At 63.9% G+C, this 57,671-nt stretch carries 45 protein-coding genes and 3 pseudogenes (2 of these 48 cut by a window edge); 26 read left to right on the top strand and 22 right to left on the bottom strand.

The features are described from left to right. Positions 1-345 carry the 5' portion of a hypothetical protein gene (locus tag ACIQWO_RS04490; protein ID WP_402819688.1) on the bottom strand. It extends 54 nt beyond the left edge of the window, so 345 of the gene's 399 nt are visible here — the first part of the coding sequence; it begins with the start codon at positions 343-345; its stop codon lies beyond the left edge, outside the window. 215 nt (positions 346-560) lie between these two features. Between ACIQWO_RS04490 and ACIQWO_RS04485 the strand changes: the two genes are divergently transcribed. The 3 genes from ACIQWO_RS04485 to ACIQWO_RS04475 all read left to right on the top strand — a co-directional run bounded on the left by ACIQWO_RS04485 (position 561) and on the right by ACIQWO_RS04475 (position 6,604). Continuing rightward, positions 561-3,335, top strand: coding sequence for a cation-transporting P-type ATPase (locus ACIQWO_RS04485; protein ID WP_402819685.1), 2,775 nt, complete (start codon positions 561-563; stop codon positions 3,333-3,335). 75 nt (positions 3,336-3,410) lie between these two features. Next, positions 3,411-4,484, top strand: a complete 1,074-nt coding sequence (locus ACIQWO_RS04480) for a DUF4105 domain-containing protein (protein WP_402819682.1) — start codon at positions 3,411-3,413, stop codon at positions 4,482-4,484. Further along, a complete protein-coding gene (locus tag ACIQWO_RS04475; protein WP_402819679.1) occupies positions 4,481-6,604 on the top strand; it encodes an esterase/lipase family protein in 2,124 nt (707 codons plus the stop codon). The genes ACIQWO_RS04480 and ACIQWO_RS04475 overlap by 4 nt, the downstream gene beginning before the upstream one ends. Before the next feature lie 16 nt (positions 6,605-6,620). Here ACIQWO_RS04475 and ACIQWO_RS04470 read toward each other — a convergent pair whose 3' ends face one another. Together ACIQWO_RS04470 and ACIQWO_RS04465 are read right to left on the bottom strand one after the other, a co-directional pair. After that, the gene (locus ACIQWO_RS04470) at positions 6,621-7,265 is read right to left on the bottom strand and encodes a molybdopterin-dependent oxidoreductase (protein ID WP_402819676.1); all 645 of its coding nucleotides are present in this window, start codon (positions 7,263-7,265) and stop codon (positions 6,621-6,623) included. 115 nt (positions 7,266-7,380) lie between these two features. After that, entirely contained in the window at positions 7,381-9,273 is a 1,893-nt protein-coding gene (locus ACIQWO_RS04465) for a sulfatase-like hydrolase/transferase (RefSeq protein ID WP_402819673.1), read from the bottom strand. Between the two features lie 160 nt (positions 9,274-9,433). Between ACIQWO_RS04465 and ACIQWO_RS04460 the strand changes: the two are divergent. The 6 genes and pseudogenes from ACIQWO_RS04460 to ACIQWO_RS04435 form a co-directional block, all read left to right on the top strand. Further along, a pseudogene (locus ACIQWO_RS04460) lies at positions 9,434-9,685 on the top strand (LysR family transcriptional regulator); the annotation flags it as partial. Positions 9,686-9,864: 179 nt separating this feature from the next. Next, on the top strand, positions 9,865-10,464 hold the full coding sequence (locus ACIQWO_RS04455) for a LysR substrate-binding domain-containing protein (protein WP_402819671.1): 600 nt from the start codon (positions 9,865-9,867) through the stop codon (positions 10,462-10,464). A 104-nt stretch (positions 10,465-10,568) separates the two neighbouring features. Then, positions 10,569-12,857, top strand: a complete 2,289-nt coding sequence (metE, locus tag ACIQWO_RS04450; protein ID WP_402819669.1) for a 5-methyltetrahydropteroyltriglutamate--homocysteine S-methyltransferase — start codon at positions 10,569-10,571, stop codon at positions 12,855-12,857. 309 nt (positions 12,858-13,166) lie between these two features. Then, positions 13,167-13,826, top strand: a complete 660-nt coding sequence (locus tag ACIQWO_RS04445) for a response regulator transcription factor (protein ID WP_039398505.1) — start codon at positions 13,167-13,169, stop codon at positions 13,824-13,826. After that, positions 13,805-15,226, top strand: coding sequence for a sensor histidine kinase (locus ACIQWO_RS04440; protein ID WP_402819666.1), 1,422 nt, complete (start codon positions 13,805-13,807; stop codon positions 15,224-15,226). Before ACIQWO_RS04445 ends, ACIQWO_RS04440 begins: the two co-directional genes overlap by 22 nt. 52 nt (positions 15,227-15,278) lie before the next feature. After that, entirely contained in the window at positions 15,279-17,039 is a 1,761-nt protein-coding gene (locus tag ACIQWO_RS04435) for a glycosyltransferase family 39 protein (RefSeq protein ID WP_402819664.1), read from the top strand. Positions 17,040-17,133: 94 nt separating this feature from the next. On the opposite strand, the gene ACIQWO_RS04430 is transcribed toward ACIQWO_RS04435, so the two are convergent. Further along, positions 17,134-17,964, bottom strand: coding sequence for a family 1 encapsulin nanocompartment shell protein (locus ACIQWO_RS04430; RefSeq protein ID WP_402819662.1), 831 nt, complete (start codon positions 17,962-17,964; stop codon positions 17,134-17,136). Then, complete coding sequence (locus ACIQWO_RS04425; protein WP_402819660.1) at positions 17,961-19,082, bottom strand: Dyp-type peroxidase; 1,122 nt, start codon at positions 19,080-19,082, stop codon at positions 17,961-17,963. Before ACIQWO_RS04425 ends, ACIQWO_RS04430 begins: the two co-directional genes overlap by 4 nt. Positions 19,083-19,423: 341 nt before the next feature. On the opposite strand from ACIQWO_RS04425, the pseudogene ACIQWO_RS04420 reads away from it, so the two are divergent. The 5 genes and pseudogenes from ACIQWO_RS04420 (at position 19,424) to ACIQWO_RS04400 (ending at position 27,641) form a co-directional block, all read left to right on the top strand. After that, a pseudogene (locus ACIQWO_RS04420) lies at positions 19,424-22,649 on the top strand (efflux RND transporter permease subunit). 56 nt (positions 22,650-22,705) lie between these two features. Further along, the gene (locus ACIQWO_RS04415) at positions 22,706-23,953 is read left to right on the top strand and encodes an efflux RND transporter periplasmic adaptor subunit (RefSeq protein WP_402819658.1); all 1,248 of its coding nucleotides are present in this window, start codon (positions 22,706-22,708) and stop codon (positions 23,951-23,953) included. A gap of 14 nt (positions 23,954-23,967) precedes the next feature. Next, on the top strand, positions 23,968-25,449 hold the full coding sequence (locus ACIQWO_RS04410; RefSeq protein WP_402821815.1) for an efflux transporter outer membrane subunit: 1,482 nt from the start codon (positions 23,968-23,970) through the stop codon (positions 25,447-25,449). Between the two features lie 9 nt (positions 25,450-25,458). Next, positions 25,459-26,133 (top strand): heavy metal response regulator transcription factor, encoded by a 675-nt coding sequence (locus tag ACIQWO_RS04405; protein ID WP_039398512.1) that lies wholly within the window; start codon positions 25,459-25,461, stop codon positions 26,131-26,133. A gap of 31 nt (positions 26,134-26,164) precedes the next feature. Next, positions 26,165-27,641 (top strand): annotated as a pseudogene (locus tag ACIQWO_RS04400) (heavy metal sensor histidine kinase). On the opposite strand, the gene ACIQWO_RS04395 reads toward ACIQWO_RS04400, so the two are convergent. Both ACIQWO_RS04395 and ACIQWO_RS04390 read right to left on the bottom strand, forming a co-directional pair. Then, positions 27,629-28,210, bottom strand: a complete 582-nt coding sequence (locus ACIQWO_RS04395; protein WP_402819656.1) for a hypothetical protein — start codon at positions 28,208-28,210, stop codon at positions 27,629-27,631. The pseudogene ACIQWO_RS04400 and the gene ACIQWO_RS04395 sit on opposite strands and share 13 nt — an antisense overlap. A gap of 124 nt (positions 28,211-28,334) precedes the next feature. After that, the gene (locus ACIQWO_RS04390; protein ID WP_402819654.1) at positions 28,335-28,955 is read right to left on the bottom strand and encodes a hypothetical protein; all 621 of its coding nucleotides are present in this window, start codon (positions 28,953-28,955) and stop codon (positions 28,335-28,337) included. 634 nt (positions 28,956-29,589) lie between these two features. Between ACIQWO_RS04390 and ACIQWO_RS04385 the strand changes: the two genes are divergently transcribed. The 6 genes from ACIQWO_RS04385 to ACIQWO_RS04360 all read left to right on the top strand — a co-directional run bounded on the left by ACIQWO_RS04385 (position 29,590) and on the right by ACIQWO_RS04360 (position 35,885). Continuing rightward, complete coding sequence (locus ACIQWO_RS04385; protein ID WP_402819652.1) at positions 29,590-30,357, top strand: DUF2092 domain-containing protein; 768 nt, start codon at positions 29,590-29,592, stop codon at positions 30,355-30,357. Positions 30,358-31,315: 958 nt separating this feature from the next. Then, complete coding sequence (arfB, locus tag ACIQWO_RS04380) at positions 31,316-31,732, top strand: alternative ribosome rescue aminoacyl-tRNA hydrolase ArfB (protein ID WP_402819650.1); 417 nt, start codon at positions 31,316-31,318, stop codon at positions 31,730-31,732. 123 nt (positions 31,733-31,855) lie between these two features. Further along, the gene (locus ACIQWO_RS04375; RefSeq protein WP_402819648.1) at positions 31,856-32,143 is read left to right on the top strand and encodes a helix-turn-helix transcriptional regulator; all 288 of its coding nucleotides are present in this window, start codon (positions 31,856-31,858) and stop codon (positions 32,141-32,143) included. 69 nt (positions 32,144-32,212) lie between these two features. Continuing rightward, positions 32,213-33,508 (top strand): type II toxin-antitoxin system HipA family toxin, encoded by a 1,296-nt coding sequence (locus ACIQWO_RS04370; RefSeq protein ID WP_402819646.1) that lies wholly within the window; start codon positions 32,213-32,215, stop codon positions 33,506-33,508. A 112-nt stretch (positions 33,509-33,620) separates the two neighbouring features. After that, the gene (locus tag ACIQWO_RS04365) at positions 33,621-34,241 is read left to right on the top strand and encodes a DUF2239 family protein (protein ID WP_402819643.1); all 621 of its coding nucleotides are present in this window, start codon (positions 33,621-33,623) and stop codon (positions 34,239-34,241) included. 213 nt (positions 34,242-34,454) lie between these two features. Beyond that, positions 34,455-35,885 carry an MATE family efflux transporter gene (locus ACIQWO_RS04360; RefSeq protein WP_402819640.1) on the top strand — a complete coding sequence of 477 codons (1,431 nt, stop codon included), beginning with the start codon at positions 34,455-34,457 and terminating at the stop codon, positions 35,883-35,885. Here the strand turns inward: ACIQWO_RS04360 and ACIQWO_RS04355 are convergent. From ACIQWO_RS04355 to ACIQWO_RS04310, 10 genes are all read right to left on the bottom strand, one after another. Continuing rightward, entirely contained in the window at positions 35,783-36,997 is a 1,215-nt protein-coding gene (locus tag ACIQWO_RS04355; RefSeq protein ID WP_402819637.1) for an MFS transporter, read from the bottom strand. The two genes, ACIQWO_RS04360 and ACIQWO_RS04355, sit on opposite strands and share 103 nt — an antisense overlap. A gap of 338 nt (positions 36,998-37,335) precedes the next feature. After that, positions 37,336-37,572 (bottom strand): ChaB family protein, encoded by a 237-nt coding sequence (locus tag ACIQWO_RS04350; protein ID WP_039398528.1) that lies wholly within the window; start codon positions 37,570-37,572, stop codon positions 37,336-37,338. 29 nt (positions 37,573-37,601) lie between these two features. After that, positions 37,602-37,757 carry a DUF3309 family protein gene (locus tag ACIQWO_RS04345; protein ID WP_072633275.1) on the bottom strand — a complete coding sequence of 52 codons (156 nt, stop codon included), beginning with the start codon at positions 37,755-37,757 and terminating at the stop codon, positions 37,602-37,604. A gap of 56 nt (positions 37,758-37,813) precedes the next feature. Continuing rightward, positions 37,814-38,053, bottom strand: a complete 240-nt coding sequence (locus tag ACIQWO_RS04340) for a hypothetical protein (protein WP_402819631.1) — start codon at positions 38,051-38,053, stop codon at positions 37,814-37,816. A gap of 19 nt (positions 38,054-38,072) precedes the next feature. Beyond that, positions 38,073-38,513 carry a PRC-barrel domain-containing protein gene (locus ACIQWO_RS04335; protein ID WP_402819628.1) on the bottom strand — a complete coding sequence of 147 codons (441 nt, stop codon included), beginning with the start codon at positions 38,511-38,513 and terminating at the stop codon, positions 38,073-38,075. A gap of 158 nt (positions 38,514-38,671) precedes the next feature. Next, entirely contained in the window at positions 38,672-39,034 is a 363-nt protein-coding gene (locus tag ACIQWO_RS04330) for a BON domain-containing protein (RefSeq protein WP_402819625.1), read from the bottom strand. A gap of 219 nt (positions 39,035-39,253) precedes the next feature. Then, entirely contained in the window at positions 39,254-39,820 is a 567-nt protein-coding gene (locus ACIQWO_RS04325; protein ID WP_402819622.1) for a BON domain-containing protein, read from the bottom strand. Between the two features lie 332 nt (positions 39,821-40,152). After that, on the bottom strand, positions 40,153-41,703 hold the full coding sequence (locus ACIQWO_RS04320; protein ID WP_402819619.1) for a diguanylate cyclase: 1,551 nt from the start codon (positions 41,701-41,703) through the stop codon (positions 40,153-40,155). Between the two features lie 19 nt (positions 41,704-41,722). Beyond that, positions 41,723-43,243: a DUF2252 domain-containing protein gene (locus tag ACIQWO_RS04315; RefSeq protein WP_402819616.1), complete on the bottom strand. Its 1,521-nt coding sequence runs from the start codon at positions 43,241-43,243 to the stop codon at positions 41,723-41,725. Then, complete coding sequence (locus ACIQWO_RS04310; RefSeq protein ID WP_402819613.1) at positions 43,240-43,533, bottom strand: hypothetical protein; 294 nt, start codon at positions 43,531-43,533, stop codon at positions 43,240-43,242. Before ACIQWO_RS04310 ends, ACIQWO_RS04315 begins: the two co-directional genes overlap by 4 nt. A 296-nt stretch (positions 43,534-43,829) precedes the next feature. Here ACIQWO_RS04310 and ACIQWO_RS04305 point away from each other — a divergent pair, with 296 nt between their 5' ends. Continuing rightward, positions 43,830-45,950, top strand: a complete 2,121-nt coding sequence (locus tag ACIQWO_RS04305; RefSeq protein ID WP_402819610.1) for a putative bifunctional diguanylate cyclase/phosphodiesterase — start codon at positions 43,830-43,832, stop codon at positions 45,948-45,950. A gap of 25 nt (positions 45,951-45,975) precedes the next feature. Here the strand turns inward: ACIQWO_RS04305 and ACIQWO_RS04300 are convergent, their stop codons facing one another. The 3 genes from ACIQWO_RS04300 to ACIQWO_RS04290 form a co-directional block, all read right to left on the bottom strand. Next, entirely contained in the window at positions 45,976-46,536 is a 561-nt protein-coding gene (locus tag ACIQWO_RS04300; protein WP_402819607.1) for a winged helix-turn-helix transcriptional regulator, read from the bottom strand. Positions 46,537-46,757: 221 nt separating this feature from the next. After that, entirely contained in the window at positions 46,758-48,302 is a 1,545-nt protein-coding gene (locus ACIQWO_RS04295; protein ID WP_402821812.1) for a DHA2 family efflux MFS transporter permease subunit, read from the bottom strand. A 140-nt stretch (positions 48,303-48,442) separates the two neighbouring features. Next, positions 48,443-49,588 carry an HlyD family secretion protein gene (locus ACIQWO_RS04290; protein ID WP_402819604.1) on the bottom strand — a complete coding sequence of 382 codons (1,146 nt, stop codon included), beginning with the start codon at positions 49,586-49,588 and terminating at the stop codon, positions 48,443-48,445. Positions 49,589-49,729: 141 nt separating this feature from the next. Between ACIQWO_RS04290 and ACIQWO_RS04285 the strand changes: the two genes are divergently transcribed. After that, on the top strand, positions 49,730-51,271 hold the full coding sequence (locus ACIQWO_RS04285) for an efflux transporter outer membrane subunit (protein ID WP_402819601.1): 1,542 nt from the start codon (positions 49,730-49,732) through the stop codon (positions 51,269-51,271). Between the two features lie 18 nt (positions 51,272-51,289). Here the strand turns inward: ACIQWO_RS04285 and ACIQWO_RS04280 are convergent, their stop codons facing one another. Further along, on the bottom strand, positions 51,290-52,336 hold the full coding sequence (locus tag ACIQWO_RS04280) for a DNA-binding protein (protein WP_402819598.1): 1,047 nt from the start codon (positions 52,334-52,336) through the stop codon (positions 51,290-51,292). 149 nt (positions 52,337-52,485) lie between these two features. On the opposite strand from ACIQWO_RS04280, the gene ACIQWO_RS04275 reads away from it, so the two are divergent. The 4 genes from ACIQWO_RS04275 (at position 52,486) to ACIQWO_RS04260 (ending at position 57,144) form a co-directional block, all read left to right on the top strand. Then, complete coding sequence (locus ACIQWO_RS04275) at positions 52,486-53,598, top strand: site-specific integrase (RefSeq protein ID WP_402819595.1); 1,113 nt, start codon at positions 52,486-52,488, stop codon at positions 53,596-53,598. 207 nt (positions 53,599-53,805) lie between these two features. After that, on the top strand, positions 53,806-54,939 hold the full coding sequence (locus ACIQWO_RS04270; protein WP_402819592.1) for an NAD(P)H-dependent flavin oxidoreductase: 1,134 nt from the start codon (positions 53,806-53,808) through the stop codon (positions 54,937-54,939). Positions 54,940-54,953: 14 nt separating this feature from the next. After that, positions 54,954-56,066, top strand: coding sequence for an NAD(P)H-dependent flavin oxidoreductase (locus ACIQWO_RS04265; RefSeq protein ID WP_402819589.1), 1,113 nt, complete (start codon positions 54,954-54,956; stop codon positions 56,064-56,066). A gap of 91 nt (positions 56,067-56,157) precedes the next feature. Beyond that, positions 56,158-57,144, top strand: a complete 987-nt coding sequence (locus tag ACIQWO_RS04260; protein WP_402819586.1) for an MDR family oxidoreductase — start codon at positions 56,158-56,160, stop codon at positions 57,142-57,144. 72 nt (positions 57,145-57,216) lie between these two features. Here the strand turns inward: ACIQWO_RS04260 and ACIQWO_RS04255 are convergent, their stop codons facing one another. Next, positions 57,217-57,671, bottom strand: the 3' portion of a protein-coding gene (locus ACIQWO_RS04255) for an ABC transporter ATP-binding protein (protein ID WP_039398548.1). Its footprint extends 268 nt past the window's final position; 455 of the gene's 723 nt are visible here — the last part of the coding sequence; its start codon lies off the right edge, out of view; it ends in the stop codon at positions 57,217-57,219.

The raw sequence follows: 57,671 nt of genomic DNA, 5'->3' as shown, positions 1-57,671 counted from the left end.
GCCTCGCGGCACGTTGGCGCAGGCGGGCAAGTCCGGGAAGTCGGTGCAAATGATCCGCCGGTCCTGATACTGGAATCCGTGATCGATCATGCACAACTCGCCCTTGGCGAAGTCGTTGAGGGTCATGTCCTTGCGGTCGACGTATGCCGAATTGGGGAAGCCGCACGCCAGCATGGCGTTGCGCACGCCCTGCTCGTCGACGCCCCGCTTTGCCCAGAGTTTGTAGAGCGGTGGCGAGGGTTGAAACGGGCGCGTGGTGCAGGCGGCGAGACCGACGGCCCCGAGCGTCACCATCAGCAAGGCGCTCCAACGAACGAGAAATCCTCCCTCGGGATGCCTCAGCATGCCAGCCTCATAACCTCTCCAATTCGTGAAGTGAATGCGCGAAATCCGCGCCGAAGGCGCACGGACTGCGGGGCATTGTAGCGCGACGCCGCACGGACCTCGGTCCTTCCCTCGGAGACCTAACTTACGCTATGCTGCCCGGGAGTCACCATCGTCTCGTCGATCCACGCGCTATGCCGTGAGCCTGTTCGCGGCTATCGCCGCTCCGAGGGCCCATGATGCACCGCGACGACAACGCCCCCCAGTCACGCCCGTGGCACACGTTTCCCGTCGAAAAAACCCAGCTAGAACTTCAGACGGGCCCCGACGGGCTATCCGACACCGAAGCCCAGTCCCGCCTCACCCGATACGGCCCCAACCGGCTGGCCGAGCCCGCCCGGCGCGGCCCGCTCATGCGTCTGCTGTCCCAGTTCCACAACGTTTTGCTCTACGCCATGATGGGCGCGGCCGTCATCACCGCGCTGCTCGGCCATTGGCTCGACACAGCGGTGCTGATGGCGGCGGTCGTCGTCAATGCGCTCATCGGGTTCCTTCAGGAAGGCAAGGCCGAATCGGCGCTCGCGGCCATTCGCGGCATGCTTGCGCCACACGCCACGGTCATGCGCGGTGGCACGCGCCGCGAGATCGACGCCACCACGCTGGTGCCCGGCGACGTTGTGGTGCTCGCCTCCGGCGACCGTGTGCCTGCCGACTTGCGCCTGATCGCCTCGCGTGAGTTGCGCGTCGACGAAGCGGCGCTGACCGGCGAATCGGAGCCGGTGCAGAAGGAACTGACGACCGCCAAGGAAGACGCTGCCCTCGGCGACCGCTGGTGCATGGCCTATGCGGGCACGGTCGTGGTCTATGGCCAGGCGACCGGCATCGTCGTGGCGACCGGCGCGCACACGGAGCTCGGTCGCATCAACCATCTGCTGACCGATGTCGACAGCGGCACCACCCCCTTGCTGCGGCAGATCGACCGCTTCGGTCATGGGCTGGCGGGCGCTATCGCGGTCGTGGCCGTGCTGACGTTCCTCCTCGGCTGGCTGTGGCGCGGTGAACCGGCCGGTGAGATGTTCCTCGTCGTGGTAGCGCTCGTCGCGTCGGCCATTCCCGAAGGGCTACCCGCCATCATGACGGTGATTCTGGCCCGTGGCGTGCAGCGCATGGCCCGCGAGAAAGCGATTGTGCGACGCCTGCCTGCGGTCGAAACGCTCGGCTCGGTCACCGTCATCTGTTCGGACAAGACCGGCACGCTGACCCGCAACGAGATGACAGTCCAGCGTGTTGTCGCAGCCGGTCATGTGTACGACGTGAGCGGCGCAGGCTATGTGCCCGAAGGCCGCTTTTCGCTCGATGGCGCCGATGTCGATCTGCACGGGCATCCCGAACTGGCGTTGACGGCGCGCGCGGGCGAGCTTTGCAACGACGCCCGTCTGTTGCAGGACGCTGAAGGCCACTGGCGTATCGAAGGCGATCCGACAGAAGGCGCGCTGCTCGTGCTCGGTGCGAAGGCGGGCCTCGCGCGCGATACATTGCAAGCCCAATGGCCCCGGCTGGACGCAATTCCGTTCGAGTCGCAGCACCGGTTCATGGCGACTTATCACCTCGATAAGACGGAAAGCGCAGACGCCAGCGATGCCCCCAGCACCCCGTGGATCTTCGTCAAAGGCGCGCCCGAGCGCATCTTCGAGATGTGCCGCACGCAGATCGTCGAGCCCGGGGGCCAGCCGGGTGCCCCCGTCGACATCGACTACTGGCGACGCATGGTGACCGACACCGCGGCACAGGGCCTGCGGGTCCTCGGTCTCGCGTACAAGCAGGCGAAGCCCGCCGGTGAGCGACTGGAATTCAGTGACGTGGAAGGCGGCTTCACCCTGCTGGCGCTCGTCGGGATCATCGACCCGCCCCGCCCCGAAGCCATTGCGGCCGTCGCCGAGTGCCATCGTGCAGGCATTCGCGTGAAGATGATCACCGGCGATCATGCGGAAACCGCCAAGGCCATCGGCGCACAACTCGACATCGGGATCGGGATCGGCAAGCCCGCCGTGACCGGCGCCGAAGTCGCGCTCATGGACGACGCCGAGCTGCGACGCGTTGCGCTCGACATCGACGTCTTCGCCCGAGCCAGCCCCGAACACAAGCTGCGCCTCGTGCAAGCTTTGCAGGACGACGGCCAGGTGGTCGCCATGACCGGCGACGGTGTGAACGACGCCCCGGCGCTCAAGCGCGCCGACGTCGGCGTCGCGATGGGGTTCAAGGGCACCGAAGCCGCCAAGGAAGCGGCCGATATCGTGCTGACGGACGACAACTTCGCCAGCATCGCCAAGGCCGTCCGGCAGGGACGCGGCGTCTACGACAACCTGAAGAAGTTCATCCTGTTCATGCTGCCCACGAACGGCGGCGAAGCGCTGGTGGTGATTGCCGGGGTCATGCTCTCCCTAGGTGTGGTCGCGCTCACCCCCGCGCAAGTGTTGTGGATCAACATGGTGACGTCGAGCACGCTGGGCATCGCGCTGGCGTTCGAGCGTGCCGAACCGGGCATCATGGAGCGCACGCCTCGGCCTCCCGGCGCGTCGCTGCTCTCGTGGTTCTTCATCTGGCGCGTGACGCTCGTCTCGATACTGATGATGATCGGCACCTTCGGGCTGTTCTATCTGGAATGGCGCAACGGCGCGAGCGTGGAAGCGGCGCGTACGATGGCGGTGAATGCGCTTGTGATGGCCGAGATGTTCTATCTGATCAGCAGCCGCTCGATCTTTGCGACCTCGCTCAGTTGGCAGGGGTTGTTCGGCAATCGTGTCGCGCTGATCACCATCGCGGCGTGCCTGGTACTCCAGTTGTTCTACACGTATGTGCCGTTCATGCAGACGACGTTCGGCTCGTCTGCGCTGAACGGGCGCGAATGGCTGGAAGTCCTCGGGGCCGGTCTGCTGGTATTCTTCGGCGCTGAACTGGAAAAATGGGTGGTGCGCCGCGCGGGTTGGGCCGAGCGGCTGGCTGTGAAGTAAAGCGGTCGTCTTAGCCGTTACGACGCGGCCGCGAACCGTTGCGAGGCGGCCGCCCCGGATTGAACTCTGCGAAACATGGTGCAACTGCAATCCCATGCTGGCGACGCGCTCGCCAGCCATCACATCGCGTGGTACGTCTACGTGCTGCGCTCGTTCCTCGCCCTGCTCGTGCTGGGCGCATGCGCCTGGGGGGCGATGGCCCTCGCCTACCGTTGCCCGGGTCCGGCGCTCGTGCGCTACCTCGTGATCGCCGTGTGGGTGCTGCTCGGGGTCGTCGCGATCGTGTCGCTCTTGCGCGTGCGCGCCGGTATGCCGCTGCGCGGCTGGCCGCTCGCCTTTCTGATTGCGCTGGTGCTGCTCGTCGGCTGGTGGCAGACGATCCGTGCGTCCAACGACCGCCTCTGGGCCGCAGACGTCGCGCAATTGCTCGACTCACGAATCGACGGCGAACACGTCACGCTGCACAACGTGCGCAATTTCGAATGGCGTACGGAAACCGACTTCACGCCGCGCTGGGAAACCCGCGAGTACGATCTCGACAAGCTGGAGAGTGCCGATCTCGTCCTGTCGTACTGGATGGGCCCGGCGATTGCCCACACATTGGTGTCGTTCGGCTTCTCCGACGGCCGCCGCGTGGTGTTTTCCATCGAGATTCGCAAGAAACAAGGCCAGAAGTTCTCGGCTATCGGCGGGTTCTTCAAAGACTTCGAAGCCACGCTCGTGGCCGCCGACGAGCGCGACATTCTGCGCGTTCGCAGCAACGTGCGCGGCGAAACGACCTACCAGTATCGCCTCAACATCCCACCCAAACAACTGCGAGAAGTGTTCCTCGGCTATCTCGCCCGCGCACGCGAACTGCACGATACGCCCGCCTGGTACAACACGCTGACGAGCAACTGCACGACCATCGTCTTCGAGATCGCCCGCCTCATCGCGCCGGGATTGCCGCTCGACTACCGGTTGCTGCTGTCGGGGTACTTCGCCGAGTACGCCTACGATCAGGGCGGTCTGACGCCGGGCTTCACCTACGCGCAACTGTATGACCGGGGCAATTTCGTGGCCCGCGCACTGGCCGCAGGCGACTCGCCCGAGTTCTCGACCCTCATCCGTCAGGGCGTGCCGGGCGACGATCCCAAGGTGACGCCATGATCTCGTTGCACGCATCTGTCAAGACGCTTGCACTGCGGCGTGCGGGCATGCTGATGGCTGCCGTATGGCTGACGGCCCTGTCCGGCTGCGCGATGGTGGAAGTCCGCTCGCTCGGCCCCGAGCAGTACATCGCCATGAAGCGCGGTGACATTCTGTCGACCGGCAAGCTCAGCACGTCGACCGACGAAACCATTCGCGTGGCAGGCCTCGACGACACCCTTTGCGCCAAATCGTCGCTCGACTGTATCGACGCGCTAGGCCGTGCGAAGGAAATCGACGTCGACCGTCGGCTCGCGGCCATGGCCGAAATGTCGATGCAACTCGCCATCGCGCAGACCCCCACGGGCGAGCGGCAATGGAACGATGCACAGTTCGACCTGTGGCTGCGCTCTGCACGCTACGCCTACGCGTACCTGTTTTACAGCGACCGTCCGTCGAGTGAACGAGCCTTCGAAGACCGTCAGACGCAGGTTCGCGACTACTACAACTACGCGGTGCAGAACTTCTCGGTCGCGCTGTTCCGTCGCGTACAGCAAACGGGCAGCGACAAGATTGCGGGATGGCTCCTGCCGGTCGACGCCAGCAGCGTGCGATTCGCCGATAACCGCGTCCAGCCGCGCGAAGTCTTGCCCGCGTCCACGCTATCGTTCGCGGGACTGCGCAGTCCCTATCGACGCGATGGCTTCGGCGCGGAGCTGGTGGCCGTGCTCGACGAGAAGTCCGCCGCCGAGGCGCTCGCCGCCGCCGGTCAGAACCCGACGCCCAAGGGTGACGCCGCAACCGGTCCGGACAACCGCGACACGCCATCTAACCCGCGCGAAAGCCGCGCGTCGCGCGATTTCCGCCGCGCCACCGATCCCAACGCCGGGCCGGTGTTCAGCGAAATGCCCTCGCCGTCGCTCACGCTGCTGTTGCGCTTCGACGGCACTACGCTCGATCAAGTCCTCACGACGAAGGTCGCCACGCTGGTGGTCTACGACCCGTACCGGCAGACGTCCGTCGAACTGAATCATCAGACGGTGCCGCTGGCGGGCAACTTCACGGCCGGTTACGGTCTGTGGCTGGCACGCTCGGGCTTTGCCGAGCAGTCGCTGCGCACGTTGTTTGGACGTGACCGTGGCATCGTGCGTCCCCACATCTACCTGATGCAACCGTTCGATCCGGGACGCCGCGTCATTCTGATGCTGCACGGGCTGGCCAGCAGCCCCGAGGCGTGGGTGAATCTCGCCAACGAAATTCAGGGCGATGCGACGCTACGCGAGCACTTCCAGGTCTGGCAGGTCTATTACCCGACGAATGCGCCGATTCTCGTGAACGCGATGGCCATTCGCAACGCGTTCGAGACGACACTTAAGCACTTCGACCCGGACGGCCAGTCCGCGGCGTCGCATGAGGCCGTCGTCATCGGACACAGCATGGGCGGCGTGATCGCGCGCCTGATGGTGTCCAGTTCGGACGATCAGCTCTGGGACACCTTCCAGCACGAGTACCACCTGGACGAAGACCAGATCGACCGTGCCCGCGACCGGCTCAACCCGCTGTTCAGCTTTAAGCCCGTGCCGCAGTTCGAGCGCGCCATCTTCATCGCAGCGCCACACCGAGGCACACCGTTCGCCCGTAACCGCATCGGTCGCTGGGTGTCGAACCTGATCAAGCTGCCGGTCACGCTGCTCTCGGGGATCGACGACGTGCTGCATTACGCGACCGGATCCGAAGACAGTCCGTCGGAGGGCAAGACACGCTACGTGCCCAACAGCGTCGATCAGTTGCGTGACGACGATCCCTACGTGATGGCGGCGGCCGGACTGAAGATTTCGCCGTCCGTGCAATATCACTCGATCATTGCGCGGCGCGATGCCAAGGGGCCGCTGGAGGCGTCAAGCGATGGTGTGGTGCCGTACACGAGCGCGCATCTCGCGGGTGCGCAGTCCGAGCGCGTCATCGTCGCCGGACATAGCGTGCAGGAAACGCCGCAGGCCATTCTTGAGATCCGTCGCATCCTGCACGAGGACGTCGACGAACTCGATCCGGTCAAGCTGCCCGGGCGGGTGAACCCGTTTCAGGCGATCGTTCCGCCGCCGCGTGCGACGTCGACGCCAGGACGCCCGACGTCGTACTAAGGCAGGCTCGGGTCTATCAGGAAACGGCGTTGGTCTGAATGTGATACACGCTCCACGGACACAGGGTGAACTGCTCCTTGAGCGGTTTGCCCGCCAGCGCCGGAATCGCAGCCGGGTCGTACACGGCCCACAGCGGCCCGAGACCGCCTAGCGCGAGCGGCTTGTCGTCGATATGCGTGGCGAGCAGAAAGCCGTACTCCCGCACCTGCCCAACCGTGGTCGCCACCACATAGCCGTCGATGGCGCGCAGCAACACCTGCGTGAGCGGATTCGACGGTGCGCCCGCCTGCACCAGCACATCAGCAAGACGTGGACCGCGCAACGCGTGCGGCTTGGCGTCGTACTCCAGCGTGGGGCGAATCGTCTGCGCTGGCATGCGCGTGAGCATGGCGAAGTCGAGCGCGTACGCCGCGTCGAATTGCACGAGTTGCTTGTGGAATAGCTGATCAAGCGCCGGGTCGACCGGCCCCCGGTTGTGACGCGCAATCGCGCCGCTGAGCGTGACGAGCGGTGTCGACGCCGGTGCAGCGGTGGCGGAGGTGCCAGCAGCGCCCGGCTTGGCAAAGACAGGCACCGATGCGCCCAGTGCCATGGCACCGGCAAGGAATTCACGTTTCTTCATGGCGTTGGCGATAGCGAATGACAGAGGCGGCAGACCCATGCGAGAGGAGCCTCGGCTCGCTCTCATGAGGTCGCAAGAGCGTACCACCGATGTCATCCGGCGCGCCAACGGCAACGGCGTCGTCGCCGTGCCGTCGGGTCAACGCGCAGTTGAATCAGCCGACCTGCGTCTCGAACGTGAAATGCACGCGCCCGTCGCGGATCGGCAGGATGTCGGCGCGATCTTCACCCACTTCCGCGTCCAGCCGGTCGTTGAGCAGCGTGTTCATCGCCATCAGCAACGCCCCATTGCTACGGGGGTCGAGCGCCAGATTGCGCGACTCCGTCGAATCGGTATGCAGGTCGTAGAGCTCGACATCGTTATTCGCGAACAGCGCCTCCAGCGACGTCGGCCGGTTGAACGCCTTCGGCGAAAAGTAGCGCGAGAAGCGATAGCGCCCGTCGAACACACTGCGGATCATGCCGCGATGCCGAAAGTCCGGCTGACGTGCGATCACCCGTCGATGGATCTCGTCGACGGGCATGCCCTTTTGACGCAACGTCGCATATTCCTGCGCCAACCACTCGCTGTCGTAGAACAGCAGCATGGCGTAGTTGAACAGGGTAGCCGGACGCAACGCATCGACTGCCTGCCGCTCAGGTCGGCGCAGCAGCGGCGTGAGGTCATGCCCATGCGCGGTCTTTCCTGCGATGCGGGCCACGCTGTCGGCGTCGAGCCCCGTCAACCCGAGCAACGTCGGTGTGATGTCCACATGCGAGCTAAGCGCGGCGCATTGCTTCCCGCCCGGATACGCCGGGTGACGAATCACGAGCGGTACGTGATTCTGCTCGCGATAGGTCGTCGGCCCCTTCCCTACGAGTTTGTGCGCGCCGACGTGATCGCCGTGATCGGCACTCATCACGACGATGGTGTTCTTGTCGATGCCCAACTCGCGAAGCGTATCGAGCAGCGTCACGACATGCGTGTCGCAGTCGCGAATGCAATTGAAGTAATAGTCCTGATAGACCTGGAGTCGCGCGTCGTCGAGCGGATAGTCCCCGACCAGCACGCCCTCGGCCGCGTTGTAGACGCCGTGCGCAGCGGGTCGCCCGGGTGCGTCGTAGGCCTGCTTTCGCGTGGCCGCGAGCGGGACGTCCCAATGCTCGTCGTAAAGACTGTCCTTCGGCGGACGAGCGTTACCCAGCGTCGGCTTGCTGGCGTTTTGCGTGTCGACGCCCGCCGGATCCGTGTTCAGGAACATCGCGTCGTGCGGGTTGACCAGATTCACCGCCATGAACCAAGGCTTCTGCTCGTTCGCCAGTTGTGCGCCGCGTCCGCGCAGCCACGACACGGCCGACGACGTCGTCAATCCGTCGTAGGTATAGCCCCCGCGCACGCGCCCGACCAGATCGCCCACGCCGAAGTAGTCGTCGAAGCCGTACGAGCGCATCAACGCGTTGTACTCCGCCGTCGGCGTGTCGTAGGGCGTGTGGTTGTGATGCAGTTTGCCGCTCAGATGCCACTTGCCGAGATACGCGGCGTAGTACCCGGCGTCGCGCATCATGTGGCCGATCGTGCGGATGTCGGTCGACATATCCGGCTGCCACGGAATGCCGCAGTTGTCGAACACACGCGTGTGCTGGATGTGCTGGCCGGTGTAGACGACCGAGCGCGACGGCGAACACACGCACGCGGCAATCTGGTGATTCATGAACGTCACCCCCTCGCGGCGAAGCCGTTCGCGGCCCGGCACGGGAAACGGCCACTTGTCGAAGTGCCGCTCCTGATCGGTGAGGATGAACAGGATGTTGTAGCCCCTGGGCGCGACGGCCGGGGCCTCCGTCGGCATGACGTAGCCATCGTCGGCCGCGTGCTGGGCCGGGGTTGCCGCTCCGGTGGCCGACATGGCCGACGGCACCAGCCCGGCCGAAGCCATCGCGACACCGGCCTGCTTCAGAAAGTCGCGTCGTGCATTGCGGCTGGGCGTGTCCGGCGGTGTTGCGGACGTGGCGTCGGTCGGCGTCGCGTCGTCGGAGACCGTGGGGGATGAAGGCTTACGTGTCGTCATGCGTCTCGCTCCTGATGAGGTGCCAGCGTCGTGTCGTGCGCCAGCGACCGGATGGGGAGTCTCATTATTCGGTTGAATTCTGAACAGATCGATGAAAAGTCACGTCACATTCATTACCCGGAGAACATCAATAGTGCGGTAACGTATCGGCAACTCATCGATGCATTACCTCGCCGACATGACCGAAGACTCCCGCACGCACCGAGATCCTTTGCTTCCGTCTCCTTTGCCGCCATCCCATTTACAGCCGTCACAACTCGCCCGCCAGATTCCGCCCGTCCTCCGAAAACTCCGGATCCGCGATCTCGAGACGTTGCGCTGGCTAGGCCGCACGCGCAGTTTCGCCCGTACCGCTGAAGCTGCTGCGATCACCCAGCCCGCACTGTCGAAGTGGTTGCGTGAGATCGAGGACGCGCTCGGCGTGTCGCTGTTCGAACGCACCACGCGGCGCGTGACCCCGACCCCGTACGGCGATGCCCTTCTCGAACGCGCCGAGCGCATGCTGACGGATCTGGCGGGCGTTGCACCCGCCATGCAGGCGTTGCGCAGCCGGTCAACGTCGGCATCCTGCCGGGCATGGCGAGCGTGCTCATGCCGCAAACGCTCGCGCGGCTGGAGCGCACCGGGCCTGCGCTTCGCATCAATCTGTTCGAAGACACGCTCGACCGTCTGCTGCCCCGCGCGCGCTGGCACGAAATCGATCTGCTCGTCTGCCGGTTGGACGAAACCGCCATGAACGCAGGCTTCGGCACCGTGCCGCTATATGAAGACGACGTGCGGGTATTCGGCGCGCGAAACCATCCGCTGGCATCGCATCCGTCACCCGGCTGGCCCGACGTCGCGCGATATCCGTGGATCGTCCCGCCGCCCGGCACCCCCATGCGACGCGCCATCGATACCGAGTTCGCCCATCACGGGCTGCCGCTGCCGCGCGTGATCATGGAATCCGTCACGCTCATGACCAACGCGAGCACCGCGCAGGCCATGCCGTGCCTCTTCCTTGCGTCAACGCTGGGCGTGGCGCGCTCGCCGCTCGCCCCAGCGCTTCATGACTTCGGGCTGCCGTTCTCTCACGTCGCGCCGACCGTCGGTGTCCTCCACGGGCACGCGCCGAGTGCCGCAACCCTCGCGCTCATCGAGGTGCTAAAGGACGTCTCACACACGCTCGCCACACCCCGTCATCATGAATGAAATTAACGTTACCAAGAAATAAGACCATTTTCATTCATGAATTGAAGTCTCTATGATCGATGTCACCGTTTCAATTCCTCCAGTGACAAGGGTCGATAGAGAACATGGCAAAGACACACAATCTGGGATTCCCGCGCGTTGGCGCGAAACGTGAGCTGAAGTTCGGTCAGGAAGCGTACTGGAAAGGCCAATCGTCGCGCGACGAACTCAAGGCGCTCGGTGCTTCACTGCGTCTGCGTCACTGGCAGGATCAGGCGGCACTGGATCTGGCCCCGGTCGGCGACTTCGCGTTCTACGATCAGGTGCTGGACATGAGCTTCACGCTGGGCAATCTGCCCAAGCGTGTGCAAGGCTTTCACGGCGACGTACTGGACAACTATTTCCGCGTAGCCCGTGGCCGCTCGGCCCAGAGCGCCGAAGCACACGCCGACTGCTGCGGCGGTGTCGCCGCGGGCGAGATGACGAAGTGGTTCGATACGAACTACCACTACATCGTCCCCGAATTCGCCGGTGACACGACCTTCACGCTGGACGCCTCGCGTCTCGTCGAGCAACTCACCGAAGCCCGCGCCGCAGGCGTCAAGGCCAAGCCGGTCATCGTCGGCCCCGTGACGTACCTGTGGCTCGGCAAGTCGAAAGACGACAGCGACAAGCTGGCGCTGCTGCCGCGCCTGTTGCCGGTCTACGTGAAGCTGCTGGAGACGCTCGCGGCACAAGGCGTGGAATGGGTGCAGATCGACGAGCCGATCCTCGTCACCGAACTGGATGCCGAATGGCGAACGGCCTTCGAAACCGCCTACGCCGCGCTCGCCGCCGCGCCGGTCAAACGTCTACTCGCCACGTACTTCGGTGAGCTGCAAGAAAACCTGCCACTGGCGTGCCGCCTACCCGTTGACGGTCTGCACATCGACGCCGTGAACGCGCAAGGCGAAGTCGCCAAAGTCATCGACGCGCTACCGACGGACAAAGTCGTGTCGGTGGGTGTAGTCAACGGTCGCAACATCTGGAAGGCGGATCTGGCGGCCGTGCTGGACTGGCTGGAGCCGGTGGCGAAACGACTGGGCGAGCGTCTGTGGATCGCGCCGTCGTGTTCGCTACTGCACGTGCCGGTCGATCTGGACAGCGAACAGAAGCTCGACGCAGAGATCCGGTCGTGGCTTGCCTTCGCCAAGCAGAAGCTCGCGGAAGTGACGGTGCTGGCCTGCGCCATCAATGAAGGACGTGACGCCGTGGCCGCCGAGCTGCGCGCCAATGCCGCCGACATCGCCAGCCGCCGCGCGTCGCCACGCGTGCACAACCCGGCAGTCAAGGCGGCAGTTGCACGGATCGAAGCCGCGCTGGGCCGTCGCAAGCGTCCGTACGCCGAGCGTGCGCCGAAGCAAGCCGCGAGACTGAACTTGCCGCTCTATCCGACCACGACCATCGGCTCGTTCCCGCAAACGGCCGAGATCCGCAACGCCCGCAGTCAGTACAAGGCGGGAGAACTGGATCAGGCGGGTTACGTCGCCGCGATGAAAAGGGAAATCGAGCGCAGCGTGCGTGAGCAGGAAGCGCTTGGGCTGGATGTGCTGGTACACGGCGAAGCCGAACGCAATGACATGGTCGAGTACTTCGGCGAGCAGCTCGCAGGCTACGCGTTCAGCCAGTTCGGCTGGGTGCAGTCGTATGGCTCGCGTTGCGTGAAGCCGCCGATCATGTTCGGCGACATTAGCCGTCCAAAGGCCATGACGGTCGAGTGGATCAAGTACGCGCAATCACTGACTGACAAGCCGATGAAGGGCATGCTGACCGGCCCGGTCACGATCCTGAACTGGTCGTTCGTGCGCGACGATCAGCCGCGCTCGGTCTCGTGCTTCCAACTCGCACTCGCGATCCGCGAGGAAGTCCTGGATCTGGAGCGCGCCGGTGTGCGCGTGATCCAGATCGACGAAGCGGCGCTGCGCGAAGGCCTGCCGCTGCGCCGTTCGCAATGGGCGACCTATCTGCACTGGGCGGTCGAGTCGTTTCGCATCACGGCGAATGGTGTTCAGGACGATACGCAGATCCATACGCACATGTGCTATTCCGAGTTCAACGACATCATCGCCGCCATCGCCGAGATGGATGCCGACGTGATCACCATCGAGACCTCGCGCTCGGATATGGAATTGCTCGACGCGTTCGACTCGTTTCAGTACCCGAACGAGATCGGACCGGGCGTGTACGACATTCACTCGCCCAATATCCCGACGCAGGACCACATGGTCTCGCTCATGAAGAAGGCCGCCGAGCGCATTTCGGCGCAACGCCTGTGGGTCAACCCCGACTGCGGACTGAAGACGCGTCAGTGGGCGGAAGTCATTCCGGCGCTGCAAAACATGGTTGCCGCCGCGAAGACGCTTCGCGCGCAATAGATCCCCCTCGCCGCGCGCATTCCAAGGGGTCCGCGCACCAGGAAAATGCCTCAAACGAGCGGGCCGACGAAATGTCGGCCCGCTCGCATTGTGGCGCGGAAACTGGCCCTGCGATCACGCCACTTGAGGAATCGTCGCTAAGTCATTGATTGCTGAAGCGTTTGCATGGCATAGTCGCGCGAACGCACACGCGCACGAGCTAAGTTTCTCCTAAGTTTCGCGCGCTATCGTGCGCCCGTGCCGTCCTCCGTGGATGGCAAGGATTAGGCGTAGGCTGATCTCAGCACGCCAGAATGCGTACGGAAACCCATGCGGATATTGCTTGTAGAAGACGACGCCATGATCGGTGAGGCCATGATGCAGGCGCTCAAGGACGCCTCGTACGCCGCCGATTGGTGTCGCGACGGCGACGCCGCGCTCGCCGCCCTCGCCGCTCATGCGTACGACCTCATGCTGCTCGACCTCGGCCTGCCCGGTCGGGACGGCTGGGACGTGCTGCGCGCCCATCGCGGCGCTGGCGGGCGCACGCCAATCATCGTCGTCACCGCCCGCGACGGCGCGGAAGACATCATTCAGGGCCTCGATCTCGGCGCGGACGATTTCGTCGTCAAGCCCTTCGAAGTGGGTGAGCTGCTCGCCAGAATGCGCGCGGTCATCCGACGTCACGCGGGCGTGGCCGTGCCGGTGCTGACCAATGGCGCGCTCGCGCTCGATCCGGCAACGCATCAGGCGACGTACGGTGAGAACAGTTGCGTGCTGTCCGCGCGCGAATACGCGCTGCTCCATGCGCTGATGCTGCGTCCCGGCACGATCCTCTCGCGCGACGCGCTTGAACATCGCCTGTACGGCTGGGGCGAAGAGATCGAGAGCAACATGATCGACTTCCTGATCCACTCGATTCGCAAGAAGCTCGGTGCCGACGTCATTCGCAACATCCGCGGCGCGGGATGGCTGGTGCCCAAGGCATGATGCGTTCGTTGCAGTCACGGCTCGTCGTTACGCTCTCGGCCTGCGCCCTGGGACTGGCCATCGTCGCGGGCTTCGTCTCGTACGGTGCCGCCTTTCGCGAAGCCTATCGCTTTCAGGACGACCAACTGCTGCAACTCGCCGCGCTCGTCGACACGCGCAATCTGGCCGGTGCCGATTCGGCCATGCACGGCCTGCCGATTCAGGATCACGACTACCGTCTCACCGTTCAGCGCCTTGGCGGCACCTTTCCCGTGACGCTGTCCGACGGCTTCCACACCGTCAACACCGGCGACCATACCTGGCGGGCCTTCGTGCGGACCATCGAGCCGGATCTACGCATTGTCGTGGCGCAGCCGACGGAAGGCCGCAACGAGATCGCGCGCAATAGTGGACTTCGCACCGCCATGCCCTTCGTCGGGTTCCTGCCGCTGCTCATCGCCGCCATTGTGTTGACGGTGCGCCGCGCCTGGCGTCCGGTGCAGCAACTGGCCGCCGAAGTCGACAAGCGTCGCGATACCGATCTGCGGGGCCTCGACACGCAAGGCGCGCCCACGGAAATCGAGCCGTTCATCGTGTCGATCAACCGTCTGCTGGCAAGGCTCGCCAAGGCGCTCGATGAACAACGCCGCTTCGTGGCGGACGCCGCGCACGAACTGCGCTCACCGGTGACCGCGCTGGTGATTCAATCCGAAAATCTCGACCGTGCACTCGCGCCGGCGGCGCTCGATGACGAAACGCGTCACCGGCTGACCAAGCTCAAGAGCGGGCTGCATCGCACACGCACACTGATCGAACAATTGCTGACACTGGCTCGCGCCCAGAGCGCGCCGACCGTTCCGGCCAATCCCCTGACGTTGCTCCCTGCGGTGCACGAAGCGCTCGAAGATGTGTTCGTGCTGGCGGATCGTAAGCAGATCATGCTCGATCTGTCGGACGCGTCGAACGGTGGACCAGGCCGCTCCGACTTGCGTGTTGCGGGTTCGAAGCGCGACATCGTCACATTGCTAAGCAATATTGTCGGCAACGCCGTACGCTACACACCGGCCGGTGGCACGGTCTCCGTGCAGTTGTCGGCCAAAGGTGCCGACGTTCTGATCGACGTGATCGACTCAGGCCCAGGGATCGACATCGACAAACGCGAACGCGTGTTCGACGCGTTTTACCGCGCCACCGATCACCGCGAACCGCGCGAACACGGTGGCGACGGGACCGGGCTGGGGCTGGCGATCGTACGCGCCATCGTCGACCGCCTTGGCGGGCAGGTGTCTCTGACAGACGCGAGTCTGTCGCCGCCGCGCGGGCTGCATGTGCGGGTGACGCTGCCAAATCCCGATGTGGTCGACTCACCCGATGTGCCCGATGCGCAGGCCGGTGGGTCCGGCCAGCCGCGTCGGTCCTGAACCGAACACTCAACGACCTCACTTCATCCTCAAGACCGGAAGCCTCGTATTCATGTCTACACGTCCTCAACGTGACGCCGGGTTAGAGCCCTGGCCGATCTCCCCCACCGTCCTGCTCTGGCTAGTCGCCATGTTCGCGCTGGTCTGGTTCGGTGTCCTGAACCTGCGACACCTGATTCCCAGCGACGAAGGCCGCTACGCCGAGATGGCCCGCGAAATGCTGGCCACCGGCGACTGGGTCACGCCGCGTTATAACGGCTATCTCTACTTCGAGAAGCCGCCGCTCCAGACCTGGATGAACGCCCTCACGTTCATGATCTTCGGGCTGGGAGACTGGCAGGCGCGTCTGTGGACGGCGCTGACCGGATTCGGCGGCGTGCTGCTCGTGGGTTACACGGGCCGTCGCGTGTTCAGCGCCCGCGCCGGTCTGTTCGCCGCGCTGGCACTGGCAAGCGCGCCGCTGTGGAGCCTGCTCGGCCACTTCAACGTGCTGGACATGGGCCTGTCGTTCATGATGACGCTGGTGCTGTGCGCCTTGCTGCTGGCACAGCGTCCCGGCCTCACCGACTCACAGACCCGCAACTGGATGTGGTTGTGCTGGGCGGCGATGGGCCTGTCGATTCTGAGCAAGGGGCTGATCGGTGTGGTCCTGCCGGGTGCCGTGCTCGTCATCTACACGCTGATCGCGCGTGACTGGGCCTTGTGGAAGCGTCTGCACATCGTGAGCGGCCTGATCGTGATGCTGGCCATTACGGTGCCGTGGTTTGCTGCGGTGATGTCGCGCAACCCGTCGTTCTTCGATTTCTTCTTCATCAACGAGCACTTCAACCGCTTCCTGAAGCCGGACCACCATCGCCCCGGGGCGCTCTGGTACTTCGTGCCCGTGCTGCTGATCGGCTTCCTGCCGTGGCTCTCGACGATTCCGCGCGCCATTGCCGGTTCGCGCGCCGTGCCGCGTCAGGCGAACGGTTTCCGCCCGGTGCTGATGATCACCGTGTGGGCCGTCTTCATCTTCTGCTTCTTCTCGATGTCGCACTCGAAGCTCATCTCGTATGTGCTGCCGATCGTGCCCGCCATCGCGATGCTGTTCGGTCTCGGACTGGCCACCATGACGCGCGAGTCGCTGCGCAAGCACCTCATCGTGTCCGTCGTGCTGTTCATCGCGACGATCGTCACGTGTCTGGTGTTCCTGTCGCACCACTCGGACAGCCGTAACCCGGTGGAAGCGTACCGCACGTTCTCGTACTACCTGTATGCGGCGAGCGCCGTCGGCCTGATCGGCATCGGCATCACCCGCTGGCTGAGCACTCGCAGCACCAAGCAGGCGCTGGTGGCGTTCGCGGCCACATGGCTGGCGTTCGTGATGATCGGTGGCACGGGTCACGAAGCGTTCGGTCGCGCAAGTTCGGGCATCGATCTGGTACCGGCTGTGCGCGCGGAGATGGATCGTCTTGGACCGGACACGCCGTTCTACTCGGTCGGCACGCTCGATCACACCATGCCGTACTACCTGCGTCAGCCGATGATCATGGTCGCTGTGCAGGACGAGCTGGAGTTCGGCATTTCGCAGGCCCCGGACAGCTGGGTGCCGACGCTTGAGAAGTTCGTGGACGTCTGGATGGAAGACCCCAAGGCGCTCGCGCTGGTCGATCCGGACAAGTTCGCCGTGCTGGAGACACTGAATCTGCCGATGAAGGTGATTGCACGCGACAACCGTCGTGTGATCATCGAAAAGCCGATGGCGGGAGAACCGGCGGCCGGTAGCACGGCCCCGGCAGCGCCTGCTGCGGCGTCGTCGCCTGCAGCCAACTGAGCGATTGCCGCCAGACTGGCGGCATAGAAAAACGGCTGAAAGCGGTTCGCCGCCTTCAGCCGTTTTTTATTGTGTCGCCAAAGACTTGGACGACTTACTTCGACTTCTTCTTAGCACCGGCGGGCTTGGCGTTACCGACCGACACGCTGGCCTCGGCCGTCAGCATCAGGAACGTAAACGTCTCTTCCAGATACAGGCGAACCGTGGTGGCCGTGTGGTCCAGATAGCCGATCGAGATGTCCTGACCGATGTGCATTTCGTAGTCGCCGCCGCGCGTCGAGACGATGCAGCCGCCGTCGATGGCCGGGGCCCAGATGATCTCGCCGCTCACGATGTGACCGATGTGCTCGAGAATCGGATAGCCCTGATCGTTGGCTTCGGCCACGGCGGTGTAGGCGTCCGCGCCCAGCAGCACGCTGTACGGACCGTCGACACCTTCCAGACGCAGTTGTTCGAGCGCCTTGGCAATGACCGTCGGGTAATCGGCGATGCTGTCCGGCAACGGCAGCACCGGATTCGACGTGCCCTGACGCACGCCCGTGATGCGTGCAGCCTCATAACCATCGAAGATCGCGCGATCTTCCGCATAAGCCAGCTTGATCGCAGCGTCCTTGGCCGGTTGCCAGTCCGAATCGTTCGCGCCGCGCTCGACATCGTCGATGGCTTCACGCGACAGCTCGAACGGCACGCGCAGCGCCACAAGCGACAGCACTTCGCGCTGACGTGCACTCACGCCGTCGAGCGGCGCATCGATGGCTTTCTGATGACCGGTGCCCACGCCCGAGAGCGCGAGACCGCCAGGTCCCTTCACGTCGACCACACGACGGCCGGCGACGGTACGCTTGAACGTGCGGGCCACTTCTTCTTCGATCTGCGCCCATGCGGCGCTCGAAATGGGGGCCAGTTCGCGATGCAGGTTATTCATGCCTGAGAAACTCCTTTGAGCGATCCGATTTGCAGCGAGCCGTCCGCAATTGCGGGACTCGCCTGATGAGAAGCGGTAGCGGCGTCGAACACTTGCACGCCCGAAGGCTGTGCGTCGATCAACGTCTTGATGACATGGCTGGATTCGGTGGCGGCCGCTTGCGGCGCCCGGTCGGCAAGTTCTTCCAGCAGCGGGGCCGACGGCACAAAGAACAACCCACCGGTCACCGCCGTGCTGAAGTCCAGCAAACGGTCGTAATTTCCAGGCGGCTTGCCGACGAACATGTTCTCCAGCATTTGCTCGATGGGCCACGGCGAGCGCGCGTAGCCAATGAAGAACGTGCCGAACTCCCCCGAGCCCGGGCGGCCGAACGGCATGTTGTCGCGCAGAATCTTGACTTCCTTCCCGTCGACTTCGAGCGTGGTCAGCGCGCTGTGCGAATTGCTCGGCTTCACGTCCTCGTCCAGTTCCACGTCCGAGAACTTGGTGCGGCCGATGATGCGTTCCTGCACTTCCACCGGCAGCGCGTTCCAGCCCGTCATGTCGTGCAGGTACTTCTGCACCAGCACGTAGCTGCCGCCCGCGAATTCAGGGTCTTCGTCACCCATGACCGTGAAGTCGAGCGCCTCCTGGCCTTCCGGGTTCTCGGTGCCATCGACGAAGCCGATCATCGCGCGCATGTCGAAATAGCGGAAGCCGTGCACTTCGTCGACGACGCTCACCGCGTCGCCCAGCTTGTTCAGCAAGAGCGTGGCGAGGTCGAAGCACAGGTCCATCTGTTCGGCACGAATGTGCAGCAGCAGATCGCCGGGCGTGGCCGGGGCGTGTCGCTTGGCCGCGCCGAATTCACGGAACGGATGCAGCTCGGCCGGGCGCGGATCGCCGAACAGGCGGTCCCACGCGCTATCGCTGAAGCCCGCCACACAGGTCAGATTGCCGGTCGGCACACGCTTGCCCACGGATCGGACATACGCGGCCACATCGGCACACCAGCCCCGCACGGCGGCGTGCGCGGCCTCGTCGTCGCGAATCGTGGCGACAAGGAAGATGGCGCTGCGGGTCACTTTGCCGGAAACCGGCTGCGGTTCGGGAGGAGGAGACGTCAGACGTTCTGTCATTGCTTTCCTGCGTGGGACGGGAGTTCTCGAAGCCGCCGACGCCCGGTCCCGCGTGGGTCATAGGCTATCGGACGACGACTTTTAGTGTGTCAACTTTATAACGCAACACGCCGTAATATGCCACTCTGATTGATATGGCGGTATGTCGGGCCTTGTACGACGGGGGTTTCCGGGCGGCGTCGCGAATTCTGTCAATTTCGCCATATTCGCGCCATTTTGGCGTTGGGGGTGCGCCCATAACATGGCGGCGTTCCTTCCGGTACCGGTGGCGCGCCCGCGTGCGCGTTGTTGGCGCCGCCCTTGTCCGTACGCCTGTGACTGCGCCCGAGCGCGTCTGAATCATGTGGATTGTCAACGTTGCGCTCAAACGGCCATACACGTTCATCGTGATGGCCATTCTGATTCTGCTCGCCACGCCGCTCGCGCTGTTGCGCACGCCCGTCGACGTGCTGCCGGAAATCAACATCCCCCGTCATCAGCATCATCTGGACCTATAACGGGCTGTCCGCACAGGACATCGCCGACCGGATGATCTCCGGCAACGAACGCGGCCTGACGACCACCGTCAACAACATCGAGCACATCGAGTCGCAATCGCTGCCGGGCATCGGCATCATCAAAATCTTCCTGCAACCGACGGCCAATATACAGACGGCCATCGCACAGGTCGTTGCGGTCGAGCAAGCACAGGTCAAACAGATGCCCCCGGGCGCGACGCCGCCGCTCGTCATCAGCTATTCGGCCTCGTCGATTCCGGTGATGCAGTTGGGCCTGTCGAGCCCTAGCCTGTCGGAACCGGCACTTAACGATACGGCACTGAACTTCCTGCGCCCGCAGTTGGTAACGATTCCCGGTGCCGCCGTGCCGTACCCGTATGGCGGCAAGACGCGGCTGATCTCGGTGGACATCGATTCGCGCGCCCTGCTCGCCAAGGGCCTGACGGCGCAGGACGTGGTCGCGGCCGTCAACGCACAAAACCTGATCCTGCCGACCGGTACGGCGAAGATCGGCCCCCGCGAGTACACCGTCGACATGAACGGCTCACCGCCGACCGTCGAGGGACTGAACAACATTCCGGTACGCACCGTGAATGGGGCGACGACCTATCTGCGTGAAGTGGCCCACGTTCGCACGGGCTTCTCGCCGCAAACGAACATCGTGCGACAAAACGGCCAGCGCGGCGTGTTGATGTCGATCATGAAGACGGGCGACGCGTCTACGCTGTCCGTCGTCGACGCCATGAAGGCGTTGCTGCCCGAGGCGCGCGCCGCCCTGCCCGCCGACCTGCACATCTCGGCCCTGTTCGACCAGTCGGTCTTCGTGAAGGCCGCCGTGCAGGGTGTGATTCACGAAGCGCTGATCGCCGCCGCTCTCACGGCAGCCATGATTCTGCTGTTCCTCGGCAACTGGCGCAGCACCTGCATCATCGCCATCTCGATTCCGCTCTCGATTCTGTCGTCGCTGCTCGCGCTCCACGCGCTCGGGCAGACCATCAACATCATGACGCTGGGCGGACTGGCACTCGCCGTAGGGATTCTGGTCGACGATGCGACCGTCACCATCGAGAACATCGAGCGACACCTCCACATGGGGACACCGCTGCATCAGGCGATTCTCGACGGTGCCGGGGAAATCGCGGTCCCCGCACTGGTCTCGACGCTGTGTATCTGTATCGTCTTCGTGCCGATGTTCTTCCTGACCGGCGTGGCGCGTTACCTGTTCGTGCCGCTGGCCGAGGCGGTGGTGTTCGCGATGCTCGCGTCGTACGTGCTCTCGCGTACGCTGGTGCCCACGCTCGCCATGCTGCTCATGGGGCACGCCCATCCCACGGATCCGAACGCGAAGCCCGGCGTGTTCCGTCGCATCTACCTGCGCTTCGACGCCAGCTTCGAGCGCATGCGCGCGGCGTACATCGTCGTGCTGTCCACTCTGCTGGTGCGCCGCCGTGTCTTCGCGATGGGATTCCTGGCGTTCTGCGTGCTGTCGATGGGGCTAGTGTTCGCGCTGGGTGCCGACTTCTTCCCGTCGGTCGACGCGGGCAACATCCGCATGCACATGCGCGCACCGACGGGCACACGCATCGAAGAAACGGCGCGTCTGGCCGATCAGGTCGAGAAGGTCGTGCGTGAGGTCGTGCCAGCCAACGAACTCGAAACGATCCTCGACAACCTGGGCCTGCCGTACAGCGGCATCAACCTCTCATACAGCAACGCCGGGACGATCGGCACGCTCGACGGCGAGATCCAGATTGCCCTCACGCCCGATCATCGCCCGAGCGCCGAGTACATCGACAAGCTGCGCGCCCTGCTGCCGCAGCGCTTCCCCGGCGTGGAGTTCTTCTTTCAACCGGCGGACATCGTCACGCAGATTCTCAACTTCGGTCTGCCCGCCGCCATCGACATCCAGATCAGCGGCAATCAACAACTGGCGAACTTCGATGTCGCGACCAAGCTGCTCAAGCAGGTGCGTCAGGTGCCGGGCACGGTCGACACCCATATTCAGCAGCGGGTCAACGCCCCGACGATCCACCTGAATATGGACCGCTCGCGCTTGCAGCAGTTGAATCTGAATGCCAATGCCGTCGCTCAGAACGTGCTGATTTCGCTCTCGGGCAGCTCGCAAACGTCGCCCGGCTTCTGGTTCAACGAGCAGAACGGCGTGGAGTACAGCCTCTCGGTGCAGTCGCCGCAGTACCGCATCAGCTCCATCGACGATCTGTTGCGTCTGCCGGTGGCGGGCACGGGCAATAACGGCCAGCCGCAGTTGCTCGCCAACTTCGTGCAGGTGGAGCCGACGCAGCAATTCGCCGTGGTCAGCCACTACAACATTCGTCCGGTCATCGACATCTACGTCAGCGTGGAAGGCCGGGATTTGGGCAGCGTGGCGAACGATATCAACAAGCTCGTCGCACAGGCCCGTAAGGATCTGCCGCGCGGCAGCCAGATCGTCGTGCGCGGTCAGGTCAGCACGATGCAAAGCTCGTACATGGGCCTGGGTATCGGTGTGGCCATGGCTATCGTGCTCGTCTATCTGCTTATCGTGGTCAATTTCCAGTCGTGGGTCGATCCGCTCATCATTGTGAGCGCCCTGCCCGCCGCGCTGGCTGGCATCGTCTGGATGTTGTTCCTCACCGGCACGCGCCTGTCGGTGCCCGCGCTCACGGGGGCCATCATGACCATGGGGGTCGCGACCGCCAACAGTATTCTCGTGGTGGCGTTCGCACGACAACGGATGGAAACGGGTATGGCGCCGCTCAAGGCAGCGCTCGAAGCCGGGGCGAGCCGGATTCGTCCGGTGCTGATGACGGCGCTCGCAATGATCATCGGCATGGTGCCGATGGCGCTCGGTCTGGGCGAAGGCGCGGAACAGAACGCGCCGCTGGGCCGCGCCGTGATCGGCGGGCTGATGTTCGCCACCGTCTCGACGCTCTTCTTCGTGCCGCTAGTCTTCGCAGGCGTGCACACGCGACTCGCACGCCGCAAGGCGCGTCGCGCAGGGAACACGGCCACGCCGACGCATGGCGACCGTAGTGATGACAACGCGAATGACGATAACGCCAGCCACTAAGGCACGGCGACCGACACTTCACACACCAGATATCAAGATTTGACGGGTTGAACGACATGTCCGAGAAACATCACGCCGAACTGGCCATTCCCGAGCACGATCCTGCCGACGGCCGGCAGTTGCCCCCGCGTCACGGCCAGTTCCGTCGCGCGAAGATCGTGCTCATCGTGGTCGCCCTGCTGCTGGTCGCAGGGGCAGCGCGCACGACCATCTCCAACTTCCTGCAACGCCGGGCCGTCGCCAATGTGACGACGCAAAACGCAAAGCAGTTCGTGAGCGTGGTGACGCCGCAGGCTACCGCCGCCAGCGAGACGCTGCTGCCCGCCACCCTGCGCGGTGCGGTGGAGTCGCCCATCTACGCCCGTGCGACGGGCTATTTGCTGCATCGTTACGTGGACATCGGCGCGAAGGTCAAGCAAGGTCAGTTGCTCGCCGACCTCGATACGCCGGAAATCGATCAGGAACTGGCGCAGGCCATCGCCCAGCGCAATCAGATCAACGCCAGCCTGGGTCTGGCCAAGTCGTCGCTCGACCGGTGGCAGCAACTGCGTCAGCGCGACGCCGTCTCGCAGCAGGAACTGGATGAGCGTCAGAGCACCTACACCCAGGGCGTGGCGAATCTCGCAGCGGCCGACGCCAACGTCAAACGGCTTCAGCAACTGGAATCGTTCAAGCGCATCGTCGCCCCGTTCGACGGGGTGATCACGCAGCGTAACGTGGATGTCGGCGATCTCATCGCGGCGGGCAGCGGCAGCGCGCAGGCGATGTTCTCGCTGGCGCAGACCGACCCGCTACGCGTCTACGTGCAAGTGCCGCAGGCCTATGCGCAGAGCGTGTCCGTCGGCCAGCCGGTGGTCGTGACACAAGCCGAACTGCCCGGACAGCACTTCCAGGGCAAGATCACGCACGTGTCCGGCGCCATCGACGTGGCGACGCGCTCACTCCAGATCGAAGCCGCCTTGCCGAACCCGGACGGGAAGCTGCGCCCCGGCGCGTATGTGCAACTCGCGCTGCCCGGCGCTGTGCAACCGCATCTGAGCGTGCCATCCAATGCGCTGCTGTTTCGCGCCGAGGGTCCGCGTGTGGCGGTCGTGGACGATCAGGGCGTCGTGCATCTGCACAAGATCGTGATCGCGCAGGATCTCGGACAGACGCTGGAACTGGCCGACGGCGTGTCGCCCAACGACCGCGTGATCGTCAATCCGAGCGATTCGGTGGACGACGGCGACCACGTGCAGGCGAAGGCGCTTGAGGCCAAAGGTGGCGGCAAGCCCGCCGCCAAGGCGCAGGGAGACGAATCGTGAGCATCGTGAGCCGCATGGATCACGACGGTCGAGGTCACCTCCACAGCGGCCTCCGGCTCAGCGCGACGCTGCTCGCCGTCGCCGCGCTGCTGAGCGCGTGCGCCGTCGGCCCGGACTACCATCGTCCGGAAGTCTCGACCCCGCCCGTCTGGAAAACAGACGGTTACTGGAAGGTCGCGCAACCGTCTCGCGCTGCGATGCAGCCGGACTGGTGGAAAGCGTTCAACGAACCGGCGCTCGACGCCCTCGAAGACAAGGCCCTCGCACAAAGCCAGACGCTCGCCGCCGCCGTCGCGCACTACGATCAGGCACAAGCGACGTTGTCCGGCATTTCGGCGCAGCGGTTGCCGGAAGTCGATGCCTCGTTCGGGCTGGCACGTCAGCGCATCTCGGCGAATCGCCCAGTCACGAGCTACTCGTCGAGCAGCATGTCGACCGTGCAGAACAACGTTCAGGTGGGACTGGGCGTGAGCTACGACACCGACCTGTTCGGTCGTATTCGTCGTCAGGTCGAAGGCGCGCAGGCGTCTGCCGAACAAGCCGGTGACGATCTGGCCAATGCGCGACTCGTCCTCACGACGCAACTCGCCACGGCCTACTTCCAGTTGCGCGCCATCGACGCCGAGATCAAGGTGCTCGACCAGTCGGTCACCTTGCAGCAAAAGGCGCTCGATTACGTGAGCGCGCAGCACGATCTCGGCGCGGTCTCTGGGTTGGACGTCCTCCAGCAGCAATCGCAACTCGACACCACGCGCGTGCAGGCTCGCCTGCTGCATCAGCAACGCGACCAGTACGAGCATGCCATCGCGGCGCTCGTCGGCGTGCCCGCCCCCGCGTTCTCAGTGCCGGAGGGGGCGCTGCCTGCAACGCTCCCCGAGATCCCGCTCGGGGTGCCGAGCGATGTGCTGCAACGGCGTCCGGACGTGGCGTCGGCCGAACGCAGCATGGCCGCGGCAAACGCGCAGATCGGCGTGGCGAAAGCGGCTTTCTTCCCGAGCCTGATGCTTAACCCCATTATCGGCTGGCAGAGCACCGACTTCGCCAATCTGCTCTCCGCGCCCAGCCTGTTGTGGACGCTGGGCACTATGGCGTCACAAGTCATCTTCGACGGAGGTCGACGTCAGGCCGGGGTCGACTATGCGAGCGCCGGTTATCGCGCAGTGGAAGCGAACTACCGTCAGACGGTGCTCACTGCCTTCCAGCAAGTGCAGGACGGCGTGACCGGTCTATCGGTCCTCAATGCCGCCGCTCAGGAATCGCACTCGGCCGTGGTCGATGCCGAGCGCCTGCTGAGTCTGGCGAACGACCGGTACTCGGGCGGGCTGACGGCGTATCTCAGCGTGATTACCGCGCAGCAGGCGGCGCTGGCGAGCGAGCGTCAGGACGTCCAGATCCGGGGGCAGCAACTCGTGCTGTCGGTGGCGCTGGTCAAGGCACTGGGCGGCGGATGGCAGCCCTCTGAGACATCCTCTGACTCGTATAATGCGCAAAGATGAGGTGACGACATGAAAGTGCTGATCGTTGAAGACGAACAAAAGGTAGTGGACTATCTACGCTCGGGGCTAACCGAGCAAGGCTGGGTGGTCGATGTTGCGCTCGACGGCGAGGAAGGCACGCATCTGGCGCTGGAGTTCGATTACGACGTCATCGTGCTGGACGTCATGTTGCCTAAGCGCGATGGCTTTGCCGTACTCGGGTCGCTGCGCGAGCGCAAGTCCACGCCCGTCATCATGCTCACCGCTCGCGATCATGTGAACGACCGGGTGCGTGGCCTGCGCGAAGGGGCCGACGACTACCTCACCAAGCCGTTCTCGTTCATCGAACTGGTGGAACGTCTGCACGCACTCGCCCGTCGCACCCGCGTGCAGGAATCGACGCTGATCTCGGTCGGCGACCTGTTCGTCGATCTGATCGGTCGCCGGGCGACGCGCGACGGGCACCGGCTCGATCTCACGGCCAAGGAGTTCCAGCTGTTGTCGGTACTTGCGCGCCGTCAGGGCGACATTCTCTCGAAGACGGCCATCACCGAACTGGTCTGGGACGTCAACTTCGACAGCCATACGAACGTGGTGGAGACCGCCATCAAACGGCTGCGCGCCAAGCTCGACGGCCCCTTCACCACCAAGCTGCTGCACACGGTGCGCGGCATGGGCTATGTGCTGGAAGTGCGCGAGGCCTGAGCGCCCCGCCCTCCACGCCAGCGACGTCACCGTGAAACACTCGATCTCCCGCCGCCTTGCCGCCATGTTCGCCGTCGTGGCGCTGTCGGTGTTCGCGCTCGTCGGTGCGGCGTTGTATCTGGTGTTGCGCGTTCAACTGGAACGGCACCTGCGTGAGTCGCTGGACGACCGCGCGCAGATCGCGCACATCATCGTGTATCACGGCGCTACGCCAGAGAAGTGGCAGATCGTTCGGGAGAAGCTGAGCGACATGACCCCGCGCGACGGCACCACGACGTACGCCGTTTCCAGCGACGACCCGAGGTACACGTTCGGCACGCCTGTCAGCGGCATGTTCGTCAAGCGGCTATCCAACGGTTATGTGCGCCTGAGCCCGGACGGCGGTGGCGACGACATGCTGGCGACCCGCGAGATCCTGCCGCCTTACGGCACGCGGCCGTCCGTCACGCTGCAAGTCGCGGCCAGCTATTCCCCCAACGAGCAGACGCTGCGCGCGTTCGGGCTGAGTCTCGCAGCGCTCTCCGGATTGGGCGCGCTGGGTGTGCTGCTGCTCAGCTATTCGGTGACCCGCCTGGGCCTCTCGCCGCTCACGCGACTCACGCGCGAAGCGTCCGAGATCCGGCCGGACAATCGATCGCAACGGCTCGTGACCCGCTCGCTGCCCGTGGAACTGGACGATCTCGCGCACTCGTTCAACGGCGCGCTGGCCCGACTCGACGGTGCCTACGAACGGCTGGAATCGTTCAATGCGGACGTCGCACACGAATTGCGCACGCCGGTCACCATCCTGATCGGACAAACGGAAGTGGCCCTTACGCGCGACCGGCCGGTCGAAGAACTGCGCGTGTTGCTGCAGTCGAACCTCGAAGAACTCGGCCGCATGCGCACCATCATCAACGACATGCTGTTCCTCTCGCGCGCCGATCAGGGCGAACGCGCGACAGGACTCACAGCCGTATCGCTGGCGAGCGAAGCCGCGCACACCCTGGAGTTTCTGGAGTTTCCGCTTGAGGAGGCGCAAGTCACGGCGCGTCTGCATGGCAGCGCGTTCGCACAAGTCAACAAGGCCTTGTTCGGTCGCGCTAGCCAATCTGGTGATGAACGCCATCGAACATTGCGCGCCGGGTGCAAATATCGACGTGCGCATTACCACCGAGATCCCCGACGCCACCACCGCCGCAGAGCCGAACCGTGCCCGACACGTGCGCATCGAAGTCGTCAATCCGGGGGCGGAAATCCCGGCGGACGTGCTCAAGCATTTGTTCGACCGGTTCTACCGCGCGGAGGCGTCGCGCACCAATAGCCGTGAGAATCACGGCCTTGGGCTGGCCATTGTCAAGGCCATTGCGGAAATGCACGGCGGTACGGTGTGGGCACATAGCGCGAACGGCTTCAACGCGTTCGGCTTCTCGGTCAGTCATCGAGACGATGGGGGTGCCGCCGGTACGCCACCCGCCACGTCTTCTACTGCTACTACATCGACCCAGCTTGCGCGTCAGACGCCGTGACGACCCAGGCTGCTCGCCTGCTGCACGGCATGCGGTGCGAACACGGTGAGCGTCTCGCCCAGTGCCTCGCGGGCATAGGCGGCGGCTACCGTCATTTGCGCCAGACGCGCGCGTAGCTCCAGATTTTCCCGTTCCAGATGCTGTACGCGACGCATGGCGTCGGCCACGTCGGTGACGCCATCGCTGGCCGTGCCGTGGCTTTCGGGCATCGCGTCGAGCAGCGTCATGGCGCGCGCCAGATTCTGTTCGAGCTGCTGCGCCCAGACGGACTGCCCTGCGACGGGTATTCCCCCGAACGCCGGGATGACCGGGACTTCGTACATGCTGCGGGCACGCACGATGGCTTTTTGCACGGTACCGGCGCTGGGACGGCGCGTGACACCGGCCTGCGCCATGAAGCGCAGATAGGTTTGCGCACCGTAGATCCGGCGCGCGGCTTTCCATGCATCCGTCAGGAAGGCATCGAGGAAGGCGGGGTTGTTATGAGGGTGTGCGGCGTCTGCATCGCGTGCAGCGCCCAGCAAGGCAGCGTAGGTTGCATCGTCGAACTGCAAGGCGGACCGTGCCATGGCGATCTCCGGGTGCTTACCGTAACGGGGGTATCGCGCCCCGGCGAGCCAACACAGGCCCTACCGGGGACACGACGGTCAATGCAACTGCGCGCTGCGCAGCGCAGTCGCCGGGTGACACAACTTAGGGCTTCGGGGCCGAAGCGGGCAACGGCGGCACCCGATTCTTCGACTTGCTCTTGGCTGCCGGATCGGGCGTCACGGCCACGGCAACCGCTTCGGTGTAGTTCACCGTCACAGAGTCGCCCACCTTCACGCCTTCGAGCAGCTTCGGATCTTCCACGTTCACGTCGACCGTGCGGTTCGGGCCACGCAACGTCACGACATTCGACTTACGGTCGATACGCTGCACCGTCGCCACGACCTTCAGATTGCGCGCGGCATCGGCGGCGGGCTTCTGACCCGGCGTCGCACGGTCGGCCCCTTCGGTCAGCACGCGACTGCGAATACCATCGCCCGGGGCGACGGAAATGGCCACCGAGCGCTGGAACGCCACGATGACTTTGTCGCCCTTGCGAATCTGTTCGAAATTCCGGACATCCGGACCAACGATGAAAGTGACCGGCTTACCGTTGTCGTCGGCCACCTGAATGGTGCGCTTCTTGATGTCCACACCCAGCAACGTGGTCCGGAATTCGACGACGTCGCCCGCAACGATCGGCGCCGGACGGGCCGCATCCTGCGCGTGCGCCAACGTCCCCAACGACAACAGACCGGCCAGAATCATGGCATTCGTGAGCTTCATGCTGAGTCCTTTTGTTATCGATGTATGCATATTTAATGCATACGTTGCATATTGGCCTGCAAATTAATTAATTGTCCAAACTAAAACTTCGGATGTTTGCCGACCGCGCAAAAACCCGAATATTTCCATCGGATAGTAACAAAATAATTCAAAGCCGCAAGTTTCTTTCGAATTGCATGCCAAATTCCGCCATCGTCTTACGTAATTAAAATTACGGCCCAATTCTCGCGAAATTTCTTAAAACTCCCTAGATATGGGGACTACAAATATCGCACTTTGATGTAGATCAACATTTCCTGACGATTCGCGGGGTAATAGATTTTCTTTTTACATCGATTCAGATACAGCTTGTTACAAAATTATTCATAAGATTCAAGTAATTCTTAATCCGTTTGGATGATGGTTTTGCAGCTTGACAGTTTGCAATCCGAATCACTATTCTGATTTCACATACCGCACGCCATGCCGCATCGGTATTGTCTGAAGCTCATGTTTGCGCGCCATCCGGCGTCGCGTCCGCACGTGTTGGTCGTCCCGTTCAGTTCCACTAATCGAATGAGGTCACACAGTGCTTTTTCCATTCTGCCGACGAAAAATCCGACGAGTTCCGCCCCGTGGCGCAAGGCTGGCCCTGTTGACGGGCGCCCTACTCGTCGCCACGCCGGTATTGGCGCAGGCCCCCGAATCGGACAGCACTTTGCCAGTACAGGGCATGCCGGAGATGCAGCAAGGTGCCGTCGATGCGTTGACGACAATGAGTCGGTATTTGCGCTCGCTCAAACGATTTCAGGTACACGCGGATACCGTGACCGATGCCGTGTTGAGTACCGGACAGAATGTCGGCTTTCTCCACCAAACAGCGCTTTCCGTTCAACGCCCCGATAAGGTACGTGCCGTTGTGACGGGTCAGGCGCGCAATCGCGGGTTCGTCTACGACGGCAAAACCTTCACCCTTTACCAAGAGTCGCAAGGCAAGCGGTATTTCAGTCAGGCGAGCGCCCCACCGACCATCGACGAGCTGATTCGCGATATCGACGAGAAATATCAGATCGGCATGCCGTTGGCCGATCTCTTCTATTGGGGCATGGACCCGGACGATGCCACGCAATTGCGTTCTGCCCTGTTCATCGGCCTTGATCGCGTGGGCGGCGAGTGGTGCAACCATTACGCGTTCCAGCAGCCCGACGTCGACTGGGAGCTTTGGATTCGCGTCGGCTCGCGTCCCCTGCCATGCCGCTTCGTGATCACGGATACATCGCAACCGTCGCGCCCGCGCCATTCCGTGAATTACCGCTGGGATGTGAATCCGACGTTCGCGTCGGGGACCTTCACGTATAAGGCCCCGGCTGGCGCGCAACGCATCGAGATGCGGCCGCCGTCTGCCGCAGGAGGTCAGCAATGAAGCGAACGACCTCTTCGGCAATCACACCGGCGACCGTGGGCAAACCCGGCATGATCACTGTGGCTCGCGCGACATGCCTTGCCGCAGCGGCGGTGCTCGTCCTGACGTCCACGGCCAGTCATGGCTTCGGTTTTCGGGGCGGCGCGCGCACCAGCCTTCACGGTGGCGGCGGTGGTGGCTTCCACGGAGGTGGCGGGTTCCACGGCGGCGGCGCGCCGCAAGGCAACTTGAGCGGTGCCACGCGCGGCGGCGGTCCTGCGGGCGGTGGCGCGATGCACGCCAACGCCGGTGGCGGCCAACCGCCCGGACCGGGACCTCAGCCGCACCCGAACCCCGGCCCCAATCCGTCACCGAATCCCGGCCCGCACCCACCCGGACCTGGACCTGGACCTGGACCTGGACCTGGACCTGGACCTGGACCTGGACCTGGACCCGGACCTGGACCTGGACCTGGACCTGGACCTGGACCTGGACCTGGACCTGGACCTGGACCTGGACCTGGACCTGGACCTGGACCTGGACCTGGACCTGGGCCTGGACCCGGGCCGCACCCACCCGGACCACCTCCCGGCCCGGGGCCGGGGCCCGGGCCACATCCGCCGCCTCCTCCACCGCCCCCACCGCCGTATTGGGGTTGGGGGGGCGGTTGGTATGACCCGGTGGCAGCCGCCGTTACGATCGGGGTGTCAGCAGCGATCATCGGCTCAACCGTTGCCTCGTTGCCGCCGAGTTGCGTGAGCACTATCGTCAACAACGTTGCCTATCAGCGTTGCGGCTCGACCTGGTATCAGCCGGTCTATTCCGGCACTACCGTCCAGTTCGTCGTCGTAACGGCACCTCACTAAGGCCGCGATCTCAACGCGTATGTCGGCAGCACCGGATGTCATCTCCGGTGCTGCCGCATCGCTTTTGGGGTGTCGCTTGTGGGCGTCGCACCGGGAACGTTATCCTTGAGCCCATGAACCGCCGCATTCTTATCGCCCCCGAAGACGTCGAACTTACGGCCATGCGCGCGCAAGGCGCAGGCGGCCAGAACGTCAACAAAGTCTCCAGTGCCATCCATTTGCGCTTTGACGTCATGCGCTCGTCGCTGCCCGACGAAGTGAAAGCGCGCCTGCTCGCCCGGCTCGATCACCGTATTACGCAAGACGGCGTCATCATCATCAAGGCACAACAACATCGCTCGCAGGAACTCAACCGCGCCGACGCGCTGGCGCGTCTTCAGGCGTTGGTTGACGCCGCCGCCGTCGCGCCCCGGCGCCGCGTGCCCACGCGGCCCACGCTCGCAAGTCAGGTACGCCGCCGCGATGCCAAACAGGGGCGCTCTCGCGTCAAGGCATCGAGAGGCAAGATACATTCCGGACATGAAGGTTGATGATAATTTTTATTATCATTAATTAATAAAAGCTAATTTTAATTAGCTTATTAGCGCCAGCTGCTCAGAGGAATGCTAAGATAAATCATCATTTATCCCAAAAAGCACGTAATGATGAGCTTCATGGAACCGCTTATCGCGGCACGCAAGGACGCCGGACTGACCCAGGCCGAACTGGCGGATCAGGCCGGACTGTCGCGCATGACCGTGCAAAAAATGGAGTCGGGTGCGCTCGACCCACGTATGTCGACCTTGCTGGAGACGGCGCGCGCGCTCGGTCTGGAACCGATGTTCGTGCCCGCTGCACTGCGTCAGGAAGTCGAAGCGTTTCTGCGCTCCGGTGGCAAATATCTCGCGCAGCCGAGCGGCGTGTCGGCCCCGCCCTCCATCGTGGAAACGCTTCGGGGCTAACCGGCCCGACGGGCATTATCGGCACCAGCGTCACCATCGGCGCATGACCGCCCGAACGAGACTCTCGCCATGAATATCAAGTACTTGCGTGCCTATTTGCACCAGCCGGACGGCAGCCGTCGCGCCATCGGCTATCTCTCGCAGTACGGGGACATCCTGCGCATGTCGTTCGACGAGGACTACATTGCCGACGCGCGGCGCCCCGTCCTCTCGCTCGCCTATCGCGGGGCCAATGAGACAGCGACCCGCGAAATTCTCGCATCGCCTCAGGACGTTCGTCTCGTGCGCACCGATGGCCGCTGGCCTGTGTATTTCGAAAATCTGCTGCCAGAAGGCCACAATCGCGAACGCCTCGCCGCAGAGCGTCGTTGCAGTCCCGACGACGAGTTCGAACTGCTCGCCGCCGCTGGTCACGACCTGATGGGCGCCTTGGAAGTCGAGCCGGTACCGCCGCGCGAAGGCGTGCCGGACGTCGTGCATCGCTGGCACACCGCACTGGGACTTGAAATGGTCGAGCCCGGCTTCGTCGACACGCCGGTGGAAGATGCGGCGTCGCTGCCCGGCGTCGTGACGAAGTTCTCCGCCATTCGCGACGGCCGCCGCTACATCGTGAAGCGTCAGGGGCGCGCAGGGTCCGTCATTCTCAAGCTGCCGACCACGCGCCACCCCGATCTCGTCGAGAACGAATTCACCGGCTATCGGCTGTGCGAAGCCCTCGATCTCGACTGCGCAAAAGCCGAAATCATTTCGCGGCACGACGCCGATCTGCCTGAGCACGTGCCGTTCGAGCACATTCTCGCGGTGCCGCGCTTCGACCGGTTGCCCGATGGCCGACGTGTCCATATGGAAGAGTTCGCGCAGGTGCTGCAATACCCGCCGCGCAGCAAATACGGACGCGGCCTCGACGTCGACTACACCACGATGCTGCGCGTGCTCGATCAGCTCTCCGGCCAGCCTGTGCGAGACGTGCGCGAGTTCATGCGACGTCTGATCGCGTTCATCCTGCTCGGCAACACGGATGCGCATCTCAAGAACTGGGCGCTGATTTATCCCGACGCGCAGACCCCACAACTTGCCCCCGTCTACGATCCGGTGTGCGTCGCAGCGTTCTTCCACGATGTACCGCCCTCGCACTACGGCGTGAACCGGGCCATCGACAAGACGCTGCGGGCCTTCGACTGGCCCGCCCTCGAAGCGCTGCTCAAAGGGGCCGGACTGCTGCGCGTGGGACGGCTGCTGACGATCGCGCGCGAGACAGTTCGTGAAGCGCAGGCCGTCTGGCCCACCTTGCTCGACGATGCACCGGGTGCCGTCAAGGCCACCGTGCTGGAGCGACTGAACGGCGGCGTGGCGCTAACCGCCTGAAACACGGCCTCGCCGCACCATCAAAAATATTACCCGGGTGATATTGCAAACCAAATAACACCCGGGTAATATTCGCCACATCGACCATCCGTCATCGTTATCGGAGTCCGTTGTGGCTGCTCAATCTCTTGGCTATACCGTCTTTCGCGACAAGCGTCGCATCGCCGCCGGCTCGCTTGCCGACGCCGCCATCGCCTATCAGCAGACGATGCTCGCCGACCCGCACGCGTCGGTCCTCATCTTCGACAACCTGACGGGCGATACGCGCGACGTCGACACACGCGGTAGCGCCGCCGACATTCGTGCGCGCTACCCCGCCCCCGTGACCGACAGCCCCGTCAGTGGCGACAGCGCATCCGAACCGGACGACGCCCCCAAAGGCCGGGGCCGCCCGAAGCTCGGCGTCGTGGCGCGCGAAGTCACGCTGCTGCCGCGTCATTGGGACTGGCTCTCCGAGCAACGCGGCGGCGCGTCCGTCGCACTGCGCAAGCTGATCGACGAAGCCCGTCGCGCGAATGCCGAGCGCGATATGCAACGTCGTGCGCAAGAACGTTCGTACAGCTTCATGTCGACGATGGCAGGCGACTTGCAGCACTTCGAAGAGGCGTCCCGCGCGCTCTTCGCCAACGATCTCGCCGCACTGGCCCAGCGCATCGTCGAATGGCCCGAAGACGTGCGCACGCATCTGATGCGTCTCACATCCACCGACGACCTGGTCGACGCGTTGGCCTGATCACGCCTTAGTCCATCGGCGCGAGGGACCGTCGCCCCCTCGCCGCCTCACACAGATTTCGCCGATTTCACTGCTCACCGGGCGGACCGCCGTCCCGGATAGGCCTCGCTTTGCCTGTCGCTTTTGCGACATCCCCGTCGACGACCCCTTTTTCAGACGTCCTTGTCTGACGTGTTCCGTCCGACGTTTGCGTTCTCACCAAGGAAAAGAACCATGACGCAACAACCCGCCACACCACCGCAGCCGCCCCGGCCGCTCTGGAAAACCTGGCTCCTCATCGCCGTGCCGATGATGCTGACCAACGCGCTCCAGTCCATTGCGGGCACCGCCGACGGCATCTATCTCGGACACCTGATCGGCACCGATGCGATAGCGGCCGTCTCCGCCTTCTTTCCCGTCTTCTTCTTTTTGTTGGCTATCGTGATCGGTCTGTCCGCTGGCGCAACCGTCATGATCGGCCGGGCGTGGGGCGCGCAGGATCGCGCGCTCGTGCGCAATATTGCAGGCACAGCGCTCGTGATGATGTTCGGCGCGGGCATCGTGATCAGCGTGCTGGGTGGCCTGTTTGCGACACGGCTGATGCGCGTGTTCGGCACCCCCGAGCCCGTATTCGACGCCGCAACGCTATACGCCCGGTGGATGCTGATCGGCATGCCCGTCATCTTTATGCTCTGGCTGACGACGTCGATGAGCCGGGGCACCGGCGACGCGGTGTCTCCGCTCATCGCGCTACTGATCGCAACGTTGCTGTCGCTCGGACTGACACCGGCGTTCATCTACGGTTGGGGACCGTTCCCGGCACTGGGCGTGGCGAGTGCCGTGGCATCGACGATGATCGCGTTCACCGTCGCCCTGATCTGGATGGCCATCCACTGGCGACGCAAGGGACATCCGCTGGCACCGAACACCGATCTGTGGCGCGCGATTCGATGGAACCCTGCGTTGGCGCGCGGCATCCTGCACATCGGCGTGCCCGCAGCGATTCAGATGCTGACGATGGCGATTGCCGAAATGGTGCTGCTGAGCATGGTCAATCGACACGGTGCGAATGCTACCGCCGCTTACGGTGCGGTCACGCAGGTGATGAGCTGGTTGCAGATGCCGGTGATGACGCTGGGCATTACGGCGTCGATCCTGTGCGCCCATGCTATCGGCGCAGGACGCAGTGAGCGCATCGGCGCGATCGTGCGCACCGGCCTGTTGTGCAATCTGGGACTGACCGGCGGCCTGATCGTGGTGATCTATCTGATTGCACCGACGATCCTTCGTGGCTTCCTGACCGATCCCGACGTGCTGTCACTCGCGACACACCTGCTCTACATCGTCGCCTGGAGTGTACTGGTGATGGGAACCACCGCGGTGATGACCGGCGCAATGCGCGCCAGCGGTCGCGTGTGGGTGCCGACGCTACTCGGCATGATCGGGCTGTTGGGCATCGAAGTGCCCGCCGCGTGGATGTTCGAGCGGATCGCCGGACTCACCGGCATCTGGTGGGCGTATCCGCTCGCGTTCATCGCCATGCTGACGATGCAGGGCTTGTGTTACCGGGCCTTCCGGCGGGCATCGTGTCGCGCCCAGAAGAACATGACCATACCGGCGCAGGAAAGCAAAGCGCCAACCCAACCGGTCGACGTCCAGCCGTAACCCGCAGTGATCGCCACGCCGCCGAGCCATGCACCGGCGGCGTTGGCCATATTGAAGGCCGAATGATTCAGCGCCGCCGCAAGCGTTTGCGCCTCGCCCGCCACGTCCATCAGGCGAATCTGCAATGCGGGGCCGATGATGATGATCGTGCCGATCGCCAGCACGTTCACCCCCGCCAGCCAGGGGCTCGACGACGTGAACGTAAAGGCCACAAGCAACAACGCTGACCAAATCAGCGTGCCGCCGATGGCCCGCATCAACGTGGCCGCCGCCACCAGACGCGGGCCGATAATCGTGCCGCCGACCATCCCCACGCCGAACAGCGCCAGATAGAACGGCACCCACGATTCAGGCACACCAGCGACTTGCATGAGCGTCGGCTTGATATAGCTGAAGACGGCAAACATGCCACCGAAGCCGATGGCGCCGATTCCCAGCGTGAGCCAAACCTGCGAATTGCGCAGCGCGTTAAGTTCGCGCAGCGGACTTGCACCATGCGGTGCAGGCGCGTCCGGCACCCAGCGCCACACGAGCAAGGCCGTCAGCGTGCCGATCACACCCACCATCACGAACGCCGCACGCCAGCCCAGCCATTGGCCGAGACCTGCGGCAATCGGCACACCGAAAAGCGTCGCCAGCGTGAGTCCGAGCATGACTTGTCCGACGGCATGCACGCGGCGATGCGGCGGCACGAGCGACGCCCCGACGAGCGCCGCCACACCGAAATAGGTGCCGTGCGGCAGACCGCTGAGAAATCGCAAGATGATCAGCGAGACATAGCCCGGGGCCAGCGCGCTTGCGAAATTACCGACAGCGAACATCGCCATCAGGGCGATGAGAAACGCGCGACGCGGCAGACGCACGCCAAGCACCGCAAGCAATGGCGCACCGATCACGACACCCAGTGCATAGGTGCTGATCGCGTGACCGGCCTGAGGAATGGTGATGTCCAGACCTTTGGCGACGTCGGGCAACAGGCCCATGATGACGAACTCGCCGGTCCCGATACCGAAGCCGCCCATGGCGAGCGCCACGAACGAAAGCCAGACGGGAATGGACGACGGGGGCAACGTTTCAGTCGCCTCGACGGGGAGGATTTGGGGGGAACTCATCGGGATTCGGAGATGACAGCAAGCGAGGATTTTACGCGAAGCTGCCAAAGTCTGCAGACTCACTGCGGCGTTGCAACATCATCAAAACGTCACAAATACGGGCAAATAGCCTCGTTTTTGCACGCATCTACCGCACTGCAATATGACGAGCGATGAAACGGCAATCAGCACAAAAAAAAACCGGCCCAGTGGGTGGGCCGGCAAGCTACAACTGCGCTCCGGTTGCGGGAACCAGATGCAGTCGTATTGGGGGTCAACGGTGAGTGACACTTCGAGCGCGCCGCATCGATGACGCTGCTCAGTGCTTCAGCTCACTCCCCGGAACAACCGTTCAGTGGTCAGTGATGCTTCGAATGCCACTTCCCGGACTTGTCATCCTTTTCATATGTCTGTTTCACGGCACTCCATGCCACTTTGTGCGCCGTCTCTTCACGCGATTCGTGACCGCGCCGCTCGCCAGGGTCCTTGTACTCATCCCAGGCCGAATTGAACGCCTTGAGATAGATCTCCTGCGCGTGCGTCGGCAAGTTGTCTTTCACGCTCGCCGGTAAATCGTGAGTCTGTCGATACGGCATGACGAGTCCTCCTTGAATGGGGCCAATCGTCAGATATGCCCCATCACCACGAGCAACACCACAATCAGAACGATCAGTCCAAGACCGCCGGACGGGTAGTAACCCCATCCCCGGCTATGCGGCCACGCGGGCAATGCACCGACCAACAACAAAATCAGAACAATCAACAAGATGGTGCCAAGCATGACTTTCCTCCCTTGCCGATCTGACGACGACCGTCACCTGTCGGTCATCCGGGCGATCAGCACGCCGCCCCGTCCCCACCGCGCGACCGCTCGACATACTTGCCGGGCGGACGCAACGGTGGCTCCTCCACCGGCGGATCGAGCGGCCGGTCGGGCGGCGGCATCGGCGTCGGTTCGTCCTCGTCCGGAGGCGACTTCGGCGGCGGTGTCCCCGGCGGTTTGCCCGGTGGGTTGCCCGGGTCGTACGGCTCAGGCAAGTGCCCTTCCAGTCGGCGAATATGATTTAGGCTCGGCATGAGCAAGGACTCGTGCGGCTCAATGCCAGTACGGGTCGACGGTGTAATACGTATGCACCTGCTCGGCCCAATGCATGTCGGCCATACTCGGCCAGTGATCCTTGTCGAACCCCGGCGCCTTCTTGAGCGCCTCTTTGTCGATGTTCAGGATGAAGCGCTTGTTCTCCACGTCGAGCTGCAAGGCATGCCACGGAATGGCGAAGAGCTTGTCGCCCATGCCGAGGAAGCCGCCAAAGGACAACACGGCGTAAGCCACGGTGCCGCGCTGGACGTCGAGCATGATGTGCTTGACCTTCCCCAGGCTCTCGCCTGCGGTGTTCACGACGTCTTCCGCGTCGAGCGTGTCGGCCGCCATCACGGACGGGCCCGGCCCGTCGGGCAGCTTGTGCGATGCGCCCACGATGCGAGCGCCTGATTGACTGGTTTGGGGCATCTGGCCCCGGCCGGATTGCATAGTCATGATTCCTCCTTCGCTGATGAAGTCGAGACGCGTATTTCGGAACAACGGCGGAGAACTCACGGCGTCATCCCAACAAGGCGTCTTCGACAGGGCGAGAGTGCGGTCTCTTGTGCGTTGCGGCGACGCGTGTCGCCGCAACGTCCTGCAATGATTGACGCTTACTTGGCGGATACCTTGATGTCGTTCTTGACATCGACCACGCCGTCTACGCCCTTGACCGTATCCTCGACGAGGGTCTTCTGTGCCGACTCAGGCACCGAACCCGTCAGATGCACCACGCCGTGGCGCGTTGTGACGTGGACCTTGGTCGACGGCACATCCTTCTTGGCAAGCAACTCTGCCTTCACCTTGGCGGTGAGTGCCGAATCGTCGATCTTGCGGCCGGTATCGCTCATCACGCCGCTGGCGGTCGCGTTATCGGCAATCTTGATGATCCCGCCCTGATCGAGCGCGTGGGCTGCGATGCCCGTGGTAGCAAGTGCACCCGCCATGACGAGTTTGAGCAGATTGGCTTGTTTCATTGTGTTGACCTCCCGAAATTGGCCGTCGCATCGTTGGCATTGCCTTGCATTGCCTTTGGGCGTCACCTCCTGCACGGCACTCGTGCGGCGCCCATACGACGACCGAGTCTTAGGTGATACATCCCCTCGCCCGGAGATGCCCGGTCTTGCCTTTTGACCGGCGCCTTCGGTGCTTTCTGCACCTCTGATGCCGGTTTGTCCTTTATTCGTTTGCCTGTGCTAAATCTTGTGGCCTTCCTGGCTCTCGCCCGGGCGGCTCATCGATTTCATGCGTCGCTCGTGCAGCCGGTTGTCGACACCCTTCACGCCGTCGACCTTCTCCACTTCCATCTGCACGACGTGTTGCATCCACCGTTCGGGCACATAGCCCGTCAGCAGTACGAGGCCTGACGTCACGGTCACTTCGACGTGGGAGACGTCGAGGTCGATGGCGTTGGTCAACGACTTACGAATCGCATCGTGTACTGCGCCATCGGCCACCGCATCTGCGGCATCCATCGGATCGATGCCAACCGTGCCTTCCGGCCAGTCGACCCGCTGCGACTGCGACGGACTTCTTCCTACCGGCAGCACCGACTGCCGGGCTTCATGCGGCTGCGGGGTGTCCGCGTCATCCGACGTCGGCATCGGCGCACCATGCGTCTCGGCATCACCGTCTTCGTGCGTCAGTGCGTGTTGCTCGTGCTCCGACGGGTCTTGCGTGCCTTCCTGCGTGCCTTCGTCCGCCAACCCATGCTTGTCAGTCTTACTGGGCGGTGTTGGCGATGGGGGGTTACGCTTCGCCATGACTGACTCCTTGACTGCCGTCCGTGCTATTGCAACTCGCACCGGACTTGTTGAAATCGATTGTAGAGAGCGAGTTTCATTCAGCGAATCGGCGGAATCTGAAAGACGTGTAGGCGGGCGCTGGCAAAACGTATATGGCGGACGCATCAATATTTCTGGACGCAAATAGTCACCGAAGGATCAACGGCTTACAGCCGTCTTTTGATCCTCTTGAAGAACGAGAGATTCGGGAGAAAATACGGGCCGCGAATCGTCGATCGGCACCCGTTGCAAGCGCAGAATCGGACGATTCCTACGAGAAGATGCCGACGACCTGTTCGGGGTCGACGGACTTACGATTCCGACGGCGTCATCGCATCGTCTTCCGAAGCGACGATCACACGATTGCGGCCGGTGGCTTTGGCACGATAAAGCGCGCGGTCGGCCGCCTTGACGAGCATATCGACCGACTCCCCTGCCTGCGGCTGTCGGCAAGCCACACCTATGCTCACCGTCACATGACCGAAGTCGCTCGACGCGTGATCGAGATTGAGCCGGTCGACTGCCAGCCGGATCCCCTCCGCTACGCGCTGAGCGCCCGGTGCATCGGTGTCCGGTAGCACGGCAATGAATTCCTCTCCGCCGTAGCGCCCGGCGGCATCCGACGGACGTTGCAGCGCCGCCCCGATGGCACCGGCGACCGCCGCAAGTGCGGCGTCACCTGCTTGGTGCCCGTGCGTATCGTTGTAGCGCTTGAACCAGTCGATATCGATGAAGGCGACGGCCAGCGAATGACCGGCGCGGCGCATGCGCCGCCACTCTATAGCAAGGATCTTGTCGAGCGAGCGGCGGTTCGAAAGGCCGGTCAGGCCATCGGTACGTGCCAGAAGGCGCAATTCCCGCTCGGCTCGCAGGCGTCGCCGCAACTGGGCGGCGAGGAGCAACGACGTCAGCACGAACCCCACGTTGAGCAGCAGGAACAGCCCGCCGAACTCGATGACGCGTTTGTGCCACGGGGCAAGCGTCTCTTCGCTCGACGTCACGATGATCAGGGTCAGCGGCGCATTCTTCAGAAACCGTCGCGACATCAGGCTGTCGCGCTCCATGAAGCGGATCGGATAGATGCGATGGTCGTCACGTCCCGGGGGCAGCGATTCATAGCGACCGGTCTGTGCCATCGTCGACCCGATCACCTTTTCGTCGTACGGTTTGCGCATGAGAATCGCGCCGTCCTTGCCGAGCAGTAGGATCACCCCCTGACGGCCGACTTCGATGTGATCGAACAGATGACGGAAATACTCGATGTCCACCGCGAGCGACACCACACCACCGAACGAGCCATCTGAGCGCGAGATTCGTCGGCTCATGACCATCGTCGGTGCGTTGTTGCGAAGGCGCGAATGGATAAAGCCGCTCACGTACAGTCCGGCGTCCGGGTGGGTCCGATGGATGCTGAAATACTCCCGATCGGCGAAGTTGAACGGCCGCGGCACCTCGCTCTCCGCGTCGATGGCGATGTTTCCCTCTGCGTCTAGCACGACGAGCGACCCGATGTAACGCGACGCCCCCGCCCGTTCGAAGATCAGCTCACGACGAAGTGCGGGGGCCATCGCCTCGACATCGGGACGCGCCAGCAACTTCACGACCGCATCGAGCGAAGCCTCGTATAGCTGGAAATTGAGCTCCAGATCCCGCTCCAACACTTCGGCGATGTTGCGCTGGTTGTCGGCCGCACGGGCGAGCACCAGCAGCCGACCTTCGTAGAGCAACGCCACGGCCACCACCATGACGAGAATGGATATCCCGACGCCGCTCCAGACGATGAGCGTCGGCGTGCGCGCCACCCAGCGCACCGCCGTTTCCAACGCGACGACAATGCGTGCCTGCAACCGATGCAGCGGCATACTTCAATGCGCTCCGTGTTCAGGCCATAAAGTCGGCGGCCATATCCGCGTCGGTGCGGGCTTCAAGCCGCCCGTCTCGACACGCCTTGCGGAACACCTCATAGTCCCGCTCGACCTGATCGGCGTAGTCCGTCGCGTAATGAATCATCGCCTCGCCCAGACGAATTCCCTTGCCGACGTAACCCACGAGTTCGGGTGCGCATCCTCCCGCTTTGGCATGCGCGCGAGCCAGCACCCAGCCGCACAGACCGGCGTACTCGCGGAAGCCATCGGCACGGAACAGCTCGAACTGCGCAGAGATCTTCATGTCGCGCAACTGGCGGCCATAGATACAGCGTCCGAACGGTCCCGAACCCCAGCCGAGGAAGGCGTCGGAGGCCGCCTGCATGAGGCGCTGCCCCTCCACCACACGACGCCCGTCGTGCTTGGGCGTGACATTGCGGAAGAAGCGGGAGACGACCGAGCGCGACGCCTCCTTGAACTGCAGGAACAGCGGCTGTTCGTGGGCATCCATCATCAGCAACACCAGACAACGCGTACCGACGCTGCCGACGCCCACCACTTTGAAGGCCATGTCCTCCTGCGTATAGCTCTCGAGCATGCGGGCACGATCGGGCGGGAGCGAATTGACGTGACTCTTATAGACGGGGGCGAACATGGTGCGCCAGTCGCCCAGACCGAGCCAGTCGTCTTCCGGACCGAAAAGTGTGGTCGCGCCGTGGACGTGGAATACCGTGGGCGGCGTGTCGCGAATCTGCCAGTAATCGCCGACCTGCTGCGCGAACTTCGGCAGCACGTTTTCATGGGTGCGGCCGGACGCCCGGGCGATGCCGCGTTTGACGCCCTCACGCACCCGGTCGGTCCCGGCCAGATTCAGCATGCGCTCGAAGGTGATTTGCTCGTGCCACAGCTCGATGGTCGGCATGTGGGCGTATTCGTCGAGCCGCCGGGCGTAGCTGTCTACGGCCGCGCGCACCATCTCGACACCTAGCGTGTCGCCGAAACCGAACTGCCGTGCAGCGAGCACCAGACTCGCGCACAGCCGCTTCAGATCCCACTCCCACGGACCGGGCGCGGTTTCGTCGAAATCGTTCAGATCGAAGATCAAAGTCCGTTCCGGGGTGGCGAAACCGCCGAAGTTCGCCAAATGGCAATCCCCGCAAATCTGCATGGTGAGCCCGGTGTTCGGCGTACCTGCCAGATCGTGCGCCTGGACAATCGCGCTGCCACGGTAGAAGGCGAACGGCGACGCGAGCATCCGGCCGTAACGCAGCGGCACGAGCGCCGCCACCCGCCCCTCGCTGCTCGTTCGCAACAACGCCACGATGTCGCGGTCGGTGTTACCGAGATGCGAATGGCTGCTGCGGGGTGTCTTTTCGCGTAGTTGCCGCCCCGCTGCGACGCGGGTTTCGAACGGGACGCTGGGAACGCTGGGCACCGTCGGCTGAGAGGATGACGCAGGCGCGGCAGGCGCTGCGGCCGGAGCCGCCGGGGTGGCTTTCGCGGTACTTCCCTTTGTCATCAACGATTTAGCGGTCATGACCAGCTCCTTATTGTTGTGATGTCGGCGAGGGTGTAGACGTCGGGAATGGACAGGCGTCCGGCCAGCGGCTGACTGGCCGGGAACTGGATCAGGACGGAAATGAGGGAGAGATAGGCGAAGGCCAATGCCAGACACACGGCCCCGATCTGCACGAGGTGAACGGCCAACGCCGAAGATGACTCCGGCGAAGCGGCGGCCGCAGATGTCACTGATACCGCAGCCGTGAGCGGCGCGACGGCCATTCCAACCAGCACCAGCACTTGCAACAGCCTCATGCGAATGCGCATATCACGGCTCCTGCGGGCACATTGGCCACCAAGATTGCACTCAGTGAGAGGAAATCCCAAGGAAATCAGGCAAAATCTAGGGCTGCGGTATTTCGCCCCGCGCGGGCGGGTATGCACGGATTATTCACTATGGCATCGGCACTGTCGAGCATCGACGCAGCAGGCGCGAATTACGCGCGCGCGGGGTGCGAGCAGTCGCAGGTTCCCGGATTCTCGGAAATATTCCACCGCAATCCTCAACTATTGGCGCCGCGTGCCGATAACCAGTTAAGCGGGACTTTTCGGTCGGTTTTCATATGTCCAGTTCGTACAGTGGTTGGCTTGTTGCGCTATCGCTCGCAGTGGCAGTACTGGCGTCGTTCACGGCGCTCGACCTTTCAGGTCGCATCTATCTTCTGACCCACCGTGGCATGCGCCACGCGTGGCTTGCCGTGGGCGCGACCGCCATGGGTATCGGCATCTGGTCGATGCACTTCATCGGCATGCTCGCCCTGTCGCTGTCGCCTTCGTGGTCGCCGCTCGACTCGAAAGCCACGCTTGCGCTCGGCTACGACCCGGCCATTACGGCGGCGTCGCTCGGCATTGCCATCGCGATTTCATGGGCGGCGCTCTGGCTCGTTGCCAGCGAACGCTTCACCCGGTGGCGTCTCGGATGCGCAGGCGTCACGCTGGGCATCGGCATCGCCGCCATGCATTACTCCGGCATGGCCGCTATGAAGATGGACCCGGACATCAGCTACGATCCACTGCTCTTCGCTGCGTCAATCGCGATTGCCATTGCGGCCGCCACGGCGGCGCTGTGGATCGCCCGGACGCTGCGCGACGGCAGCCTGCGCTATGTGATGGCGAAGCGCGTGGCTGCCGCCATCGTCATGGGGCTCGCCATCACGGCGATGCACTACACGGGCATGTCGGCCGCCACGTTCGCCGCAGGCGCCATCTGCGGCGCCGCCAATGGCGTGAGTTCGCCGTGGCTGGTGACGACCGTGAGCCTGTTCACCTTCCTGATCCTGGTCACCACCCTGCTCGTCTCCCGTCTGGATGCGCGCACGAGCTTCCTGGCCAACTCCGTCCTGCAACTGAACACCCAGATCGCCCGCATGGCGACGTACGACGCGCTGACGGATCTGCCCAACCGCCGTGCCCTGCACGACGCCGCCGCGCGCATGCTGATCAACTCGCGCCGCGACCAACGTCGGTTTGCGGTGCTCTTCATGGATCTGGACGGCTTCAAGACCATCAACGATTCGCTGGGCCATAACGTGGGCGACGACGTGCTGCGCGCCTTCGCCAAACGGCTGCGCAAAAACGTGAACGGCGACGACGTGGTGGCCCGACTCGGCGGCGACGAGTTCGTGGTGCTGCTCGGCTCGCTGTCATCGCCCGAAGTCGCGGGACGCGTGGCGCAACGCCTGCTCGACGACATGCGTGACGGCTTGAAGGTCGGCTCCCAGTCGCTGCACGTCATGCCCAGCATTGGTGTGGCGCTGTTCCCGGACGACGGCGACAGCATCGACCTGCTGCTCAAGCACGCCGACACCGCGATGTACGAAGCCAAGCGCGCGGGCCGGGGCATCTTCCTCTACTTCGAGCCGCGCATGAACGCGGCGGCCCAGCGCACCTGGGAAATCCAGCAAGCGCTGCACGACGCCGAGAGCGAGCAGTACTTCTCGCTGCATTTCCAACCGAAGTATCGCGGCGACACGGAAGCGCTGGCGGGTGCCGAGGCCCTGCTACGCCTGACGCACCCGACCTTCGGAGAATTGCAACCGGCCGACTTCATCCCGGTCGCCGAGCGCACGGGCCAGATCGTGCAGATCGGTTACTGGGTGGTACGTGCCACCTGCCAGCACATCAAGGAGTGGGATGCGGCCGGGTTGCCGCCGGTGAAGGTCGCGATCAACCTGTCGCCGCGCCAGATGGCGCAGTCGCAGCTGGTCGAGAACATCGTGGAAATCGTGCAGGACGCTGGCATCGCCTGCACGCGTCTGATGTTCGAGATCACGGAGACGGTGGCGATGTTCGATGCGCAGCACACCATCGACGTGATCCGCGCCTTCCAGGATTACGGCTTCGAGGTGGCAATCGACGATTTTGGGACGGGCTATTCGAGTCTGGCGTACTTGCAACGCTTCCGCGTCAAGCAACTGAAGATGGACCGCTTTTTCACCAATGGACTGGACACTTGCGGACGAGAAGGCAGTGCCGTGGTGTCCGCGATCATTGCGCTGGCCCACTCACTCGACATGGACGTGGTCGCCGAAGGCGTCGAGACGGCGTCGCAACGCGAAGCGCTCAAGACACTCGATTGCGACGAACTGCAAGGTTTCCTGCTGGGCAAACCGTTGACCGGCGACGCGTTTGCGCGCCTGCTTGCGTCGCTGCCGGGTATCCCCGGCGGCCCCGTGATGGCCTGATCGGTCATCACAAAACCCAACAAAATCAACGATCAGCCGCCGCTTCCTCAGCACCGACTTCTGCTTTCCCTTCCGCGTCGGCCACAGGCTGCCCCGTCGCAAACGCCGCAGCTCGCGCCAGGCGCGCGCGCATGCCCTCGGTCGCCACTGGGCCTGCGGTCGGCACGTGCCGCTGCGGGTCCAGACGCACCCCCGTCACCGCATCGACCACGACCGGCTCGACCACTTGCCCCGTCTCCCGGTCCACCAACTGAGCCGCAATGCCTTCCGGCGCAAAGTGCCGATTGCCCCACGCGAGCAATGCCCACAGCACCGGACGGAAATCCCGACCGGCGTCGGTGAGCACGTATTCGAAGCGCGGCGGGCGGTCGCAGTACTGACGCCGCGCCAGCAAGCCTTCTTCCACCAATGCATTCAGGCGCCGGGTCAGCATGTTCGGCGCGATATCCAGGCGACGCTGAAAATCATCGAAGCGCGTGGTGCCGTAGCCTGCCTCACGCAAGATCAGAATGCTCCACCATTCGCCCACACGCTCAAGGCTGCGGGCGATGGGGCACTGCATGTCGCGGAATGTCTTTCGTTGCATAAGGATTCCTCCTGTTCAGCGCCATCGATGACGACAGCGCTGCCTATTACCATGCAAGTGAGCATAAGCGCGTCGACACCGGCGAGCAAGCCGCCGGTGTCCCGAGAACTTCACATTTCACTTTAACAACGCGACGCCATCCGCCCCGATCATTGAAAATCAATCACTTACAGCCGATTTGCGACGTAAATAATCTCAAGTGAATTCTTCGACCGATATCCTCAATGCGCATCTGCGCTCGGCGCTTTGGGCGGTGCAACCCGACGCATGAGCGGCACCATCAGCGTCACGCCCAGGAAGATCAGCCCCAACCCGCCGAAGATGTCGCCGAACGTGATCGTCTGCGCCTCGCGCAACGTCAGCAGCCAAAGCTGCCGAAGCGCCGCCGTCTGCGCGTCGACCACATCCAGTCCCGCCGCGCCCAGCCGAGCGCCCACGCTCGCCAGCCACTGACCGACCGCCGGATTGCCCTCACCCATGCGTTCGGCGAGCCGGAAGAAGTGCAGATTCGTGCGGTCATTCAGGACCGTCGTACAGACGGCAATCCCGATGGCACCGCCGAGGTTACGCATCAGATTGAAAAGCCCCGACGCCAGACGCAATCGCGCAGGCGGAAGGCTGCCCAGCGTCAGCGTGACGATCGGGGCCACCGCGAACTGTTGCGACGCACCGCGCAGCGCCTGCGGCAACATCAGTTGCAACGAGCCCCAATCGTGCGTGATCGGCGCGAACTGCCACATCGACAAAGCAAAGCCGCCAATCCCGAGCATCATCAAGATGCGCAAATCGATCCGGTTGGCCAGCATTGCGTAGATAGGGATCGACAACAACTGAAAGACGCCCGTCGAGAACACGGCCATCCCGATCTCGAACGCCGAAAATCCGCGCACGCGCCCAAGGAACAGCGGCGTGAGGTAAATCGTCGCGAAAATACCGATACCCGTCGCGAACGAGAAGAAACAGCCCAGCGCGAAGTTCCGCTGTTTGAGCGCCCGCAAATCCACAATCGGCTGCGAATACACCAGACTGCGCCAGATGAACGCCACGCCACACAGCCCGGCAAGCCACGCCGTCGCGCGAATCGTGTCGTCACCGAACCAGTCCCAGCGCGGCCCCTCTTCCAGCGTGTATTCGAGGCACCCCAGGCTGACAGCCATCAGGACCATGCCGAGATAGTCCGCACCACGCAGCAGCGAGAAGTCGGGACGGTCGATGCGCACCAGCAGCGGCACCGTCACCGTCACGAAGATGCCCGGCACGATGTTGATGAAAAATAGCCAGTGCCATGAGTAGTTGTCCGTGATCCACCCGCCGATGGTCGGCCCGAGTGTCGGCGCCAATGACGAAAGACCGCCGATCACGGCCGCCGCCACCACGCGCTGCGGCCCACTGAAGAAGGCGAACGCCGTGGTGAAGACCAGCGGAATCATCGAGCCGCCGAGAAACCCTTGCAGCGCACGGAACGCGATCATGCTCTGGATGTTCCACGCCGCGCCGCACAGCAAGCTCGCCACGGTAAAGCCCGCCGCCGAGGCCGCGAAGATCCAGCGCGTCGACATGACGCGAGACAGCCAGCCCGAGAGCGGGATCACGATGATCTCGGCAATCAGGTAACTGGTCTGCACCCAGGCCGTTTCGTCTGCTCCGGCCGAAAGACCACCGCCGATATCCCGCAACGAGGCCGACACGATCTGAATGTCGAGCAGCGCGATAAACATACCGACGACCATCGTGCCAAAGGCGATGATCTTGGCGGGCGTCGACATGGCGTCGACCGAGAAACCGCCACCCGCCGGTGCGGGGGCCGCCGCCAGTCGCGGTCGCTCGTCGTTCGCGGAGTGCGACGGCGATCCAGCGGCGTCACCACTGGCAGGCAGCGGTTGTGCTGCCCCCGAGTTCGCGGCGCTCATCGTGCGGCTACCTTGGCGGGTGCCGGGGCCGACGACTTGTCGCCGCTGCCATCACCGCGCGCATCCACCTCAGCCGTCACCGACAGGCCGGGACGCAGCGTCCCAAGACGTGCATCCGCATCGTCGAGCTGCACCCGCACCGGCACGCGCTGCACGATCTTGGTGAAGTTGCCCGTCGCGTTTTCCGGCGGCAACACGCTGAACTGCGCGCCTGTCGCAGGGGCAAGACTCGCCACGCGACCGTGGAAGACGCGACCGGGCAATACGTCCGCCTCGATCTTCACCGGCATGCCGGGACGCAGATGCGCCACCTGCCCTTCCTTGAAGTTCGCATCGACCCAAAGACCGTGCGCCGGTACGACGGCCAGCAGTTGCGTGCCCGCCTGTGCGTACGCGCCCGGACGCGCCCGGCGGTTCCCGATAGTGCCGTCGACCGGTGCACGCAAAACCGTGTATTCGACGTTGAGTCTGGCGATGTCGCGCTCGGCAACGGCCTGTGCCAGCGCTGCCTGCGCCTGCTGCTTCTGCGTGGCAATCACATCCAGTTGACGCTCGGCCGCCACAGCCCCCGCCTCCGCTCGGTCACGATTCGCGGCGATCTGCTTGTAATCGGCATCCGCCTTCTGCGCGCTCTGCACCGACACCGCCGCCTTGGCGACGAGATCCTGATAACGCACCTGGTCATCATGCGCGCGCCGCGCGTCGGCCGTCACCGCCACCACGCTTGCGCGCGCCTGCGCAATGACCGCCGCCTGCAACTTCGCCGTCGCATCGAGATTCGCGATCAGCGCCTGCTGCGCGGCAACCGCCCCTTCGGCCTTCGCCAATGCAGCGCGGTAATCGCGATCGTCCAGCCGTACCAGCACGTCGCCCGCATGCACCGTCTGGTTATCCGTCACCAGCACTTCCGCGATGTACCCCGGCACCTTGGGGCCGAGCACGGTGACGTCGCCACCGACATAGGCATCGTCCGTCGATTCCAGATAGCGCGCCGTCGTCCACCAGTAAGTGCCATAGCCGAGCACCGCGATCGCCGCGACGACAATCGCGCCACGCATGACGAGTCGGCGCGGGAACGCGCGCTTCTCAGAGGGACCGCCCGGTTGGCTGGCGTGTTGGGCGGGAGTGCTCGGGGATGTCATGGGTCGATCCTTCTTCGCGCTTAAGGCGGTGATGAGGCAGTGATGAGATAGAGAACGGGAATTCGCAACCAGTGGTTGCTTTCATAATGGAAGTGAGTATAGAGTTACAACTATCATCTTGCAAGTAACTCGTTAAATTCCATGAATGCAACCCTGCTCACGGTGTCCGGCGTTACCCCGTCGATTCTGCGCAATGCCTTACTGGCGCTATCAATCAGCGCGATGGCCGGATGCGCGGTCGGCCCCGACTACGTCGTACCGAAGGCCGATCTGCCGACCCATTTCCAGGGCAGCGCAGCCCTTGCGCAACGCGACGCGAGTCATGGACTGACGGGCGCGCCGCCCGAAAAAGGCGTGGCATTGGATAGCTGGTGGACGGGCTTTCATGACCCGGTGCTGACGGAGATCGTCGATCAGGCGCTCGCGCAGAACCTCGACTTGCAGGCCGCCATGGCACGCGTCGAACAGGCCCGCGCGCAAGCGCGTGCGGCCGGAGCACAACGGCTGCCCTCGCTCACACTGGGCGGCAGCGTGACGCGCGAGCACCAGTCGCTGGAAAGCCCGCTTGGCGTCGTGGCGCGCAACCTCCCCGGCTACAACCGCAACATGACGATCTACGACATCGGCGCGGGCGCAAGCTGGGAGCTGGATCTGTTCGGTGGACTGCAACGCTCGGCGCAAGCGGCGGGTGCGTTGGCGCAAGCGGCAGAAGCACAGCGTGACGGCGTGCGTGTGAGCATCGTGGCCGAAGCCGCCGATGCCTATTTCCGCGTCAGAGCCGCCCAGCGACGACTGGCCATTGCACAGGACCAGATCGACACCGACGCCCGGCTGATGGAAATCGTCCGTTTGCGACTGAAGGATGGTTTGGCGACGGCGCGCGAACTGGCGCAATCGGAAGCGCTGCTGGCACAGGCGCGCACGACACTGCCGCCGTTGCGCATCGAGCGCGAGACGCAACTCAATCGGCTCGATGTGTTGATGGGCGCCGCGCCGGGAACGTATGCGCGACGCATGAGCGTGGCGACGCAGGATGACGACCTGAAGGCGCGTCCGCTGACGATTCCTGCCATCGGTGACGCCAGCGCCCCCACCGATTTGCTGCGCCGCCGACCGGACGTCATCGCCGCAGAACGCAAACTGGCATCGTCGAACGAACGGATTGGCGCATCGCTCGCGGAGTATTACCCCAAGCTGTCGCTCTCCGGCGTGCTGGGATTCGACACGCTCGCTGGCGGACGTGTGCCGAGCGTCGCGACGTTCCAGCCGCTTGCCGCGCTGGGCCTGCGCTGGCGTCTGTTCGATTTCGGTCGCATCGACGCCGAAGTCGCGCAGGCGCGCGGCGCGAACGCACAAGCCTTGGCGGAGTACCGGCTGTCGATGTTGCACGCCACGGAAGACGTCGAAAACGCCATCGTCACACTGGTAGAACTGGAGCAGCAACGCAAGGATCTGGCGAGCGCGGTCGACGCACAGACACGTGCGCGCGACAGCGCCCAGGAGGCGTACACGGGCGGGACCGTCAGTCTTTACGAAGTGCTCGACGCCGACCGCCAATTGCTGACGGTGCGCGACGCCGATGCCCGCGCACAGGCAGACAATGCACGGGCGGCCGTCGCGACGTTCCGCGCGCTGGGTGGCGGATGGGAGGCGGATGCGCCGACGCTGGCGCAGGTGAAGTGAAGGTCAGCGTTACACCAGTCAAGGACGTCGCGCCCGACGCAACACTGAAGCCGTCGGTGCGACGGCGCTGCTAAGACGCCGCTTGACACCCAGCGTCGCACCAGACGTCACACCACGACCGGCCACCGACGTCGGCGGTGCCGCCAACATCGACTGATAAGTCGAGGCCAATGCTTCCTGCGTGCTGACTTGCTCGCGAAGGCGCGCGATCACGGCGTCCTGCAACGCTTTGGCCGAACGCATCTCGTGCTGCGCTTCGGTCATCGCCGCGAGATTGGCCTCAGCGTCCTGCAACTGCCGTTGCGCCTGCTTACGCTCCTGCTGCAACGACTTGATAGATTCGCGCGCCGCATCCAGCTCCAGCATCAATCGACGCTCGTTGGCATCGGCACGCTCTGCCAGCTTCGTACGCTCGGCATCCCAGTCCGCACGATGCGAGTCATGCGCCTCCTGCATCGCTTGCGCCGCGTCGCGCGCCGAGGCAAGCGACTGACGTGACGCGACGGCATCCGCCTGCGCATCGATGAGCAACGCCTCGGCGCGACGTGCCTGCGCCTGCGCCTCGTCGCGTGCCTGACGCGCATCCGCCGCCGCCGTCTCCGCCGAAGCAATCCGCTCGTGAAGCACGGCGCGCGTTTGCTCCAACGCTTCGCGATCTGCGGCCAATTCAGCCTCCCGCGCATCGAGCGCAGCTCTCTGCACAGCGGCCTCCTCGGCCAGTGCCGTACGCGCTTCGTGTATCGCCAACGTCCACAAATCCAATGCGGCGCGGGCCACCGGCTCCGGCATGGGCACACCGTCCGGCAAACCCGCTAAACCACCATTTGCGCCGCCCCCACCGTTCAGTCGCGCCCCCAATCCCGCAAACCACGCATCCAGATAGGGACTCACGGTGTTCGGCGATCCGCGCCCCAGTTGCTGGCGAATCCGCTCAATCGTCGGGCGCTGTCCCGACATCAATAACGTATCGGCGGCCGTCCACACGTCGTGCTCGGAAATACCGCGACCACCCTGTCGAGGCGACGGCGCGAGCGTGGCGGATTTAGGGCTTTGGGACGCAGTCATCGCGAACACTCCTTGAAATGGACGGCATTGCATAATAAGTCACGATAATGGAAAATTATCGTTACTTATTTATCACATGCGTTATATTTACTACATCTTACATATTAATTCATATGTTCGGTAGGAAAATTACGTCTCAAGGCGATTCAATGCGCAAAAGCAACGCTGGCGATCTCGTGAAAATCGTGGATGCAGCCCACCTCCCCGCGCCGCTGGACCCGGCAACGCTGGATGCCGACGCCCGGGAAGCCGCACAGGCGCTCATTCGTGAAGGCGACTCGGCAAATACGCGTCAGAGTTATCAGTCGGCCATGCGTTATTGGATGGGTTGGTATCGGTTGCGCTACGGTGCACCGCTTCTCCCCCCGCTTTCGCCCTCAGCGATCGTGCAGTTCGTCGTCGATCACGCACAGCGTCAGGGCAAACATGCGCTGACGACGGAAATGCCTGAGGCGCTCGATGCGGCGCTGGTCGCGCAAGGACTTAAAGCGCGCTCCGGTCCGCCCGCGCTCGCGACGCTGCTCCACCGGATGAGCGTCATCGCCAAGCTCCACACGTCGCGCGATCTGCCTAATCCCTGTGCGGAACCGGCGGTACGGGAGTTGCTCGCGAAGACACGTCGCGCCTATGCGAAACGTGGCGTGCGGACCGCCAAGAAAGATGCCCTCACCCGCGAACCGTTGCGCGTGCTGCTGGCCACCTGCGACGACTCGCTGCGCGGCAAGCGCGACCGGGCATTACTGCTCTTCGCATGGGCGAGCGGCGGACGCCGACGCTCCGAAGTCGTTCGCGCAACGTGCGAGAACGTGCGACGCAGCGGACCGGAACATTACGTCTACACGCTGGGCTGGTCGAAGACGAACCAGCAGGGGGTTGACCGTCCGGAGAATGAAAAGCCGGTGACGGGTGCAGCCGCCGCCGCACTCACGGACTGGCTGACCGCGTCCGGCATCGAAGACGGTCCGATCTTTCGGCGTGTGCGGCGTGGGGGCCATGTCGGCGAAGCGCTTTCGGAGGCCGCAGTACGCGACATTGTGCGCGACCGCTGCGCACTGGCGGGTCTCGACGGCGACTTCTCTGCGCACTCGTTGCGCGCAGGCTTCGTGACGGAAGCGGCACTTCAGCAAGTGCCACTGGCGGAGACGATGTCGATGACCGGACATACCAGCGTGGCCACCGTCGTCGGGTACTTCCGTCGGGCAGACATGCAACGCTCGCGTGCCTCCGATCTGATGGGCTCAGACGACGGCGCGGATGAATGAGCGGAATGCGCATTACGTGAGCGATGCTCAGCTATTGTGTGTCGAACCCATGCCATCGCGAGATGCCCCGACAGCGTCAAGGGTGGTTGGCATAAAGATGCATTTAAGTGGTATCTTTTGTCGCGATGGGCGTATGCCATAGTGAACATACCGCCTGTTGTGACTGCCGCTGTTCCCCCCATTGAACACTCTTAGGTGCAGATCGTCATGCCTAGCTCCCTTGCTTCCCAATCCCGCAATCGCGCGCTCATCGAGCGACTCGGCCTGCTCACGCCAATCATTCAGGCACCGATGGCGGGCACGTCCACACCGGCGCTTGCCGCTGCTGTCTCCAACGCAGGCGGGCTCGGCTCCATCGGCGTGGCGGCGGGGAATGCGGAAACGGCCCGCAAGGCCATTCACGACACGCGCGCCCTCACGCGCAAACCGTTCAACGTCAACCTGTTCTGTCACGCCCCGGCCAAACTCGACGCTTCGCGCGATGCCGCCTGGCTCGCCTATCTAGCCCCGGAATTCGCACGCTTCGACGCCACACCGCCCACCACGCTCAGCGAGATTTACAAGAGCTTCGTCGCCGACGATGCGATGTACGCGATGCTGCTCGAAGAGCGCCCGGCCGTCGTCAGCTTCCATTTCGGCTTGCCGTCGCAAGAGAAGATCGACGCGCTGCACGCCGCTGGCATCATGCTGTTCGCCACGGCGACGAACCTCACCGAAGCGCGCGCCATCGAAGCGGCTGGCGTGGATGCCATCGTAGCGCAGGGCTATGAGGCCGGTGGCCATCGCGGACGCTTTGAAGATCTCGGCGACCGCGTGCCGACCGACGACGAGCAGCTCGGCACCCTCGCGCTCGTGCGCCTGATCGTGACGCACACGTCCGTTCCCGTGATCGCCGCTGGCGGCATCATGGACGGCGCAGGCATCGCCGCGGTGCTCGCGCTCGGCGCGCAGGCCGCACAGCTCGGCACGGCCTTCGTCGCATGCCCTGAATCGTCGGCCGACGCCGCCTACCGGGAGCGACTTACCGGACCGAATCCGCCGCGCACCGCCCTCATTCGCGCCATCTCCGGACGCCCCGCGCGCGGCTTCGTCAATCGGCTTTATGCGCTTGAACAAACGGCCGAGCGTCCCGACTTGCCTGCCTATCCTGTGACGTACGACGCAGGCAAGGCCATCAACGCCACCGCCAAGGCCAAGGGCAACAGCGACTACGCTGCACAATGGGCCGGTCAGGCCGCACCGCTCGCGCGGGCGATGCCAGCCGCTGAACTCGTGGGCGTGCTGCGCGCGGAAGTGCACGAGACGTTCGACGCGCTGCGCGATCTGGCCGCTAGTTTCTAAGACGGGGGCAGACTATGACTACGAAACTGTCCCCTTCGGCCCGCATCACCCAACGTCTCGGCATGTCGACACCGATCATTCAGGCACCGATGGCCGTTGCATCGACGCCCGCGCTGGTCGCCGCCGTCTCCAACGCGGGCGGACTCGGCTCGCTCGCCGTCGGCAATATGGATGCCAACGCTGCGCGCGACATGATCCGCCAAACCCGCGCGCTCACCTCCCGTCCGTTCAACGTCAATGTCTTCACGCACGTGCCTGCGCAAGCCGATGCTGCGCGAGAAGCCGCATGGCTCAACTACCTGGCCCCGGAATTCGCACGCTACGACGCAAAGCCCCCGGAAGCCCTGCGCGAGATCTATCTGAGCTTTGTCGAAGACGTCGCGATGTACGAGATGTTCCTTGAGGAGCGCCCGGCTGTCGTGAGCTTTCATTTCGGCCTTCCATCGCAGGAATGGATCGACGCATTGAAGGCCGCAGGCATCGTGCTGTTCGCTTCGGCCACGAACGAAGCGGAGGCCGACGCCATCGAAGCCGCAGGCATCGACGCCATCGTGGCCCAAGGCTGGGAAGCCGGTGGTCATCGAGGACGCTTCAACGACGAAGGCGACCGCCAGCCGAGCGAAGACGAGCAACTCGGCACCTTCGCGCTGGTGCGGCGGCTGGTGGCACGCACGTCGCTGCCAGTGATTGCAACGGGCGGCATCATGGATGGCGCAGGTATCGCGGCTGTCCTCGCCCTCGGTGCGCAAGCGGCACAAATGGGAACGGCCTTCATCACCTGTCCGGAATCCAGTGTCGACGCGGCTTATCGTGACGTGCTGCTCAGCGGGCAACCGCCGCGCACGACGCTCATTCGTGCCATCTCCGGACGCCCGGCACGCGGATTCGCCAATCACTTCTGGGCATTGGAGCAAGTGGCCGGACGGCCTGCAATACCGGACTATCCGATCACCTACGATGCGGGCAAGGCGCTCAACGCCGCCGCAAAGGCGCACAAGGAAAGCGGCTATGCGGCACAATGGGCCGGTCAGGCGGCACCGCTTGCGCGTGCATTTCCCGCAGCGGAATTGATCGACGTTCTCACGCGAGAAACACGCGACGCTATCGCAACAGCCATCTCTGGCTGAAGCCACTTTGTAGCGACGGTTGTCTCGCATCCGGCGAGAACCGTCGCTAACGCCTGCCCCCACAGCCCACCCGCTTCGGAGACTTCAAGGCATGTTCAATGCAATCTTGTTGACGCAGTCGGACGGTGTCACCCACGCTCAGGTGACCGAACTGCAAGACGATGCACTGCCTGCCGATGGCGACGTACTCGTCGCCGTCGATTACTCGACCATCAACTACAAGGACGGCCTCGCCATCACCGGCAAAGCGCCCGTCGTACGCGCGTGGCCGATGGTCGCTGGCATCGATGGGGCAGGCACCGTGCTCGAATCGTCGCACCCCGCGTGGCGTAAGGGGGATCGCGTGGTGCTCAATGGTTACGGTGTCGGCGAAACGCACTGGGGATGCCTCGCACAAAAGGCCCGGCTGCGTGGCGACTGGCTGGTGCGGTTGCCCGAACGCTTCACACCGCGCGACGCCATGATCATCGGCACGGCGGGCTACACGGCCATGCTCTCGGTCATGGCGCTGGAGCGCGGTGGCGTGCTGCCGCATCACGGCGATGTCCTGGTGACGGGCGCTTCAGGCGGTGTCGGGTCGGTGGCCATCGCGCTACTCAGCTCGCTCGGCTATCGCGTCGTGGCGTCCACCGGCAAGCTGCATGAGACGGAGTATTTGCAGGCGCTCGGCGCGTCGGAGGTCATCGACCGCCGTCTGTTGTCGGACCCGGGTAAGCCGATGCAGAAGGAACGTTGGGCGGCGGTCGTCGATTCCGTCGGCTCGCACACACTGGTCAATGCCATCGCGCAATTGCGTTACGGCGGCGTCGCGACGGCATGCGGTCTCGCGCAAGGCATGGACTTCCCGGCCAACATGGCGCCGTTCATTCTGCGCGGTGTGACGTTGCACGGCATCGACAGCGTGATGGCGCCGCGCGAGTTGCGCGAGGAAGCGTGGCAACGGCTTGCGCGCGATCTCGAACCGCAAAAGCTCGGCGGCATTTCCCATGACGTCGGCCTTGCGGACGCCATCGGCATCGGTCAACGCATCGTCAAAGGAGAAATCCACGGCCGCGTGGTCGTGAATGTGAATCGCTGATATCTCCGCAGCAACGACAAAGGGCAGCCAACTGGCTGCCCTTTGCACTGATTACGACGTGTCACGGTCGCATCAGTGGCTCCCCCCCAGATACGCCGCGCGCACCTTGTCGTCGTTGCGAAGACTCTCCGCCGGGCCGTGCACGGAAATGTTGCCGTTCTCCAGCACATAGCCATAGTCGGCCACGGCCAGTGCAGCGGCGGCGAACTGCTCCACGAGCAGCATCGTCACGCCTTCCGCTTTCAGGTTGCTGATGATGCGGAATACCTCGTCGACCAGAATGGGCGCCAGGCCCATCGACGGCTCGTCGAGCAGCACGATGTCCGGGCGCAGCATGACCGCGCGTGCCATCGCCAGCATTTGCTGCTCGCCGCCCGAAAGCGTACCCGCCAACTGGTTGCGACGCTCCTTCAGGCGCGGGAACAAGTCCATCGCGCGGTCCAGATCCGCCGCCACGTCGCCACGCGGACGGCTGCCGGTCAGACGCGGAAACGCGCCCAGCCGCAGATTGTCCGTCACCGACATCG

The organism is Pandoraea sp. NPDC090278 (assembly GCF_044772185.1).
GTDB lineage: Bacteria > Pseudomonadota > Gammaproteobacteria > Burkholderiales > Burkholderiaceae > Pandoraea.
This window is presented reverse-complemented; position numbering and strand designations above follow the sequence as displayed.

What these genes read in the sequence shown, in the direction of transcription:
- ACIQWO_RS04485 (WP_402819685.1), top strand. Translation starts at nt 561, where the DNA reads ATGATGCACCGCGACGACAACGCCCCCCAGTCACGCCCGTGGCACACG.
- ACIQWO_RS04480 (WP_402819682.1), top strand. Translation starts at nt 3,411, where the DNA reads ATGGTGCAACTGCAATCCCATGCTGGCGACGCGCTCGCCAGCCATCAC.
- ACIQWO_RS04475 (WP_402819679.1), top strand. Translation starts at nt 4,481, where the DNA reads ATGATCTCGTTGCACGCATCTGTCAAGACGCTTGCACTGCGGCGTGCG.
- ACIQWO_RS04470 (WP_402819676.1), bottom strand. Translation starts at nt 7,265, where the DNA reads ATGGGTCTGCCGCCTCTGTCATTCGCTATCGCCAACGCCATGAAGAAA.
- ACIQWO_RS04465 (WP_402819673.1), bottom strand. Translation starts at nt 9,273, where the DNA reads ATGACGACACGTAAGCCTTCATCCCCCACGGTCTCCGACGACGCGACG.
- ACIQWO_RS04455 (WP_402819671.1), top strand. Translation starts at nt 9,865, where the DNA reads ATGCCGCAAACGCTCGCGCGGCTGGAGCGCACCGGGCCTGCGCTTCGC.
- metE (WP_402819669.1), top strand. Translation starts at nt 10,569, where the DNA reads ATGGCAAAGACACACAATCTGGGATTCCCGCGCGTTGGCGCGAAACGT.
- ACIQWO_RS04445 (WP_039398505.1), top strand. Translation starts at nt 13,167, where the DNA reads ATGCGGATATTGCTTGTAGAAGACGACGCCATGATCGGTGAGGCCATG.
- ACIQWO_RS04440 (WP_402819666.1), top strand. Translation starts at nt 13,805, where the DNA reads ATGGCTGGTGCCCAAGGCATGATGCGTTCGTTGCAGTCACGGCTCGTC.
- ACIQWO_RS04435 (WP_402819664.1), top strand. Translation starts at nt 15,279, where the DNA reads ATGTCTACACGTCCTCAACGTGACGCCGGGTTAGAGCCCTGGCCGATC.
- ACIQWO_RS04430 (WP_402819662.1), bottom strand. Translation starts at nt 17,964, where the DNA reads ATGAATAACCTGCATCGCGAACTGGCCCCCATTTCGAGCGCCGCATGG.
- ACIQWO_RS04425 (WP_402819660.1), bottom strand. Translation starts at nt 19,082, where the DNA reads ATGACAGAACGTCTGACGTCTCCTCCTCCCGAACCGCAGCCGGTTTCC.
- ACIQWO_RS04415 (WP_402819658.1), top strand. Translation starts at nt 22,706, where the DNA reads ATGTCCGAGAAACATCACGCCGAACTGGCCATTCCCGAGCACGATCCT.
- ACIQWO_RS04410 (WP_402821815.1), top strand. Translation starts at nt 23,968, where the DNA reads ATGGATCACGACGGTCGAGGTCACCTCCACAGCGGCCTCCGGCTCAGC.
- ACIQWO_RS04405 (WP_039398512.1), top strand. Translation starts at nt 25,459, where the DNA reads ATGAAAGTGCTGATCGTTGAAGACGAACAAAAGGTAGTGGACTATCTA.
- ACIQWO_RS04395 (WP_402819656.1), bottom strand. Translation starts at nt 28,210, where the DNA reads ATGGCACGGTCCGCCTTGCAGTTCGACGATGCAACCTACGCTGCCTTG.
- ACIQWO_RS04390 (WP_402819654.1), bottom strand. Translation starts at nt 28,955, where the DNA reads ATGAAGCTCACGAATGCCATGATTCTGGCCGGTCTGTTGTCGTTGGGG.
- arfB (WP_402819650.1), top strand. Translation starts at nt 31,316, where the DNA reads ATGAACCGCCGCATTCTTATCGCCCCCGAAGACGTCGAACTTACGGCC.
- ACIQWO_RS04375 (WP_402819648.1), top strand. Translation starts at nt 31,856, where the DNA reads ATGGAACCGCTTATCGCGGCACGCAAGGACGCCGGACTGACCCAGGCC.
- ACIQWO_RS04370 (WP_402819646.1), top strand. Translation starts at nt 32,213, where the DNA reads ATGAATATCAAGTACTTGCGTGCCTATTTGCACCAGCCGGACGGCAGC.
- ACIQWO_RS04360 (WP_402819640.1), top strand. Translation starts at nt 34,455, where the DNA reads ATGACGCAACAACCCGCCACACCACCGCAGCCGCCCCGGCCGCTCTGG.
- ACIQWO_RS04355 (WP_402819637.1), bottom strand. Translation starts at nt 36,997, where the DNA reads ATGAGTTCCCCCCAAATCCTCCCCGTCGAGGCGACTGAAACGTTGCCC.
- ACIQWO_RS04350 (WP_039398528.1), bottom strand. Translation starts at nt 37,572, where the DNA reads ATGCCGTATCGACAGACTCACGATTTACCGGCGAGCGTGAAAGACAAC.
- ACIQWO_RS04345 (WP_072633275.1), bottom strand. Translation starts at nt 37,757, where the DNA reads ATGCTTGGCACCATCTTGTTGATTGTTCTGATTTTGTTGTTGGTCGGT.
- ACIQWO_RS04340 (WP_402819631.1), bottom strand. Translation starts at nt 38,053, where the DNA reads ATGCCGAGCCTAAATCATATTCGCCGACTGGAAGGGCACTTGCCTGAG.
- ACIQWO_RS04335 (WP_402819628.1), bottom strand. Translation starts at nt 38,513, where the DNA reads ATGACTATGCAATCCGGCCGGGGCCAGATGCCCCAAACCAGTCAATCA.
- ACIQWO_RS04330 (WP_402819625.1), bottom strand. Translation starts at nt 39,034, where the DNA reads ATGAAACAAGCCAATCTGCTCAAACTCGTCATGGCGGGTGCACTTGCT.
- ACIQWO_RS04325 (WP_402819622.1), bottom strand. Translation starts at nt 39,820, where the DNA reads ATGGCGAAGCGTAACCCCCCATCGCCAACACCGCCCAGTAAGACTGAC.
- ACIQWO_RS04320 (WP_402819619.1), bottom strand. Translation starts at nt 41,703, where the DNA reads ATGCCGCTGCATCGGTTGCAGGCACGCATTGTCGTCGCGTTGGAAACG.
- ACIQWO_RS04315 (WP_402819616.1), bottom strand. Translation starts at nt 43,243, where the DNA reads ATGACCGCTAAATCGTTGATGACAAAGGGAAGTACCGCGAAAGCCACC.
- ACIQWO_RS04310 (WP_402819613.1), bottom strand. Translation starts at nt 43,533, where the DNA reads ATGCGCATTCGCATGAGGCTGTTGCAAGTGCTGGTGCTGGTTGGAATG.
- ACIQWO_RS04305 (WP_402819610.1), top strand. Translation starts at nt 43,830, where the DNA reads ATGTCCAGTTCGTACAGTGGTTGGCTTGTTGCGCTATCGCTCGCAGTG.
- ACIQWO_RS04300 (WP_402819607.1), bottom strand. Translation starts at nt 46,536, where the DNA reads ATGCAACGAAAGACATTCCGCGACATGCAGTGCCCCATCGCCCGCAGC.
- ACIQWO_RS04295 (WP_402821812.1), bottom strand. Translation starts at nt 48,302, where the DNA reads ATGTCGACGCCCGCCAAGATCATCGCCTTTGGCACGATGGTCGTCGGT.
- ACIQWO_RS04290 (WP_402819604.1), bottom strand. Translation starts at nt 49,588, where the DNA reads ATGACATCCCCGAGCACTCCCGCCCAACACGCCAGCCAACCGGGCGGT.
- ACIQWO_RS04285 (WP_402819601.1), top strand. Translation starts at nt 49,730, where the DNA reads ATGAATGCAACCCTGCTCACGGTGTCCGGCGTTACCCCGTCGATTCTG.
- ACIQWO_RS04280 (WP_402819598.1), bottom strand. Translation starts at nt 52,336, where the DNA reads ATGACTGCGTCCCAAAGCCCTAAATCCGCCACGCTCGCGCCGTCGCCT.
- ACIQWO_RS04275 (WP_402819595.1), top strand. Translation starts at nt 52,486, where the DNA reads ATGCGCAAAAGCAACGCTGGCGATCTCGTGAAAATCGTGGATGCAGCC.
- ACIQWO_RS04270 (WP_402819592.1), top strand. Translation starts at nt 53,806, where the DNA reads ATGCCTAGCTCCCTTGCTTCCCAATCCCGCAATCGCGCGCTCATCGAG.
- ACIQWO_RS04265 (WP_402819589.1), top strand. Translation starts at nt 54,954, where the DNA reads ATGACTACGAAACTGTCCCCTTCGGCCCGCATCACCCAACGTCTCGGC.
- ACIQWO_RS04260 (WP_402819586.1), top strand. Translation starts at nt 56,158, where the DNA reads ATGTTCAATGCAATCTTGTTGACGCAGTCGGACGGTGTCACCCACGCT.